Origin of the sequence: Bacillus sp. FSL K6-3154, assembly GCF_040869395.1 — a bacterium.
GTDB classification, from domain to species: Bacteria; Bacillota; Bacilli; order Bacillales; family Bacillaceae; genus Bacillus; species Bacillus safensis.
Genome location: NZ_CP152033.1, coordinates 514,559 through 572,229, shown reverse-complemented (window position 1 = coordinate 572,229; position 57,671 = coordinate 514,559). Strand labels below are relative to the sequence as shown.

Annotated in this window: 56 protein-coding genes and 2 other annotated features (2 of these 58 running past the window's edge); of the genes, 47 read left to right on the top strand and 9 right to left on the bottom strand. The window is 42.1% G+C overall.

The window, feature by feature from the left end; translation table 11 throughout:
* On the top strand, positions 1-121 hold the 3' portion of the coding sequence (locus tag MHH61_RS03110) for a CBS domain-containing protein (protein ID WP_024424801.1). 1,202 nt of this gene lie to the left of the window's left edge; only the last 121 of its 1,323 coding nucleotides appear in the window; its start codon lies beyond the left edge, outside the window; its stop codon occupies positions 119-121.
* Between the two features lie 37 nt (positions 122-158).
* On the opposite strand, the gene MHH61_RS03105 is transcribed toward MHH61_RS03110, so the two are convergent.
* The gene (locus tag MHH61_RS03105) at positions 159-461 is read right to left on the bottom strand and encodes a YtpI family protein (protein WP_003216665.1); all 303 of its coding nucleotides are present in this window, start codon (positions 459-461) and stop codon (positions 159-161) included.
* Positions 462-608: 147 nt separating this feature from the next.
* On the opposite strand from MHH61_RS03105, the gene MHH61_RS03100 reads away from it, so the two are divergent.
* On the top strand, positions 609-1,550 hold the full coding sequence (locus MHH61_RS03100; RefSeq protein WP_024424800.1) for a bifunctional oligoribonuclease/PAP phosphatase NrnA: 942 nt from the start codon (positions 609-611) through the stop codon (positions 1,548-1,550).
* A 51-nt stretch (positions 1,551-1,601) separates the two neighbouring features.
* Here the strand turns inward: MHH61_RS03100 and MHH61_RS03095 are convergent, their stop codons facing one another.
* The 3 genes from MHH61_RS03095 to MHH61_RS03085 form a co-directional block, all read right to left on the bottom strand.
* Entirely contained in the window at positions 1,602-1,787 is a 186-nt protein-coding gene (locus MHH61_RS03095) for a hypothetical protein (RefSeq protein ID WP_008346082.1), read from the bottom strand.
* Between the two features lie 108 nt (positions 1,788-1,895).
* The gene (gene ytrI, locus MHH61_RS03090) at positions 1,896-2,399 is read right to left on the bottom strand and encodes a sporulation membrane protein YtrI (RefSeq protein WP_003216226.1); all 504 of its coding nucleotides are present in this window, start codon (positions 2,397-2,399) and stop codon (positions 1,896-1,898) included.
* Complete coding sequence (locus MHH61_RS03085; protein WP_024424798.1) at positions 2,396-2,737, bottom strand: YtrH family sporulation protein; 342 nt, start codon at positions 2,735-2,737, stop codon at positions 2,396-2,398. The genes ytrI and MHH61_RS03085 overlap by 4 nt, the downstream gene beginning before the upstream one ends.
* 137 nt (positions 2,738-2,874) lie before the next feature.
* Here MHH61_RS03085 and dnaE point away from each other — a divergent pair, with 137 nt between their 5' ends.
* From dnaE to MHH61_RS03050, 7 genes are all read left to right on the top strand, one after another.
* Entirely contained in the window at positions 2,875-6,210 is a 3,336-nt protein-coding gene (gene dnaE, locus MHH61_RS03080) for a DNA polymerase III subunit alpha (RefSeq protein ID WP_125587156.1), read from the top strand.
* Positions 6,211-6,351: 141 nt separating this feature from the next.
* Positions 6,352-7,584 (top strand): NADP-dependent malic enzyme, encoded by a 1,233-nt coding sequence (locus tag MHH61_RS03075; protein WP_025092260.1) that lies wholly within the window; start codon positions 6,352-6,354, stop codon positions 7,582-7,584.
* Positions 7,585-7,887: 303 nt separating this feature from the next.
* Positions 7,888-8,763 carry an acetyl-CoA carboxylase, carboxyltransferase subunit beta gene (gene accD / locus MHH61_RS03070; RefSeq protein WP_024424796.1) on the top strand — a complete coding sequence of 292 codons (876 nt, stop codon included), beginning with the start codon at positions 7,888-7,890 and terminating at the stop codon, positions 8,761-8,763.
* Positions 8,748-9,725: an acetyl-CoA carboxylase carboxyl transferase subunit alpha gene (gene accA, locus MHH61_RS03065; RefSeq protein ID WP_024424795.1), complete on the top strand. Its 978-nt coding sequence runs from the start codon at positions 8,748-8,750 to the stop codon at positions 9,723-9,725. The genes accD and accA overlap by 16 nt, the downstream gene beginning before the upstream one ends.
* A 341-nt stretch (positions 9,726-10,066) precedes the next feature.
* Positions 10,067-11,026 carry a 6-phosphofructokinase gene (gene pfkA / locus MHH61_RS03060; RefSeq protein WP_024424794.1) on the top strand — a complete coding sequence of 320 codons (960 nt, stop codon included), beginning with the start codon at positions 10,067-10,069 and terminating at the stop codon, positions 11,024-11,026.
* A 27-nt stretch (positions 11,027-11,053) separates the two neighbouring features.
* Positions 11,054-12,814 (top strand): pyruvate kinase, encoded by a 1,761-nt coding sequence (pyk, locus tag MHH61_RS03055; RefSeq protein ID WP_024426143.1) that lies wholly within the window; start codon positions 11,054-11,056, stop codon positions 12,812-12,814.
* 99 nt (positions 12,815-12,913) lie between these two features.
* Entirely contained in the window at positions 12,914-13,303 is a 390-nt protein-coding gene (locus MHH61_RS03050; protein WP_025092259.1) for an FxsA family protein, read from the top strand.
* Positions 13,304-13,329: 26 nt separating this feature from the next.
* On the opposite strand, the gene ytvI is transcribed toward MHH61_RS03050, so the two are convergent.
* Positions 13,330-14,448 carry a sporulation integral membrane protein YtvI gene (ytvI, locus tag MHH61_RS03045; RefSeq protein WP_025092258.1) on the bottom strand — a complete coding sequence of 373 codons (1,119 nt, stop codon included), beginning with the start codon at positions 14,446-14,448 and terminating at the stop codon, positions 13,330-13,332.
* Between the two features lie 100 nt (positions 14,449-14,548).
* Between ytvI and MHH61_RS03040 the strand changes: the two genes are divergently transcribed.
* The 20 genes from MHH61_RS03040 (at position 14,549) to MHH61_RS02945 (ending at position 37,006) form a co-directional block, all read left to right on the top strand.
* On the top strand, positions 14,549-15,013 hold the full coding sequence (locus MHH61_RS03040) for a DUF441 domain-containing protein (protein WP_024424791.1): 465 nt from the start codon (positions 14,549-14,551) through the stop codon (positions 15,011-15,013).
* 376 nt (positions 15,014-15,389) lie between these two features.
* Complete coding sequence (gene citZ / locus MHH61_RS03035; RefSeq protein WP_024424790.1) at positions 15,390-16,508, top strand: citrate synthase; 1,119 nt, start codon at positions 15,390-15,392, stop codon at positions 16,506-16,508.
* A 149-nt stretch (positions 16,509-16,657) separates the two neighbouring features.
* On the top strand, positions 16,658-17,929 hold the full coding sequence (icd, locus tag MHH61_RS03030; protein WP_024424789.1) for an NADP-dependent isocitrate dehydrogenase: 1,272 nt from the start codon (positions 16,658-16,660) through the stop codon (positions 17,927-17,929).
* A gap of 34 nt (positions 17,930-17,963) precedes the next feature.
* The gene (gene mdh, locus MHH61_RS03025; RefSeq protein WP_008356047.1) at positions 17,964-18,902 is read left to right on the top strand and encodes a malate dehydrogenase; all 939 of its coding nucleotides are present in this window, start codon (positions 17,964-17,966) and stop codon (positions 18,900-18,902) included.
* A 185-nt stretch (positions 18,903-19,087) separates the two neighbouring features.
* On the top strand, positions 19,088-19,816 hold the full coding sequence (locus tag MHH61_RS03020) for a response regulator transcription factor (RefSeq protein WP_048239065.1): 729 nt from the start codon (positions 19,088-19,090) through the stop codon (positions 19,814-19,816).
* A complete protein-coding gene (pnpS, locus tag MHH61_RS03015) occupies positions 19,809-21,551 on the top strand; it encodes a two-component system histidine kinase PnpS (protein WP_125587155.1) in 1,743 nt (580 codons plus the stop codon). Before MHH61_RS03020 ends, pnpS begins: the two co-directional genes overlap by 8 nt.
* Before the next feature lie 255 nt (positions 21,552-21,806).
* Positions 21,807-24,446 carry a DNA polymerase I gene (gene polA, locus MHH61_RS03010; protein WP_125587154.1) on the top strand — a complete coding sequence of 880 codons (2,640 nt, stop codon included), beginning with the start codon at positions 21,807-21,809 and terminating at the stop codon, positions 24,444-24,446.
* Between the two features lie 27 nt (positions 24,447-24,473).
* The gene (mutM, locus tag MHH61_RS03005) at positions 24,474-25,307 is read left to right on the top strand and encodes a DNA-formamidopyrimidine glycosylase (RefSeq protein ID WP_125587153.1); all 834 of its coding nucleotides are present in this window, start codon (positions 24,474-24,476) and stop codon (positions 25,305-25,307) included.
* Positions 25,308-25,481: 174 nt separating this feature from the next.
* Positions 25,482-26,114, top strand: a complete 633-nt coding sequence (ytaF, locus tag MHH61_RS03000) for a sporulation membrane protein YtaF (RefSeq protein WP_024425705.1) — start codon at positions 25,482-25,484, stop codon at positions 26,112-26,114.
* 13 nt (positions 26,115-26,127) lie between these two features.
* Positions 26,128-26,733: a dephospho-CoA kinase gene (gene coaE, locus MHH61_RS02995; protein ID WP_024426138.1), complete on the top strand. Its 606-nt coding sequence runs from the start codon at positions 26,128-26,130 to the stop codon at positions 26,731-26,733.
* A 172-nt stretch (positions 26,734-26,905) separates the two neighbouring features.
* Complete coding sequence (locus MHH61_RS02990) at positions 26,906-27,928, top strand: glyceraldehyde-3-phosphate dehydrogenase (protein WP_024425707.1); 1,023 nt, start codon at positions 26,906-26,908, stop codon at positions 27,926-27,928.
* A 235-nt stretch (positions 27,929-28,163) separates the two neighbouring features.
* The gene (gene speD / locus MHH61_RS02985) at positions 28,164-28,544 is read left to right on the top strand and encodes an adenosylmethionine decarboxylase (RefSeq protein WP_003216492.1); all 381 of its coding nucleotides are present in this window, start codon (positions 28,164-28,166) and stop codon (positions 28,542-28,544) included.
* 183 nt (positions 28,545-28,727) lie between these two features.
* Positions 28,728-29,114: a hypothetical protein gene (locus MHH61_RS02980; RefSeq protein WP_024425708.1), complete on the top strand. Its 387-nt coding sequence runs from the start codon at positions 28,728-28,730 to the stop codon at positions 29,112-29,114.
* Between the two features lie 4 nt (positions 29,115-29,118).
* Positions 29,119-29,577 carry a transcriptional regulator NrdR gene (gene nrdR / locus MHH61_RS02975; RefSeq protein WP_125587152.1) on the top strand — a complete coding sequence of 153 codons (459 nt, stop codon included), beginning with the start codon at positions 29,119-29,121 and terminating at the stop codon, positions 29,575-29,577.
* Positions 29,578-29,678: 101 nt separating this feature from the next.
* Complete coding sequence (locus MHH61_RS02970; RefSeq protein ID WP_125587192.1) at positions 29,679-31,103, top strand: replication initiation and membrane attachment family protein; 1,425 nt, start codon at positions 29,679-29,681, stop codon at positions 31,101-31,103.
* Positions 31,104-31,119: 16 nt separating this feature from the next.
* Positions 31,120-32,049 carry a primosomal protein DnaI gene (gene dnaI / locus MHH61_RS02965; protein ID WP_125587151.1) on the top strand — a complete coding sequence of 310 codons (930 nt, stop codon included), beginning with the start codon at positions 31,120-31,122 and terminating at the stop codon, positions 32,047-32,049.
* A gap of 33 nt (positions 32,050-32,082) precedes the next feature.
* The gene (locus MHH61_RS02960) at positions 32,083-32,721 is read left to right on the top strand and encodes a TVP38/TMEM64 family protein (RefSeq protein ID WP_125587150.1); all 639 of its coding nucleotides are present in this window, start codon (positions 32,083-32,085) and stop codon (positions 32,719-32,721) included.
* 60 nt (positions 32,722-32,781) lie between these two features.
* Positions 32,782-33,651 carry a putative sporulation protein YtxC gene (gene ytxC, locus MHH61_RS02955; protein ID WP_125587149.1) on the top strand — a complete coding sequence of 290 codons (870 nt, stop codon included), beginning with the start codon at positions 32,782-32,784 and terminating at the stop codon, positions 33,649-33,651.
* A 43-nt stretch (positions 33,652-33,694) separates the two neighbouring features.
* Positions 33,695-33,942: a binding site (T-box leader), on the top strand.
* Between the two features lie 45 nt (positions 33,943-33,987).
* Entirely contained in the window at positions 33,988-35,928 is a 1,941-nt protein-coding gene (thrS, locus tag MHH61_RS02950) for a threonine--tRNA ligase (protein WP_024426134.1), read from the top strand.
* Positions 35,929-36,085: 157 nt separating this feature from the next.
* Positions 36,086-37,006 carry a methyl-accepting chemotaxis protein gene (locus MHH61_RS02945; protein ID WP_125587148.1) on the top strand — a complete coding sequence of 307 codons (921 nt, stop codon included), beginning with the start codon at positions 36,086-36,088 and terminating at the stop codon, positions 37,004-37,006.
* Between the two features lie 53 nt (positions 37,007-37,059).
* Here MHH61_RS02945 and MHH61_RS02940 read toward each other — a convergent pair whose 3' ends face one another.
* Positions 37,060-37,839 carry an HAD family hydrolase gene (locus tag MHH61_RS02940; protein WP_024426132.1) on the bottom strand — a complete coding sequence of 260 codons (780 nt, stop codon included), beginning with the start codon at positions 37,837-37,839 and terminating at the stop codon, positions 37,060-37,062.
* Positions 37,840-38,015: 176 nt separating this feature from the next.
* On the opposite strand from MHH61_RS02940, the gene MHH61_RS02935 reads away from it, so the two are divergent.
* From MHH61_RS02935 to MHH61_RS02900, 8 genes are all read left to right on the top strand, one after another.
* On the top strand, positions 38,016-39,773 hold the full coding sequence (locus tag MHH61_RS02935) for a sensor histidine kinase (protein ID WP_125587147.1): 1,758 nt from the start codon (positions 38,016-38,018) through the stop codon (positions 39,771-39,773).
* Complete coding sequence (locus tag MHH61_RS02930; RefSeq protein ID WP_125587146.1) at positions 39,770-40,507, top strand: LytTR family DNA-binding domain-containing protein; 738 nt, start codon at positions 39,770-39,772, stop codon at positions 40,505-40,507. Before MHH61_RS02935 ends, MHH61_RS02930 begins: the two co-directional genes overlap by 4 nt.
* 137 nt (positions 40,508-40,644) lie before the next feature.
* The gene (lrgA, locus tag MHH61_RS02925; RefSeq protein ID WP_024425718.1) at positions 40,645-41,088 is read left to right on the top strand and encodes an antiholin-like murein hydrolase modulator LrgA; all 444 of its coding nucleotides are present in this window, start codon (positions 40,645-40,647) and stop codon (positions 41,086-41,088) included.
* A gap of 14 nt (positions 41,089-41,102) precedes the next feature.
* Positions 41,103-41,798: an antiholin-like protein LrgB gene (gene lrgB, locus MHH61_RS02920; protein WP_024425719.1), complete on the top strand. Its 696-nt coding sequence runs from the start codon at positions 41,103-41,105 to the stop codon at positions 41,796-41,798.
* A gap of 127 nt (positions 41,799-41,925) precedes the next feature.
* Positions 41,926-42,057 (top strand) — a sequence feature (ribosomal protein L20 leader region).
* A 71-nt stretch (positions 42,058-42,128) separates the two neighbouring features.
* Entirely contained in the window at positions 42,129-42,644 is a 516-nt protein-coding gene (infC, locus tag MHH61_RS02915; RefSeq protein WP_024425720.1) for a translation initiation factor IF-3, read from the top strand.
* A gap of 24 nt (positions 42,645-42,668) precedes the next feature.
* Positions 42,669-42,869: a 50S ribosomal protein L35 gene (gene rpmI, locus MHH61_RS02910; protein WP_003216324.1), complete on the top strand. Its 201-nt coding sequence runs from the start codon at positions 42,669-42,671 to the stop codon at positions 42,867-42,869.
* Between the two features lie 31 nt (positions 42,870-42,900).
* On the top strand, positions 42,901-43,260 hold the full coding sequence (gene rplT, locus MHH61_RS02905; protein ID WP_007501659.1) for a 50S ribosomal protein L20: 360 nt from the start codon (positions 42,901-42,903) through the stop codon (positions 43,258-43,260).
* Positions 43,261-43,323: 63 nt separating this feature from the next.
* A complete protein-coding gene (locus MHH61_RS02900) occupies positions 43,324-43,590 on the top strand; it encodes a DUF1294 domain-containing protein (RefSeq protein WP_024426128.1) in 267 nt (88 codons plus the stop codon).
* A gap of 17 nt (positions 43,591-43,607) precedes the next feature.
* Here the strand turns inward: MHH61_RS02900 and MHH61_RS02895 are convergent, their stop codons facing one another.
* Positions 43,608-44,012 (bottom strand): hypothetical protein, encoded by a 405-nt coding sequence (locus MHH61_RS02895; RefSeq protein WP_024426127.1) that lies wholly within the window; start codon positions 44,010-44,012, stop codon positions 43,608-43,610.
* A gap of 179 nt (positions 44,013-44,191) precedes the next feature.
* On the opposite strand from MHH61_RS02895, the gene MHH61_RS02890 reads away from it, so the two are divergent.
* Together MHH61_RS02890 and cstA are read left to right on the top strand one after the other, a co-directional pair.
* Positions 44,192-45,280: a M42 family metallopeptidase gene (locus MHH61_RS02890; protein WP_039180527.1), complete on the top strand. Its 1,089-nt coding sequence runs from the start codon at positions 44,192-44,194 to the stop codon at positions 45,278-45,280.
* A gap of 344 nt (positions 45,281-45,624) precedes the next feature.
* Positions 45,625-47,421: a carbon starvation protein CstA gene (cstA, locus tag MHH61_RS02885; protein WP_041086552.1), complete on the top strand. Its 1,797-nt coding sequence runs from the start codon at positions 45,625-45,627 to the stop codon at positions 47,419-47,421.
* A 42-nt stretch (positions 47,422-47,463) separates the two neighbouring features.
* On the opposite strand, the gene sspI is transcribed toward cstA, so the two are convergent.
* A complete protein-coding gene (gene sspI / locus MHH61_RS02880; protein WP_024425725.1) occupies positions 47,464-47,685 on the bottom strand; it encodes a small acid-soluble spore protein SspI in 222 nt (73 codons plus the stop codon).
* A gap of 113 nt (positions 47,686-47,798) precedes the next feature.
* Between sspI and MHH61_RS02875 the strand changes: the two genes are divergently transcribed.
* From MHH61_RS02875 to MHH61_RS02860, 4 genes are all read left to right on the top strand, one after another.
* Positions 47,799-48,542, top strand: coding sequence for an RNA methyltransferase (locus MHH61_RS02875; protein WP_125587145.1), 744 nt, complete (start codon positions 47,799-47,801; stop codon positions 48,540-48,542).
* Positions 48,543-48,918: 376 nt separating this feature from the next.
* A complete protein-coding gene (gene pheS / locus MHH61_RS02870; protein ID WP_041107190.1) occupies positions 48,919-49,953 on the top strand; it encodes a phenylalanine--tRNA ligase subunit alpha in 1,035 nt (344 codons plus the stop codon).
* Between the two features lie 15 nt (positions 49,954-49,968).
* Positions 49,969-52,383, top strand: a complete 2,415-nt coding sequence (gene pheT, locus MHH61_RS02865; protein WP_125587144.1) for a phenylalanine--tRNA ligase subunit beta — start codon at positions 49,969-49,971, stop codon at positions 52,381-52,383.
* A gap of 119 nt (positions 52,384-52,502) precedes the next feature.
* Positions 52,503-53,653 (top strand): IS3 family transposase gene (locus MHH61_RS02860; RefSeq protein WP_149125678.1). Its coding sequence is split into 2 segments (ribosomal slippage): positions 52,503-52,776 and positions 52,776-53,653, totalling 1,152 coding nucleotides; the frame shifts between segments, so codons are not numbered across the junction.
* A gap of 56 nt (positions 53,654-53,709) precedes the next feature.
* Here MHH61_RS02860 and rnhC read toward each other — a convergent pair.
* Complete coding sequence (gene rnhC, locus MHH61_RS02855) at positions 53,710-54,633, bottom strand: ribonuclease HIII (protein ID WP_125587580.1); 924 nt, start codon at positions 54,631-54,633, stop codon at positions 53,710-53,712.
* 134 nt (positions 54,634-54,767) lie between these two features.
* On the opposite strand from rnhC, the gene zapA reads away from it, so the two are divergent.
* From zapA to MHH61_RS02835, 4 genes are all read left to right on the top strand, one after another.
* Positions 54,768-55,025, top strand: coding sequence for a cell division protein ZapA (gene zapA, locus MHH61_RS02850; RefSeq protein WP_012010831.1), 258 nt, complete (start codon positions 54,768-54,770; stop codon positions 55,023-55,025).
* A gap of 7 nt (positions 55,026-55,032) precedes the next feature.
* A complete protein-coding gene (locus MHH61_RS02845) occupies positions 55,033-55,566 on the top strand; it encodes a CvpA family protein (RefSeq protein WP_125587581.1) in 534 nt (177 codons plus the stop codon).
* A gap of 114 nt (positions 55,567-55,680) precedes the next feature.
* Complete coding sequence (polX, locus tag MHH61_RS02840; protein WP_125587582.1) at positions 55,681-57,393, top strand: DNA polymerase/3'-5' exonuclease PolX; 1,713 nt, start codon at positions 55,681-55,683, stop codon at positions 57,391-57,393.
* Positions 57,394-57,414: 21 nt separating this feature from the next.
* On the top strand, positions 57,415-57,671 hold the start of the coding sequence (locus MHH61_RS02835; RefSeq protein WP_024423224.1) for an endonuclease MutS2. The gene runs 2,101 nt beyond the window's last position; only the first 257 of its 2,358 coding nucleotides appear in the window; it begins with the start codon at positions 57,415-57,417; its stop codon lies off the right edge, out of view.

The window sequence follows — 57,671 nt, the reverse complement described above, 5'->3', positions numbered from 1 at the left end:
GATTAAGCCGAATATTTTAGAAGTAGGACGCAAGTTTGGAAAGCTGGAAGTGGAGGTTTATCACCAATCGAATATCGTAGGCAAAGCGATGCTGATGGTGCAGCTGATGGAAAGAGGATAATGATAAAAAGGGCGAACTCATGTCGCCCCTTTCCTTATTACGCGTGATCTTTTTCGCCTTCCTTTAAAAAGAGCGGAAGATAATGCTTGTAGGCTTTATACCCAGCCCACGTACTGCCGATACCAACAGCAACAAAAATAAATCCGATGACAAATGCGAGTGACGAGCGGTTTAAAAATAATTGATTCACACCGAAGAGCAGGACAAAGCAGCCAAGGGCCATACTGGATTTCGCCGACCAGAATTTTTTCTCGACTGGCCGGTTCGTACGGACATTTTTTGCTTTGTAGTATAAATAAAACATGGCAGAACAAATAATAAACACAATCAAAACAAGCATGTGCCAAGCCTCCATTGTAAGTGGTTACAACCCTATTTTAAACGTAAATAGGCTTGCTTACTAGAATAAATTGTCTATTCCTCACTTTTCCGTCACGATAGATTATGATTTAATAATAAAAAGAGTATCGCATGAGAAGGAGTTTTTATGAAAAAAGAACTGATTAGAACCATATCATTATATGACACCATCATCATCCATAGACATGTAAGACCAGATCCTGATGCGTATGGATCGCAGTGCGGCCTTACGGAAATCTTGCGTGCCACCTATCCAGAAAAAAATATTTATGCGACAGGAACGCCCGAGCCATCCCTTTCATTTTTATATGAACTCGATGAGGTACCAGATGACGTGTATAAAGGGGCCCTTGTCATTGTCTGTGATACGGCCAATCAAGCAAGAATCGATGATCAGCGCTATTTAATGGGTGATAAGCTGATGAAAATCGACCATCACCCGAATGAAGATCCTTATGGTGATTTGCTTTGGGTGGATACAGAGGCAAGCTCTGTGAGCGAGATGATTTATGAATTGTACTTAGAGGGGAAAGAAGAAGGATATCAGCTGAATACAAAGGCAGCTGAATTGATCTATGCCGGCATTGTAGGAGACACAGGCCGCTTCCTTTTCCCAAACACAACGAAAAAGACACTCAAATATGCAGGGGAACTTATCGAATATCCATTTTCATCTTCAGATCTTTTCAATCAATTGTATGAGACAGATTTGAATGTCGTGAAATTAAATGGCTATATTTTTCAACATATTTCTTTGTCAGAGAACGGGGTTGCATCTGTTTTCATTAAGCGTGAAATTTTGGAATCGTTCCAAACAACAGCGCAGCAGGCCTCACAGCTTGTTGGGACACTAGGGAATATTGCAGGCATTAAGGCATGGGTCTTTTTTGTGGAAGAAAACGATCAGATTCGTGTGAGATTCCGCTCTAAAGGCGTCGTCATTAACACCATTGCGAAAAAATATCATGGAGGCGGCCACCCGCTTGCAGCCGGTGCGTCCATTTATGATTGGGCCGTAGCAGATGAGATTTTGCGTGATTTAGAGGAAGTATGTAAATCATCATCATAAGAGAGGAGGGATATGAAGTCCCTTCTCTCTTTTTTGTCATGGAGAAAAGGGTTATTTGGATACAGGAATAAACCAGCAGCCGATGTCTGTTGAATCTTCATAGGCTTGGAGATTTTGATGCTTTAATTCTTTTTTAATTAAATGAGCCATCATTTCTGTCTCAGCATAAGCACACATGCCGTCTTTGATCCGGCTTGCTTTGTCTCGTGCCATTTGACGATAGCTGTAAACCTCCATTGTCCTCACCTCTTTCTATTTAAGATCTCGTTCTACTTTTAGTGTATAAAAATGAAGCGTGAAAAGAAATCATTGAGGGCAGAAATTCATAAAAATTCCACAACCTCTTTATTCAGCAAATGAAATACGTACTTCAAGTGAAAGCTTCGTATAAATTGTCAGCTCTGTCACTTTCGCGCGATATGCCTTTTCCCGAATGGTATATTCTTTATTTTCCACTGTCCGTTTTAGTAATTCCTTTGTTTTATAGACACTTTCAATATCTTTTGTAATGACTTCTGAGATATCCTCCTTGACCTGATCTTCAAACTTTAGCGTATCTGGCTCTGGGATTTTATATTGCTCACGATTCACGAGATGAACATCTACGCTTTGGATCAGCAGCCGCTTCTTATTATCCTCATTTAACTTATGCAAATCTTCCCGATAGAGTGTGATTTGTTCTTTCAGACTGTCCATATGATGCTGCTGGCTTCTCAGCAGTGTCACTTGCTTTTCCTGAAAGGTTCCGTATGTAAAGAGAAAAATAAGCCAGCTTACAATCGCACCAAACATCATTCCTGCAAAAAAACGCTGCCAGCCTGGGCGTTTATACAGCTCCGGCACCCTCATGATGACACATGCTCCTGGGTAAGCCACGTAATAATGAGATACCCCGTTTGTGCACCGCCCATGGCAGAGATAATTAATAAAATCTGCTTGAAAATATCACGCGTGTTTCCTTCGAAAATGCCTCGTTCAAAGCTATAAACAGCATCAAATGTTCCGCCGATAGCGGCGACAAGCGCCCAAATCTTTAAACGGTTGGCAAGACTAGTAATAATGGATAAAGGCGGCTGACCAGATAAATACGCACCAACACCGCCTATGATAGCACCACCCAAAATGACCCCAAGGGCGATAAAGTAACAGCTGATAAAATTCGGAATAAAAGCTTCCTTCACATCCATTTTGTCCACCTCACTCTATTCAATATATGGCGTGTGCTGGACAAGTATGAACGGACAGAAAAGAAAGAACATTTGTTTCTCATCGCATCGCGTTTTATAATGAAAGAATGACTTTAGACGAAAGGAGTGGATTAAGCATGTCTTATGTTCATCTTCAGGTCCACAGTGGATACAGCTTGTTAAGCAGTGCAGCTAAAGTAAAGGAGCTTGTGCTGAAAGCAAAAGAACTTGGCTGCAAGGCGCTTGCTCTTACCGATGACCATGTGATGTATGGCACGGTTGAATTTTATAAGGAATGTAAAAAACATGGCATCAAGCCGGTTATCGGTTTAACAGCTTCTGTCTTCATAGATGAACAAGAGACAGAGGCTTATCCCTTGGTACTCCTTGCAAAAAACAATGAAGGCTATCAAAACCTAATCAAAATCAGCAGTGTGCTGAAATCAAAATCAAAAGCCGGATTGAAAGAGAAATGGCTCAAAAGCTATCACCGCGGGCTCATTGCCATCACACCAGGCGCATCTGGGTATATTGAAACGCTTTTGCAGCATGATCAGTTAGAAGAAGCGCGTGAAGCCGCCAACCAATTGAAGCATATATTCGGCGAGGGACATGTGTATATCGCACTTCAGCCATTTCAGCAGGACGAATCGCTCGCCGGCAAACTGCGGGACGTCTCACAAAGTGCAGACATTCCTCTTGTTGCGACGGGTGATGTTCACTATATCAATCGAGAAGACAAAATGGCTTATACGTGCTTAAAAGCGATTAAAGCAGGTAAGCAGCTTTCAGAGATAGAGGAAGACCGAGGAGAAAAGCATTTCAGATCCTTTGAAGAAATGTTGGAATGGTATAGAGATGATCGAGAGCTGCTGACAAGAACGGTGGAGATTGCAAACCGCTGTGAAGTTGATTTAAATCTTGGGCAGACAAAACTCCCATCCTATCCAACTCCTGATCAATCAACAGCAGATCAGTTTTTACGCAGAGTGTGCGCGGAAGGGATGAAGCAAAGAAAGCTTGCTTCAAATGACATGTATGTCAAAAGGCTTGAATATGAGCTGAGCATTATCCAAAAAATGAATTTCAGTGATTATTTTCTCATTGTGTGGGATTTTATGAAGTATGCGCATGACAAAGGAATTGTCACAGGCCCTGGACGGGGATCAGCAGCGGGTTCACTTGTTGCATATGTTCTGTTTATTACAGATGTCGATCCGCTCCGTCACGGTCTTTTATTTGAGCGCTTCTTAAATCCAGAGCGGATCAGCATGCCAGATATTGATATTGATTTCCCCGACACGAGAAGAGATGAAATCATTTCTTATGTAAAAGACAAATACGGAGACATGCATGTAGCGCAAATTGTCACGTTTGGAACACTTGCAGCAAAAGCTGCTTTAAGGGATGTTGGTCGTGTGATGGGAATTGATTCAAAGGCAGCGGACCGTCTTGCCAAGCTGATTCCATCAAAGCCAGGAACGACGCTGAAAGAAGCGGTGACTGCATCTTCTGAATTAAAAGCGATGCTTCAGCAATCTGAAGAGCTTCGAAAGGTCTTCCAAACTGCTTTAAAAGTAGAAGGCTTACCGAGACACACCTCGACACATGCAGCTGGCGTTGTGCTGAGCGAGGAGCCGCTGACAGAGGTCGTTCCAATTCAAGACGGCCATGAAGGTGTGTATTTAACGCAGTATGCCATGAATTATTTAGAAGATCTCGGACTTTTAAAGATGGATTTCTTAGGGCTCAGAAACTTAACATTAATTGAATCCATTAAAAACCAGATTGAAAGACAGGAAAACGTCCACATTAACTTTAGTGACATATCATATGAGGATCAGAAAACGTTTGAATTGTTATCTGCGGGCGATACAACTGGAATATTCCAGCTTGAATCACAGGGGATGCGTCAGGTGCTGAGACGCCTGAAGCCATCTAGTTTAGAAGATATCGTGGCGGTCAATGCCCTCTATCGTCCAGGTCCAATGGAAAATATCCCGCTTTTTATCGACCGAAAGCATGGCAGAGTCAAGGTCTCCTATCCTCATCCTGATTTGTATGACATATTAAAGGATACATATGGGGTCATCGTCTATCAGGAGCAAATCATGCTGATTGCAGCGAAGATGGCTGGTTTTCAGCTGGGCGAGGCAGATCTATTAAGAAGAGCTGTTTCAAAGAAGGATAAAAAGGTCCTTGATGAAGAGCGAAGCCATTTTGTTGAAGGATGCCTAAAAAAGGAGTATCCTGTTAACATTGCAAATGACGTTTATGACTTAATCGTCAAATTTGCAAACTATGGTTTTAATAGAAGCCATGCTGTTGCATATAGCATGATTGGCTTTCAGCTTGCTTATTTAAAAGCGCATTATCCGTTATATTTTATGTGCGGTCTTTTAACGAGTGTAATTGGAAATGAAGCCAAAATTGCTCAATATTTCTATGAGGCGAAGGAAAAAGGGATATCAGTGTTGAAGCCTTCTATTAATAAGAGTGAGTTTCCATTTACGGTTGAAAAAGGGGAGATCCGCTACAGCTTAAGAGCGATCAAAAATGTCGGAGTGTCAGCTGTAAAGGATATATACAGAGCAAGACAGGAAAAGCCGTTTGAAGATTTATTTGATTTTTGCGCAAGAGTATCACCAAAGAGTGTCAACCGAAAAACGATTGAAGCGCTCATTTTTTCAGGGGCGATGGATGAGTTTTATCCCAATCGTGCTTCGTTATTAGCATCGATAGATATCGCGTTAGATCACGTGTCATTTTTAAATCCAGAGGATCAGCTGGACTTTCTTGGGGATACAACCTTCTCCATTAAGCCAAAATATGCGGAGATAGAAGAAATGCCGCTTGTGGATCTCCTGCAATTTGAAAAAGAGGCACTCGGGTTATATTTATCAAATCATCCAGTACAAGCGTACCGAGACCGCTTAAGAGAGAATGGTGCAGTGGAAATCATCAGACTTTCTTCCTATATTAAGCGTAAAATCTCAATGGGTGGTCTTTTGACAAAAGTGAAATCGATTCGGACAAAAAATGGACAATCGATGGCATTTGTTACATTTGGGGATGAAACGGGAGAAATGGAAGGCGTCGTCTTTCCAGAGCAATTTAGAAAGCTGTCCCCCTTACTTGAGGAGGGCAACATGCTTTATGTTGAAGGCAGAGTAGAGGTCAGAAATGACAGCAGTCAAATCATCGTGCAAGAAGCTGCTTTGCTGGAAGAGATGGATGCAAAAAGAAAAGAGTCTGTCTACATTCGTGTGAAAGAAGAGAATCATACGCAGGAGCTGCTAGAGCAAGTAAAACGAATCCTTTCGATGCACAGCGGAGAAGCAGATGTCTATTTGTATTATGAGAAGCAAAAAAAGACGATGAGACTTCCAGATGCATACAAAGTTCATGCAGATCATGCTGTAATTTTCCAGTTAAAAGAGCTGCTCGGTGAACAAAACGTTGTGATTAAATGATGACAAATCGCCTGAATATGTTTTACAAATTCACCTATTGTGTTATCATTTTAAAGATTCTGTTTATTTAAAACTGCCAGTATGTGCTTATCAACTTAGCAAATCATTAAATCATTTTCCACTTGAAGGAGTGTTCATCACATGTCATTAAGAGAAGAAGCATTACATATGCACAAAGAGAATCAAGGCAAACTCGAATCAAAATCAAAAGTACAAGTGAAAAATGCGAAAGACTTGAGCTTGGCTTATTCACCTGGTGTTGCAGAACCATGTAAAGATATTTATGACGACACAAGCAAAGTGTATGATTATACAATGAAAGGCAATATGGTCGCTGTTGTCACAGACGGAAGCGCTGTTTTAGGACTTGGAAATATTGGTGCAGAAGCATCTCTTCCAGTAATGGAAGGGAAAGCTGTATTATTCAAAAGCTTTGCAGGCGTAGATGCCTTCCCAATCGCGCTTGCAACGAACGATGTAGACAAAATCGTTGAAACAGTGAAGCTTCTTGAGCCGACTTTTGGCGGTGTGAACCTTGAAGATATTGCAGCGCCTAACTGCTTTATCATCGAAGAGCGCTTGAAAAAAGAGACAAACATTCCAGTTTTCCACGATGATCAGCACGGAACAGCGATTGTGACAGTAGCAGGACTTGTGAATGCACTGAAGCTATCTGGAAAATCCATGTCTTCAATTAAAGTAGTGGCAAACGGCGCCGGAGCAGCAGGAATTGCGATTATCAAGCTTCTTTATCATTTCGGTGTACGTGATATCATTATGTGTGATACAAAAGGTGCTATTTACGAAGGCCGCCCGAACGGTATGAATGCAGTGAAAAACGAAGTAGCTAAATTCACGAACCAAGACCGCAAAGAAGGTTCATTAGAAGAGGTCATTGAAGGCGCAGACGTCTTTATCGGTGTTTCTGTAGCAGGCGCTTTAACAAAAGAAATGGTTGGAAAAATGGCAAAAGATCCTGTCATCTTTGCTATGGCTAATCCAAATCCAGAGATCATGCCAGAAGATGCACATGCAGCAGGAGCAAGTGTTGTAGGAACTGGCCGTTCTGACTTCCCGAACCAAGTGAACAACGTACTGGCATTCCCAGGAATTTTCCGCGGAGCATTAGATGTACGTGCAACTCACATTAACGAAGAAATGAAAATCGCAGCTGTTGAAGCGATTGCGTCTCTTGTTTCAGATGAAGAATTGTCAGCTGAATATGTTATCCCTGCACCATTTGATGCACGCGTAGCACCAGCGGTAGCAAAAGCGGTAGCAAAAGCAGCAATGGAAACTGGCGTTGCAAGAATCAAGGTCGACCCAGAAGCTGTCGCTGAAAAAACAAGAAAATTAACGATTATCGGCGAATAATCAACTGGAAAAGTGTGCACGTTCTTTCTGAAACTGGAGAAAAACGTGCACCATTTCCTCTCTTACGCGAAAATTTTTTCATCCGGAATGAGATTTTTTTGTAGACGTTCACAATTCAAACATATCAACTGCTCAGCGCCCCAAACACATATCTATTTCTCATCAATTCCCCACTGAAAAAATTGAATGAAGGATGACAGCGTTTGACAAAAAAAGTACAATAGTTTCGGTACAGTTATGACATGTCCTATAATAGTGGATGTGCGTGTAAAGAAAAAACCCTTCAAAAAGGGAGGTAGTCATTTGTCAATCAAGAATATTTTCAGTAAAAAGAAAAAATATGCATCTGTACCCTCTGAACAGGCAAGTCAAGATGTGCCTGAAGGCATCATGACCAAATGTCCGCAATGTAAAAAAATAATGCTCACCAAAGAACTAGATAAAAATTTACGTGTTTGTATGAATTGCGGCAGACATTTGCAAATGAATGCAAAACAGCGTATTGAAAGCCTTGTAGATGAAGGCACATTTGAAGAATTTAACGGGCACCTCATTTCATCAAACCCGCTCGGTTTCCCAGGCTACGAAGAAAAGCTTGAGAAAGACAGAGAAAAAACATCTTTGAATGAAGCCATTGTCACAGGTAAAGGTGAAATTGAAGGCCAAAGTGCTGTGATTGCTGTCATGGATGCCACGTTCCGTATGGGCAGCATGGGATCCGTTGTTGGTGAAAAGATCACGCTGGCGATCGAGAAAGCAAAAGCGGACAAGGTGCCATTTATTATCTTTACTGCTTCTGGCGGAGCGAGAATGCAAGAGGGAATTCTCAGTCTCATGCAGATGGCAAAAACAAGTTCAGCATTAAAACTGTTCAGCGAGGATCAAGGTTTGATTATCTCTGTGATGACGAACCCAACAACTGGCGGTGTATCAGCTAGTTTTGCGTCTCTCGGTGATTACAATTTTGCAGAACCTGGTGCTTTAATTGGTTTTGCAGGCCGCAGAATCATTGAACAAACGATTCGTGAAGACCTGCCAGAGGACTTCCAGACGGCTGAATTTTTAATGAAGCATGGACAGCTTGATGCTGTGATTCATCGTGCAGAAATGAAAGAAACCCTAGGCCGAATCTTAGCACTACACAGCACAGGAGGTGAACGAGAGTGGCTGGAGAACTAGAATTTGAAAAACCTGTCATTGAACTTCGAGCGAAAATTGATGAACTGAAAAAGTTCACACAAAACTCAGAAATGGATTTAAGTGCAGAAATTGAGCGCCTTGAAACACGTCTGAGTAAGCTTGAAGCAGACATTTATACAAATTTAAAGCCGTGGGACAGAGTGCAGATTGCTCGGCATGCGATGCGCCCAACAACTCTCGATTACATTCAAGAGCTGTTTGACAACTTTTTCGAATGTCACGGTGACCGTTTTTATGGTGATGATGAAGCGATCGTTGGAGGAATTGCCACGTTTAAAGGGCTTCCTGTCACGGTTATTGGCCATCAGCGCGGTAAAGATACAAAAGAAAACTTGCGCCGTAATTTCGGAATGCCTCATCCAGAAGGCTACCGTAAAGCGCTGCGCTTGATGAAACAAGCAGATAAATTTAATCGCCCGATCATTTGCTTTATTGATACAAAAGGAGCTTATCCTGGTAAAGCAGCTGAAGAGCGCGGACAAAGTGAAGCAATTGCGAAAAACCTATTCGAAATGGCAGGACTTCGTGTACCAGTTGTCTGTATTGTCATTGGAGAAGGCGGAAGCGGCGGCGCACTAGGCTTAGGCGTAGGAAACCACCTATTCATGCTAGAAAACTCAACATATTCAGTGATTTCACCTGAAGGTGCAGCAGCACTGCTCTGGAAGGATTCATCACTTGCGAAAAAAGCTGCAGAATCAATGAAAATTACCGCTCCAGACCTAAAAGAATTAGATATTATAGATGATGTTATTAAAGAAGTGCAAGGTGGAGCACATCGAGACGTGAAACAACAAGCAGCTTACATGGAAAAAACATTAAAACAGTCACTTACATCTTTGCTCAAACTAACGCCTGAAGAACTAGTCGAACAAAGATATGAAAAATACAAAGCAATCGGGAAAGTCTCGATTGAAAATCAATATATTGGGGTAAACTAAATAAACGTACAGCCTTTTTGGCTGGCGTTTATTTTTTTCATCTTTTTTCATGAAAACCGTCTTCATGTAAGCGCTATTTGAAAATAATTTTCTTTTGTTTTCATAAAATTTGAAACGTCTGAAAACCTTGATATGACAAGGTTTATAGCACTTGCCTTTACAGATTCCAGAGAGATTTGCTTTCATGACGTTCTTAACTTTTGTTTAAAAACGGTTTATTTAATTGTATAATAAGTACGGTTTTAGAAATTCGTATTGAAAACATCCAAATTTGCTCATGATTGTTTTCAAGCAGTGGAAATGGTATGTTTAATTCATATATGGTCTCTGAGGTGAAAAAGATGAAGCGTATAGGAGTTTTAACAAGCGGTGGGGATTCCCCAGGAATGAATGCAGCTGTGCGCGCAGTTGTAAGGAAAGCAATTTACCATAATGTTGAAGTTTACGGTATTTATAATGGATACTCAGGTCTAATTAACGGTAAAATTGAGAAACTCGAAATAGGTTCAGTAGGCGATATCATTCATCGTGGAGGAACAAAACTTTACACGGCAAGATGTCCTGAATTCAAGACAGTTGAAGGTCGTGAAAAGGGAATTGAAAACTTAAAAAAATTCGGTATTGAAGGACTTGTAGTCATTGGTGGAGACGGGTCATTTATGGGAGCAAAGAAATTAACAGAGCTCGGTTTTCCATGTGTAGGTGTTCCAGGCACGATTGACAACGATATTCCAGGTACTGATTTCACTATTGGCTTTGATACAGCACTGAATACTGTCATTGATGCCATTGATAAAATTCGTGATACAGCCACATCTCATGAACGTACATACGTAGTGGAAGTAATGGGAAGACATGCTGGTGATATTGCCCTTTGGTCAGGTCTTGCAGGCGGAGCCGAATCTATTTTGATTCCTGAAGCAGACTATGACATGGACGAAATTATTGCTAGGTTAAGAAGAGGTCACGAACGCGGCAAGAAGCATAGTATCATCATCGTTGCAGAAGGCGTAGGCAGCGGTGTTGAATTTGGTAAGCGGATTGAAGAGGAGACAAGCCTTGAAACACGTGTATCTGTCTTAGGGCATATTCAGCGCGGAGGTTCTCCGAGTGCGTTTGACCGTGTACTGGCAAGCCGCTTAGGAGCATATGCAGTCGAGCTTCTTCTTGAAGGACAAGGCGGACGCTGTGTAGGCATTCAAAGCAATGAACTCGTTCATCACGATATTTTAGAAATCTTAGATAAAAAACATACAGTCGATAAAAATATGTACCGACTTTCACAAGAGCTCTCTATATAAAACGAGAAGACCTTAGGAGGAACAGTAATGAGAAAGACAAAAATCGTTTGTACAATCGGTCCAGCAAGTGAAAGCATTGAAAAGCTGACTGAATTGATTGAAGCAGGAATGAATGTAGCCAGACTAAACTTCTCCCATGGAGATTTTGAAGAGCATGGTGCACGCATTGAAAACATACGTAAAGCAGGTAAAACATTAGGCAAGGACATTGCGATCCTTCTAGATACAAAAGGTCCAGAGATCCGTACACGTACAGTTGAAAACGGCTCAATTGAGCTAGTCGCTGGTGCTGATCTTATCGTGAGTATGGAAGACATTGTTGGAAATACGGAAAAAATTAGTGTGACATACGAAGATTTAATTCATGATGTAGAAGTAGGTTCAACGATTCTATTAGATGATGGTCTGATTGGTTTAGAAGTAAAAGAAATTAACAAGGACCGCAAAGAAATTGTCACTAAAGTCATGAATACAGGCACGCTCAAAAACAAAAAAGGCGTCAACATACCTGGCGTCAGTGTGAACCTGCCAGGTATTACAGAAAAGGATGCCAATGATATTCTGTTTGGAATTGAACAAGGCGTCGATTTCATCGCAGCTTCTTTTGTGAGACGAGCTTCTGATGTTCTTGAAATTCGTGAGCTTCTTGAAAAGAACAATGCGACTGATATTCAAATCATCCCTAAGATTGAAAACCAAGAGGGTGTTGATAACATCGACGAGATCCTTGAGGTATCTGACGGTTTAATGGTTGCGCGTGGAGATCTTGGTGTAGAGATCCCGGCAGAAGAAGTACCGCTTGTTCAAAAAATGCTGATCAAAAAATGCAATCGTTTAGGCAAGCCTGTCATTACAGCGACTCAAATGCTCGACAGCATGCAGCGTAACCCACGTCCTACCCGTGCGGAAGCAAGTGACGTGGCAAATGCTATTTTTGACGGCACAGATGCGATTATGCTTTCTGGTGAAACAGCAGCAGGAACATATCCAGTAGAAGCCGTACAAACAATGCATAACATTGCATCACGTTCAGAAGAAGCACTAAACTATAAAGCCATTCTTTCTCGCAGAAGCGAAGAAGTAGAAGTCAGCATTACAGACGCGATCGGTCAATCTGTTGCACATACAGCAATGAAGCTTGATGTAGCAGCGATTGTGACACCGACGGAAAGCGGACATACAGCAAGAATGATTTCAAAATATAGACCAAAAGCACCAATCGTAGCAGTTACTGCAAACGAATCAGTGGCGAGAAAGCTTTCACTCGTATTCGGTGTATTTGCTAAGAGCGGATCAAAAACGACATCTACTGATGAAATGCTTGAGAATGCAGTAGAAAAGTCAATTGAAACAGGCTATGTAAGACACGGCGATTTAATTGTCATTACAGCAGGTGTGCCAGTTGGTGAAACAGGTACGACGAACTTAATGAAAGTATATGTTGTCGGTGACATCATTGCGAAAGGTCAAGGGATTGGCCGTAAATCTGCATTTGGACCGGTTGTCATTGCACAAAGTGGAAAAGAAGCAGAAGAAAAAATGTACGATGGTGCGATCCTAGTTGCAAACTGCACAGATCGTGATATGATGGGAGCTTTAGAAAAAGCATCTGCCCTTATCACAGAAGAGGGCGGTTTAACAAGCCATGCAGCAGTTGTTGGACTAAGCCTTGGTATTCCAGTGATTGTTGGTCTTGACAGCGCAACAACATTATTAAAAGAAGGCGAAGAGATTACAGTAGATCCAGCACGCGGAGCGATCTACAAAGGCCGTGCGAGCGTCCTTTAATTCATCCAAGAGGGGAGTTGTCTGACTCCTCTCTTTTTTTATGTTACACTAAAAAAAGTAAACAGCTTTCGATGAAAGATACCCCATGAGGTGATATGGTTGAAGAAATATTTTCTACTATTATTAATTCTGTTCCCTGCGGTGGAAATTAGTTTATTTTTAATCTCAAGTAAAATCATTGGCATTTTGCCAACGATGCTGCTCATCGTGCTGACAAGTGCCTTAGGTGCTTATTTTGCAAGAAAACAAGGGATAGAAGCCTTCCAAAAAGTGCAGCGAGATTTGCAATATGGCAAGATGCCGGGGGGAGCGATTGTCGATGGTTTTTGTATTCTAATCGGCGGTCTGCTGCTGCTCATTCCAGGCTTCTTATCGGATATCATTGGGGCTTTGCTGCTCATTCCGGTGACGAGAAAGGGAATCAAGCCGCTCTTTGAACGCTGGCTTAGAAACATGTCTAATCGTAACCGCTACACGATCATTCGTTAAAGAGACCTTCAGGCTGAAGGTCTCTTTTATTTTTGCATGCCATACCGAATGTACTCATAAATATCTCTGAAAACTCCTGCATTACGGAACGCCTGCCACACGACAAGGGAAGCAGGGCCAATCACAAGTCCAAGAAAACCAAACCATTTTAACCCGACAAATAGCGCCACAAGCGTTGCTAAAGGATTAAGTCCGATGGATTTGCTTAAGACTTTTGGCTCTGATATTTGTCTTTGAATGAGGACGACAATATACAAAATGCCCAGTCCAATGGCGAGGGAAAGATTTCCTGTCATAGCAGAATAAATGATCCACGGTAGAAAAACAGTGCCGCTCCCGATATATGGAAGTAAATCGACGAGCCCAATACATAAAGCAACCACAAGGGCGTGCTCAACTTTTAAAATGATGAGTCCAATCAATACAATACCAATCGTCATGGCCACAAGCAGGAGCTGGGCTTTCATAAAGCCGGTAATGGCTTTTTTGATTTCAGATAAAATGGCGCGTGTATGCTGCATCCATTTTGCGGGAAAGATACGTGAGCCATATGTTTTTAACGTAAACCAATCTTTCGTGATAAAAAAAGTTGCCAGAGCAGAAAATAACAGAGTGGCTGCTGCATCAGGCAAAAGACCTAAAAACGCTGGAATAAGCTCGAGTGTTTTCGAAAGAAAAGTCCCGATTTTTGCGGCCGCTTCATCACCGAGTGCTTGAATTTGTCCCAAAATTGATTCTTTTTGACCTGCTTGAAGCGTATTAAATTGGGCCGTCATATCATGATATAAAGGCAGAATCTTGTCTGTGAAAAATTGCTCTAAAATACCAATCATTTGATCAAGATGGCCAGGCAGCACTTTTGCCAAATAAGCACTTCCTGAAATGATTTCCGCAACTAAAAGCGTCATTAACCCGGCAGCTGCGACTAAAAAGAGCAAGAGCACAATGACCACAACAAATCCTCTCGGCATTCCGGTGATCTCTTCGATTTTGCATACGGCAGGATGAATCAAACAAGACACAATAAGGGCAATCCAAAAAGGATATAAAAACGGAAAAGACTGATATAAAAAGACAACAGCAAAAACAGCAATGCTGATCATCATCAAACTTCGCAAAAAAATGGCCACATAGGCGTGATTCACACAATCCCCTCCAAAAAACAAGCATGTCCGATACTTCATTTTATTCAAAAAGATTAGTAATATGAAAAGGTCGCAATAAAAAGAAAGAAAGGAGCGGCGTATGTTTACTCAAGCAAATTTATTTTTGGTACTTTTACTCGTTATTGCACTTATTGCAAAAAACAATTCGTTAATTGTAGCGGTATCTGTGTTGATCGCGATTAAGCTGATTGGCCTGGATCAAAAAATTTTCCCGGTTCTCCAATCTAAAGGCATTAATTGGGGAGTCACCGTTATTACCATTGCTGTGCTGGTCCCGATTGCAACAGGTGACATTGGATTTAAGCAGCTTGGAGAAGCGATGAAATCTTCCTATGCTTGGATAGCTCTTGGAGCGGGTATATTAGTAGCATTAATTGCAAAAAACGGGATTGTGCTACTCGAAAATGATCCGCATATTACGGCAGCGCTTGTGTTTGGTACCATTTTGGCAGTCAGCTTATTTAAAGGTGTGGCTGTTGGGCCGCTTATCGGGGCAGGAATCGCTTATTTGGCGATGCAGGCTGTGAAATTTTTCAGCGGGTGAAAAGAGAGTGGTTCCTGCCACTTTCTTTTTTAAATTTTTTCTTGCGTGAGCTTTTGCAAAAAAACATAATTAAATATATTAAAAGAAGTAAAATCCCTTTATTCCATGCCTGATATGGGAGACTGGAAAAAAAAATATCAAAAAAAATTATAGTTAAACATTTAACAAATGTCTGATTATTGTTTATAATGGGAATAGGCTTAATTTTGAACTCATTGATCACACAAGAGATATGAGGCTAAAAGCGCTCTAACCGTATAGGTAAATGTAAGCATTTTCTTTTCTGAGCCTGTTATCTTATTCGGATTGGATAGCGCTTTCAAAAAGTGAGAATTCTGCAACGAAGGGGAATCTTTTTAAAAAGGGGAGATTGAACATGACAGCAACAAGAGGTCTTGAAGGTATCGTGGCAACAACTTCATCCGTAAGCTCAATTATTGATGATACTCTTACTTATGTAGGGTACAATATCGATGATTTAACTGAAAAAGCTACATTCGAAGAAATTGTCTACCTGTTATGGCACTTAAAGCTGCCGAATGAGCAGGAGCTGAGTGAATTAAAACAGCAGCTCAATGAAAATGCTCAGATTCCGCAAGAAATCATTGAGCATTTTAAATCTTATTCGCTCGATGGGGTTCATCCAATGTCTGCGATTCGTACAGCAGTATCTTTACTAGGTTTACTCGATGACGAATCAGAGATTATGGACAAAGAAGCGAATTACAGAAAGGCGATTCGCTTACAGGCGAAAATTTCTGGACTAGTCGCTGCGTTTTCACGCATTCGCAAAGGACTTGAGCCTGTACAACCAAAAGAAGAATACAGCTATGCTGCAAACTTCTTGTATATGCTAAATGGCGAAGAGCCGTCACCAGTAGAAATTGAAGCCATTGATAAGGCGCTTATTCTACATGCGGATCATGAATTAAACGCATCGACATTTACAGCGCGTGTATGTGTTGCTACACTATCAGATATCTACTCTGGTGTAACAGCGGCTATCGGTGCGCTGAAAGGGCCGCTTCATGGCGGCGCTAATGAAGGCGTGATGAAGATGCTTTCAGAAATTGGCGAAGTTGAAAACGTAGATTCCTATATTCATGGTAAGCTAGAGAAGAAAGAAAAAATTATGGGCTTTGGCCACCGCGTATACCGTCAAGGTGACCCGCGTGCAAAGCATCTAAAAGAAATGAGCCAGCGTTTAACAAACCTCACTGGCGAGCCGAAATGGTATGAAATGTCTGTTCGCGCAGAGGAAATCGTGACATCAGAGAAAAATCTTCCACCAAATGTTGATTTTTATTCTGCATCTGTATATCACAGTCTTGGGATTGATCATGACTTGTTTACACCAATTTTCGTGATCAGCCGATTCTCTGGATGGATTGCTCACATTCTAGAGCAATATGATAACAACCGTCTCATCCGTCCAAGAGCTGATTACATTGGACCTGATCTTCAAACCTTTGTTCCGATCAGTGAAAGAGACTAATGTTTATAGAATAAGCGGGGGCTGATTTCAAAAGGCCAATCAGCCTCTATATCAACAAAAAAAACGAATCACGTGAAAAACTTTTTTGCTTGCAGACATCAAGCCAAGAAGTTTCAAATATTCACTACATAACCTGGGAGGTAATATCATTGTCACAAGGCGAAAAAATTACAGTTACTGGCGGCGTATTGAATGTACCAAATAATCCAATTATCCCGTTTATCGAAGGGGACGGAATCGGTCCTGACATTTGGAAAGCAGCATCAAGAGTACTTGAAGCAGCTGTAGAAAAAGCTTATAAAGGTGAAAAGCAAATCACTTGGAAAGAAGTATATGCAGGTGAGAAAGCTTACAATAAAACTGGAGAGTGGCTTCCTGAGCAAACGCTTGAAGACATTCGTGAATACTTAATTGCGATTAAAGGACCACTAACAACACCAATTGGCGGAGGAATCCGTTCATTAAACGTGGCACTTAGACAAGAGCTTGATTTATTCACATGCTTACGTCCTGTTCGCTGGTTCAAAGGCGTACCTTCTCCTGTGAAACGTCCAGAAGACACAGATATGGTGATCTTCCGTGAGAACACAGAAGATATCTATGCAGGTATCGAGTATGCAAAAGGTTCAGACGAAGTGAAGAAGTTAATTGACTTCTTGAAAAACGAATTAGGTGTGAACAAAATCCGTTTCCCAGAAACGTCAGGTATCGGAATCAAGCCAGTTTCTGAAGAGGGTACATCCCGTCTTGTCAGAGCGGCTATCCAATATGCAATTGACCAAGGCCGTAAATCTGTGACGCTTGTTCACAAAGGAAACATCATGAAATTTACAGAAGGTGCCTTCAAAAACTGGGGCTACGAAGTGGCTGAAAAAGAGTTTGGCGACAAGGTCTTTACATGGGCACAATATGATCGTATTGTAGAACAAGATGGAAAAGATGCGGCAAACAAAGCGCAAAGTGAAGCAGAAGCTGCTGGCAAAATCATTGTCAAAGACAGCATTGCAGATATTTTCCTTCAACAAATCCTAACTCGTCCAGCTGAGTTCGATGTTGTGGCTACAATGAACTTAAATGGAGATTACATCTCTGATGCACTTGCAGCACAAGTTGGTGGAATTGGTATCGCACCAGGTGCGAACATCAACTACGAAACAGGACACGCTATTTTTGAAGCGACTCACGGCACAGCACCAAAATATGCTGGTCTTGATAAAGTGAATCCATCTTCTGTTCTTCTATCAGGCGTGCTTTTACTTGAGCACCTTGGCTGGCAGGAAGCAGCTGATCTAGTGATTCAATCTGTTGAAAAAACAATTGCATCTAAAGTCGTCACGTACGATTTTGCTAGATTAATGGATGGCGCAACAGAAGTAAAATGTTCTGAGTTTGCTGACGAGCTCATCAAAAACTTGTCTTGATTCTTAAACTTTAAAGTTAAAGGGGAAAAAGGAAATGGCAAACAAGCGTAAAAAAGTATCTGTCATCGGAGCAGGTTTTACTGGAGCAACTACAGCATTTCTAACAGCTCAAAAAGAATTAGCGGATGTCGTATTAGTTGATATCCCGCAGCTTGAGAACCCAACAAAAGGGAAAGCACTTGATATGCTGGAAGCAAGCCCTGTTCAAGGCTTCGATGCGAACATTACAGGCACTTCTAACTACGAAGATACAGCCGGTTCTGATGTCGTGGTCATTACGGCAGGAATTGCAAGAAAGCCGGGAATGAGCCGTGACGATCTCGTGTCCACAAATGAAAAAATCATGCGCAGCGTGACACGCGAAATCGTTAAATATTCTCCAGAAGCCATTATTGTTGTGTTAACAAACCCTGTTGATGCAATGACATATGCAGTTTATAAAGAATCAGGATTACCAAAAGAAAAAGTCATTGGACAATCGGGCATTCTTGATACAGCACGTTTCCGTACGTTTGTTGCTCAAGAATTAAACCTATCTGTCAAAGATGTGACGGGCTTTGTCCTTGGTGGACATGGCGATGACATGGTTCCGCTTGTTCGTTACTCTTATGCAGGCGGTATCCCGCTTGAAACATTGATTCCAAAAGATCGTATTGATGCGATTGTTGAAAGAACAAGAAAAGGCGGCGGCGAAATCGTAAACCTATTAGGTAACGGTAGTGCCTATTATGCACCTGCTGCTTCACTAGTAGAAATGGTTGAGGCGATTCTAAAAGATCAGCGCCGCGTCATCCCAACGATTGCATACCTTGAAGGTGAATATGGCTACGAAGGCATTTACCTTGGAGTACCAACAATCGTAGGTGGAAACGGCCTTGAGCAGATCATTGAGCTTGAGTTGACAGAAGAAGAAAGAAGTCAGCTTGACCGTTCTGTTGAATCTGTTAAGAACGTCATGAAAGTATTGTCTTAATATGAAAAAAAGAAGGCTTCTCTTATGAGGGGCCTTCTTTTTGTTTACAAAACCAATCTTGTCGAAATTTTAAATTGTCCTCTTGTTAAGCTTTCGTTAAAATGAAAGAGAAAGCATGACTTCTCGCTTTTCACATAAGATACAAAAAAACGGATGCAGGGGAAATCACTAATTGGAGGCACAACATGAATAAAAAAATATTAGTTGTGGATGATGAAGAATCGATTGTAACACTTCTAAGCTATAACCTTGAAAGGGCGGGCTATGATGTCGTCACAGCAAGAGATGGGGAAGAAGCGCTTGAAAAAGCAGCAAGTGAACAGCCTGATCTCATTGTATTAGATTTAATGCTTCCGAAGATGGACGGCATTGAAGTGTGCAAACAACTGAGAATTCAAAAAATGATGTTCCCTATTTTAATGCTGACAGCAAAGGACGATGAATTTGATAAGGTGCTCGGTCTCGAACTTGGAGCCGATGATTACATGACAAAGCCATTCAGTCCTAGAGAAGTGGGTGCTCGGGTAAAAGCCATCTTAAGAAGAGCGCAGCAATCTCAGCCTGTTCCCACGCAAGAGGAGAAGGAAGAGGTCATTGCAGACCAAATCAAAATTGGTGAACTGCGGATTTTACCAGAACACTACGAAGTCTACTTCCAAGAAGAACGCCTAGAGCTTACGCCGAAGGAATTTGAACTGCTGCTTTATTTGGCCAAGCATAAAGGACGTGTCCTCACACGTGATCTGCTGCTTAGTGCCGTTTGGAATTATGACTTTGCAGGTGACACTCGTATTGTGGATGTGCATATCAGCCACTTGCGGGACAAAATTGAAAAGAACACGAAAAAACCAACATACATTAAAACCATTCGCGGCTTAGGCTACAAATTGGAGGAGCCAAAGCCAAATGAGTAAAATTAGAACCCGCCTGTTTTCGGGACTTATTTTTCTCCTTTTTATTGTGTTTGTTGCACTTGGCCTTTTTTTAGATCACATGTTCCATGTTTTTTATGAAACAAAATTAACGGAACGAATGGAAAATGAATCGAGCTTTCTTCTTTCTTCCATGGATGGTGATGATCTGCAGGCGAAGCAAAACAAGGAGATCCTCAATCAGGCAAAGCAGCATCTCGATATGAATGCGTCAATTGTGGATCTGAAGGGGAATATCATACATACAACAGGTCAAGCGGAGCAAAGGGGCATCATTCAAAACACACTGAACAATGAGCGACTTCAAACAAAAGGCGTCGTCATTGAGGATGAGAAGGATGCGCTGTTTCATTACGCAGTCCCTATCCTGAAACAAAACGAACCGGCAGGCTATTTATTTCTCCATGCGTCATTCCAGCCTTTAAATGAAATTGACGGCCAGCTTTGGCTCGCATTAGCCGTTTGTCTTGGCTCGGCAATTATTATCATCGTTTTCTTTGGATACCGCATGTCGATGAAATATGTAAAACCGATTGATTATGCCACAAAGGTAGCCAAACAGCTGGAACGCGGGAACTATGATACCAATCATTATGAAGAGCTGATCATTGAAACAAGTGAGCTTAATACCTCAATGAAGCGCCTGGCAGAAAGCCTTCAAGAAATGACAAGCACGGGGGAAATGCAGCGGGACCGTCTGCAAACAGTCATTGAAAACATCGGAGCAGGGATTATTTTGATTGATAAGATGGGGTATATCAACCTAGTCAATCGAACCTTCCGCAAGCAGTTTAAGGTGCAAAAGCACATTTACATGCACAAGCTGTATCATGAATCGTTTACACATGAAGAAATTATTGAGCTGATTGACGAAATTTTCATGACAGAAACGAAGGTACGGAAGTTTTTACGCCTAGCCGTTGACATTGAGCGGCGCTACTTCCAGGTGGATGGTGTTCCCATTTTAAGTACAGACGATGAATGGAAAGGAATCGTCCTTGTGTTTCATGACGTGACAGAAACAAAGCAGCTGGAGCAGATGCGAAAAGATTTTGTCGCCAACGTGTCTCACGAATTAAAAACACCGATTACGTCGATTAAAGGATTCTCCGAAACCCTTCTTGATGGAGCGATTGATGACAAAGAAGCGCTGACACAATTCCTTTCCATCATTCTAAAAGAGAGTGTTCGTCTCGAAACTCTCATTCAAGATTTACTCGATCTTTCCAAAATCGAGCAGCAGCATTTCAAATTGAATATTCAAGACGCCAATGCGACAGAAATCATTCAAGAGATTGAAGTCCTTTTAAAACAAAAGGCGGCAGAAAAAGGCATTCAATTACAAGTGCGTATCCCAAAAGAGCCTGTCTATGTGATGGCAGATCCGCTGAGATTAAAGCAAATCTTCCTCAATCTCGTGAACAATGCTCTAACCTATACACCAGAGGGAGGGAGTGTCACCATCTCAGCAAGACCGCGGAAAGGCGCTTATGAATTTGATGTAGCAGATACAGGAATCGGCATGAAGAAAAGCGAGATTCCAAGAATATTTGAGAGATTTTATCGAATTGATAAAGATAGAAGTAGAAATTCAGGCGGTACAGGTCTTGGGCTTGCGATTGTCAAACACCTTGTGGAGGCGCATGAAGGGACGATTTCGGTCCATAGCAAACAAGGTAAAGGAACGACTTTTACAGTGAGCCTGAAATCAAAATAGAGAAAAAAGGAAAGTCACGTTAAAATTTACATGATCTTTACAATGGATTCATGTTTAGTTAAACAATCATTGGTAGGATGAATAGGAACCCCTTCATCCAAGGAGCCAATTTTGTAAGGACGAAAACACTTGTTGTTTTCGTCCCTTTTTTTATGCAGGTTCGACTATTTTCTTTTCAAAATAAACTTTGATAAAATGATGATACAATGTGTGAAAGAGACGGCTGAAATGGCTCAGCCGATGGAGGATTAAAACATGACAGACAAAAAGAAATTAGTACTAGTGGATGGAAACAGTCTCGCATATCGAGCCTTTTTTGCTTTGCCGCTATTATCAAATGATAAAGGCGTCCATACAAATGCCATTTATGGCTTTGCGATGATCTTAATGAAGATGCTCGAGGACGAGAAGCCAACCCATATGCTTGTCGCATTTGATGCGGGAAAAACAACGTTCCGCCACGAGACATTTAAAGAATATAAAGGCGGAAGACAAAAAACGCCGCCAGAGCTATCAGAACAAATGCCGTTTATCCGTGAACTATTAGATGCCTATCAGGTGAAAAGGTACGAGCTTCCTCAATACGAGGCAGACGATATTATCGGGACATTGGCTGTGGAGGCAGAAAAAGACGGCTTTGAAGTCAAAATTTTCTCAGGAGATAAGGACTTAACGCAGCTCTCAACAGACCATACGACGGTAGCAATTACGAAAAAAGGCATTACAGAAGTAGAATATTACACACCGGCTCATATTGAAGAGAAATATGGCCTGCGCCCAGATCAAATCATCGATATGAAAGGTTTGATGGGAGATTCATCAGATAATATCCCAGGGGTGCCAGGTGTAGGTGAAAAAACAGCGATTAAATTGTTAAAGCAGTTTGAAACGGTTGAAAACCTGCTTGAACATATTGACGAAGTCAGCGGGAAAAAACTCAAAGAAAAGCTTGAAGAATATAAAGAGCAGGCAGTGATGAGTAAAAAACTCGCAACGATTCTTGTAGAAGCGCCAATTGATGTATCAAGCAAGGATCTCGCATATGAAGGTCCTCATATGGATCAAGTGATCTCTCTTTATAAAGAACTAGGCTTTCAAACGCTGCTAGAACGTCTAGGAGAAGCACCAGAAACAGGTGAACAGGTCGAAGTAGAAGCATTAGAAGTGAAAAAAATGACCGAAGTAACGGATGAGATGCTGACAGATCATGCCGCCCTTGTGGTAGAACAACTTGGAGATAATTATCATGAAGCAGATTTGATTGGTTTTGCGATCCATAATGAAAATGGTGCGTTTTTTATCACGAAAGAAGATGCGCTTCAATCAGATGCATTTAAACAATGGGTACAGGATGAAACGAAGAAGAAATGGGTCTTTGATTCAAAGAGAGCAGTTGTCGCTCTCAGATGGCATGATGTCGATCTAAAAGGTGTCGATAACGATGTTCTGCTCGCTTCCTATGTCGTCAACCCTCAGAAATCGTATGAGGACGTCGCAAGTGTGGCGAAGGAATATGGTCTTAACATCGCTCTTTCTGATGAAAAAGTGTACGGAAAAGGAGCAAAGCAGGCGATTCCACCTGAAGATGAACTGAAGGAACATCTTGGGCGAAAAGCAGCGGCGATCTCTGCTCTGCATGATTTAACACTTGAAGCGCTAGAAAAAAATGATCAGCATGAACTATATGAAGACTTAGAGCTGCCGCTTGCCCTCATCTTAGGTGAAATGGAATCCCTTGGCGTAAAGGTAGATATTGAGCGCCTAGAGAAGATGGGTGAAGAGTTAACGAAAAAGCTGAAAGAATATGAAGAAACCATTCACCGCTTAGCAGGTGAAACGTTTAACATCAATTCTCCTAAACAGCTTGGCGTGATTCTTTTTGAAAAATTAGGCCTGCCGATTATTAAAAAGACAAAGACGGGCTACTCGACATCTGCGGATGTTCTTGAAAAGCTTGAAGATAAGCACGAGATTATTCGGTCCATTCTGCATTACCGCCAAATTGGAAAGCTCCAATCGACATATGTGGAAGGCTTAATGAAAGTAACGCGCAAGGATACCCATAAAGTGCATACACGATTTAATCAAGCGCTCACGCAAACAGGAAGACTAAGCTCAACAGATCCCAACCTGCAAAATATCCCGATTCGTTTAGAGGAAGGACGAAAGATTCGTCAAGCATTCGTCCCTTCAAAAGAAGGCTGGCTCATGTTTGCTGCTGACTATTCTCAAATTGAGCTGCGTGTACTCGCTCATATTTCTCAGGACGAGAATTTGATCGAAGCGTTTACGCAAGATATGGATATTCACACAAAGACAGCGATGGACGTGTTCCATGTCTCAGAAGAAGAAGTGACTTCCTCTATGAGAAGACAAGCCAAGGCAGTCAACTTCGGAATTGTATATGGAATCAGTGACTATGGATTATCTCAAAATCTTGGGATCACAAGAAAAGAAGCAGCTGCCTTTATCGAACGCTATTTAACAAGCTTTAAAGGCGTGAAAACCTATATGGAAGAGATCGTGCAGGAAGCGAAACAAAAAGGATATGTCACGACGCTTCTCAAACGCAGAAGGTATATCCCGGATATCACAAGCCGTAATTTTAATATCAAAAGCTTTGCCGAACGAACAGCCATGAACACACCGATTCAAGGAAGTGCAGCTGATATTATTAAAAAAGCCATGATTGATATGGCGCGAAAGTTAAAAGAAGAAAACTTGCAGGCAAATCTTTTATTACAGGTGCACGATGAATTGATCTTTGAAGCACCGAAAGAAGAAATTTCCATACTTGAAAAAATTGTCCCTGAAGTCATGGAAAATGCACTTCAGCTAGATGTGCCGCTAAAAGTTGATTTTGCTTCAGGTCCATCTTGGTACGACGCAAAATAATTAGAGAGAGAAAAAGGAGCGAGGAGCATGCCGGAATTACCAGAAGTTGAAACCGTCCGGCGCACACTCAAGCGGTTAGTCGAAGGAAAAACGATTGAAACGGTCGATATCAAATGGCCGAATATCATCAAACGTCCTGGGGAGCCGGAAGAGTTCGCAAGAAGGATGGTAGGAGAAACAATACAAACCATTGAAAGAAGAGGGAAGTTCCTGCTCTTTCATTTAGACCATTACGTGATGGTCTCCCATTTAAGGATGGAAGGGAAATACCGTGTACATGAAGCGCATGAGCCATACGATAAACATGTCCACGTCGTCTTTACGTTTACAGACGGTACTGAGCTTCGGTATCATGATGTGCGTAAATTTGGCACGATGCATTTATTTCAGCCGGGTGAAGAAGAAAAGGAACTCCCGCTCTCACAGCTGGGATATGAGCCTTTTGATGATCAATTCACTCCGGAATATTTATGGGAGCAATTGAAAAAAACATCCCGTGTGGTCAAAACAGCGCTGCTTGATCAAAAGATTGTCGTGGGACTAGGTAATATTTATGTAGATGAGGTTTTGTTTAAAGCAGGCATTCATCCAGAAACAAAAGCGAATCAGCTCAGCCTTGAATCGTGTAAAGTGCTCCACAGGCATATTATCGATACACTTCAAGTAGCGGTAGATGCAGGAGGCAGCACGATTCGATCATATATCAATTCACAAGGTGATATTGGAACATTTCAGATGCAGCTTCTTGTGTATGACCGGCGGGGAGAGCCTTGTCAAACATGCGGAAGCATCATTGAGAAAACAGTAGTCGGAGGGCGCGGCACTCATTTTTGTGTGACCTGCCAAAAACGTCCTCAATAAAAATCAGCCATCAGCATGCTTCCTTTTTGCTGTGCATACGATAAAAAACATTCATTTTTCAGCAAGGTGTAGACTGACACACAGCCCACCTGCTCTTCATATAGTGAAGAAGAGTCTAAGGACGCCTAGAGACTCTTGATCATCGTTGCATGAACAGAAAGGAAGAGTTCAGGTATGATTTCGATTTCGCTCCTGTTTTTAGCTATTGCAGTCAGTATTGACAGCTTTTCTGTAGGCTTTACGTATGGCCTTCGTAAAATGAAGATTCCATTTAAAGCGATTGTCATTATTGCATGCTGTTCAGGGATTGTGCTGCTCATTTCCATGCTGATTGGCAGCCTGCTGACGACATTCCTCCCTGTCTCAGTGACAGATAAACTTGGTGGAGGCATTTTGATCGCCATTGGACTTTGGGTCCTTTATCAATTTTACAAACCAGCGAAAGAGCGCGATTTGCTTCTTCATGAAAAGACATTGCTCAATGTGGAAGTGCAGTCACTTGGTCTTGTCATTCAAATTTTGCGAAAGCCGACAAGTGCAGATATTGACCGTTCTGGGACGATCAATGGAATAGAAGCGGTGCTTCTTGGAATTGCTTTATCCATTGATGCATTTGGCGCAGGGATTGGCGCGGCGATTCTAGGCTTTTCTCCAATTGTCATGAGTATCACTGTGGCCGTGATGAGCTCACTCTTTGTGTGTATCGGGCTCCGTGCCGGTCATTACTTGGCCAATTGGCGCTGGATCGATAAACTTGCATGCTTACCAGGGCTTCTGCTCATTTTAATTGGGGTGTGGAAGCTGTAAAGGAGGAAATCAATTGACGCTTGTCATTGGATTAACAGGCGGGATTGCTAGTGGAAAAAGCACCGTCTCGCAAATGATAAAAGAGCAGGGCATCAGGGTCGTGGACGCAGATGTCATTGCAAAAGAAGCGGTTGCCAAAGGTACACCAGCTCTTCAACAAATCGTTCAAACCTTTGGTGAGGATGTTCTCCTGCCAAATGGGGAGCTGAACCGGCAGCAGCTTGGAGCCATCATTTTTTCTGATGAAGAGAAAAGAAAGCAGCTGAATGCGATTGTTCATCCTGAAGTGAGAAAAGAAATGCTCAAACAGCGAGAGGAAGGGGTTAGTCAGAAGGAAACCTTCGTTGTCCTCGATATCCCGCTTTTATTTGAAAGTCAGCTGGAAAGCCTTGTCGACCGCATCATTGTGGTGTATACAACGCCTGAATTGCAGCTGTCGCGGCTCATGAATCGAAATGACCTTAGCGAGGAAGAAGCGCTGAATCGTATTCACTCTCAGCAGCCTCTTGAGGAGAAATGTAAAAAAGCAGACCGCGTGATAGAGAACACACAAGATCTCGCGTTTATTAGAAAGCAATTGCAGAACATATTAAATGAATGGGAACATACAGATAAGTAAGAGTACATACACGTACTCTTCTTTTTTTATGCTTTATTCTGATTTCCTTTGAAAAGAACAGCCCTTTTTAGAAAATATACGTTTATATACTGGCAATTACATTCTAATGTGATATACTAATTTCATAAATAAATTTATTGAGTATAACACATAATAGAGGAGTGACCTGTTCATGAAGGTAAAAGCAGCGATCAATGGGTTTGGCAGAATTGGACGCATGGTCTTCAGAAAAGCAATGCTTGATGATCAAATTCAAATTGTAGCGGTGAACGCAAGCTATCCTGCCGAAACGCTAGCACATTTAATTAAATATGATACAAATCATGGACGTTACGAATGTGATGTGACAGCAGAAGATGACGCCTTGATTGTGAATGGCAAAAGAGTTCTTTTGCTTAATAATAGAGACCCAAAGCAGCTTCCATGGGGAGAGCTTGGGATTGATATCGTTATTGAAGCAACAGGTAAATTTAATTCAAAAGATCAAGCGATGGGCCATATAGATGCCGGAGCGAAAAAAGTCGTTCTAACAGCTCCAGGTAAAAATGAAGACATTACGATTGTGATGGGTGTCAATGAGGATGATCTTGATCCTGAAAAGCACGTCATTATTTCAAACGCATCTTGTACAACAAACTGTTTAGCACCAGTTGTGAAACTGTTAGATGATGAATTTGGCATCGACAATGGTTTAATGACAACGGTTCATGCTTATACAAATGATCAAAAAAATATCGATAACCCGCATAAGGATCTGCGCCGGGCGAGAGCATGTGCTCAGTCCATTATTCCAACTACGACGGGTGCCGCTAAAGCGCTTTCTTTAGTGCTTCCGCACATGAAAGGGAAATTACATGGACTTGCACTCCGCGTACCAGTTTCCAATGTGTCGATGGTTGATCTTGTCGTTGACTTGAAAAAAGATGTGACAGCAGAAGAAGTCAATGCAGCCTTCTCGAATGCATCTAAAACATCTCTTGCCGGTATTTTAGATTACACAGATGAGCCGCTTGTCTCTACGGACTTTAACACAAACCCTTATTCAGCAGTCGTTGATGGACTGACAACGATGGTAATGGAAGGGAGAAAAGTGAAAGTTCTTGCATGGTATGACAATGAATGGGGTTATTCATGCCGAGTGGTTGACCTTGTAAAGTTTGTCGGCGCACAGATGAAAGAGCTGTCTGCTGTTTGAAATGAAGAAGACGATCGTCCCTTTTCAAGAAATGAGAGAAAATCCCACTAAAAACACAGCTTGCAAAATGGGTCTAAACAAAGTATACTATTTTTCGTGAACTTCTTGTTCGCAGACTCATTCGGGTATACTTAAAGGGTTAGGACCTCTTAGGACTAACTTTCCCCCGTGGTATATGTCCGGTCCGGCTGCTTAGAACTTCACTCTTTCATTCTTGTTTAAAGGGGGGTCCATGATGGAAACAATCGGACGTCACGTTATCTCCGAGCTATGGGGATGCGACTGTGATAAACTGAACGACATGGATTTTATTGAAAAAACGTTTGTAAATGCAGCTTTGAAATCAGGAGCTGAGGTAAGAGAGGTTGCTTTTCACAAATTTGCACCTCAAGGAGTAAGTGGAGTTGTCATTATTTCTGAATCTCATCTGACAATTCACAGCTTTCCTGAACATGGTTATGCGAGCATAGATGTTTATACTTGCGGTGACCTAGATCCGAATATTGCAGCAGATCATATCGGAGATGAATTAGGTGCTGAAACAAGAGAAAACATCGAAATTCCTCGAGGCATGGGACCTGTACAAGTAAAACAGGCACAAGCCAAAGCACTGTAAACATAAAAAAGATTGCAATGGGAGCTGGCCAAAAGCATTGAATGCCTTTGTGTTATGCTCCTTTTTATATTTTTTTGATAAAATATCCAACATTCCCCAGCTTGTCTATACTTTTGTTCTAGGAAAACAAAGGTTTTTTTTATAAAATAAAGAAAGAGGCATTATGGCAAAGGGGATACGTGTATGACTTTAAGACAAAAGTTTAAGCGATTCATGTCAAACCATACAGAAACATCTGACGAGCATCCAGTGTCAGAACTGAAAAGCCATTACTACAAATCGACGAATGCACAAGTTTTTCAAGCGGTGGAAACCATTCTTTCCCGAAGCGATTCTTATCAAGTGACATCTGTTTCAGCAGAACGAGGTGAAATCAGCGCAAACATACGATTGCCGAAAAAAGCCTTTCTCGTGGCGACTGTCATTTCAATTCGTCCTTTTGAAACAGCTGTCGATTTTAATGTGACAACAGAAACGGCCCTGCCAACAGATTTCGGCTATAGTCAAAAGACCGTTCTGTCCCTTTATGATGAACTAGACAAACAACTTCCAAGAATAGATCGGAGCTGATGAAATGAAATGTCCCACATGTCAGAACCTTGGCACAAGGGTGCTTGATTCAAGACCAGTAGATGAAGGGAAATCCATCCGTCGTAGAAGAGAGTGCGAAAGCTGCCAATATCGCTTTACGACGTTTGAAAAATTAGAAGAATTACCGCTGATTGTGGTGAAAAAAGAAGGGATTCGAGAAGAATTCAGCCGGGAAAAAATGCTGAGAGGACTCATCAAAGCGTGTGAAAAGCGTCCTGTCGCTTTAAAGCAGCTGGAGGATGTCTGCTTTAATATCGAAAAAGAACTGCGCAATCAAGGCATGTCAGAGGTGAAAAGCGAGCTTGTAGGTGAAATGGTCATGGACGAGCTGGCGAAAATTGATGAAGTGTCTTACGTCAGGTTTGCCTCGGTTTACCGGCAGTTTAAAGACATCAATGTCTTTATTGATGAATTAAAAGATCTATTAAAGAAAGAACGCTAAAAAGAGCTGGAGATTCTTCATGCTCTTTTTCCTGCGTAAAGCGTAAAACGTAAAAAGAGTGTACAATGGAAACAATCGCAATTCATGGGGAGGATCAGCATATGACAGAGCATTGGAAGGAAGTGCTAGCCGTCGATCCGTATGTCGTCAAAAGCGCTTCATTGCTCGGTGACATCGATAGACAGCTCATCACTCTTTTATATCAGCCGCTTATTGGCATGTCCGCTTTCAGCTTATACATGACGCTGTGGGGTGAGCTGGAACAAAATCGTATGTGGGGGAAACCTGCACCTCATCGGCAGCTCATGGTCATGCTGCAGACGAATTTAAATGATATTTTTGAGGAACGTTTAAAGCTTGAAGCGATCGGCTTACTCCGCACATATGAACAGGAAACGGAAGAAGGCAGACTGTTTACATATGAGCTTGTACCGCCGCTAAGACCGGATGAGTTTTTCCAAGATGGTATGCTGAATGTTTTGCTGTACCATCGTGTAGAGAAAGCAAAATATATGCAGCTGCGTGATTATTTCTCCTATCCGGGTGTTCCTGCAGAAGCAAAGAACATTTCACGGTCGTTTGAAGAAGTCTTTCACGTATTGCAGCCAGGCGAGCGCAAGATGACAGAAGAAATTCATCAGGCGTCATCGCTTGAGCAAGGCTATGAATATGTGACCGTTGGATCGAGTCAGCCGGCACCGCTCTCAGACGAATCCTTTGATTTCGATCTATTATTAGCCGGTATGTCTGACATGATGATTCCAAGGAAGGCTTTGACAAAGCAGGTAAAAGAAACAATTAAGAAGTTAGCTGTTGTATACGGCATCACCCCGCTTCAAATGCAAAATATTGTAGCAGGTGCATGCGGTTCGGATCAAATGATCTCAACAGAAGAGCTGAGAAAAGCAGCAAGAGACTGGTACCAAATTGAATACAGAGGCGAACAGCCAAAGCTGATTGATCAAAAACAGCCAAGACACTTGCGACAAGATGCTTCAAAGACGCCGGCAGCGGATACTCCAGATGCAAAATTGATTGAAAAACTGGATCATATTTCGCCTAGGGAGCTGTTAAAAGACATGGCAGATGGCATTGAGCCAACGTATGCCGACTTAAGAATTGTAGAAGATATCATGCTCGAGCAGCAGCTAGAGCCAGGTGTCATGAATGTTCTCATCTACTATACATTACTCAAAACAGATATGAAGCTGTCGAAAATATATATGCAAAAAATTGCCGCTCATTGGGTGAGAAAGAAAATCAAAACCGTAGCAGCGGCCATGAAAATTGCTAAAGAAGAAAACAGACAAATGACAGAGTGGGCGCAGCAGAAAAAGCAGCGCAGCACATATGGTTCAGGAAAAGTCGTCAGGGAAGAGAAACTGCCTGACTGGATGAAAGAAACCGAAACAAAAGAACAGCCGGCAAAAGAGAAAACAGACAATCTGTCTACAGAAGACCTCGAACGAGAAAAAGAAAAACTGTTAGATCAGTTTAAAAATATGAAAAAGTACAATGCACATTAAGGTGAGGTGAGATGGGATGAAACCGATCGGTCGTTCATTTGAACAGCTAAAAGGACGAGTAGATTTTCGTGTGAGATACAATCAGATTAAGGAAAGTGTGTTATCTGATGAAGATGTGAAGGTTTTTTTACAGAAGCATCAAGAAGAGATACATGAAGACATGATCAATCGCAGCTTGAACCGGCTCTTTGAATATGTGCAGCAGTCGAAGGGCTGCTCTTACTGCTTAGATGACGAAAACGTTAATGCGATTTTAGATGGGTATCACCCGAAGCTTGTGATCAAAGGTCAGAGTATTGATATTGAATATTCCCCTTGTCCAGTCAAGCTGCGGCTCGATAGACAGAAGAAACAGCAAGAGCTGATGAAAAGCATGTATATTCCGCAAAATGTCCTTCAAGCGACGTTCGCTGATCTGAACGTTGTGGGAAGACAAGAGGTCATTCAAAAAGTAGGTCAATTCCTCCAAAGCTATGATGAGACTGGAAAAGGAAAAGGCTTGTATTTACACGGAAAGTTTGGAGTAGGAAAAACGTATATACTAGCAGCTATTGCGCAGCAGCTAGCGGAGAAAGAATACCCATCTCTCCTTGTTTACGTGCCTGAATTTGTAAGAGAGTTAAAAAATTCATTAGCCGATCATACGCTAGAAGAAAAGCTGAATATGGTCAAGTCCACTCCTATTTTAATGCTTGATGATATTGGGGCAGAATCGATGACAAGCTGGGTGCGGGATGAACTGCTCGGTACGATCTTACAATACCGTATGGCAGAGCAGCTGCCGACATTTTTCTCTTCTAATTTCTCACCAAACGAGCTGAAGCATCACTTTACGTACTCACAGCGGGGAGAAAAAGAAGAGGTCAAAGCCGCTCGTTTAATGGAACGGATTCTCTATTTAGCAGAGCCAGTGTTGCTCGAAGGAGAAAACCGCCGTCATTTATAAAAACGTATGTCACCTGAAGGAGGAGCAAATGAAATGAACAAAAGAAAATGGCTGCTTTTTCTTGGGATTGGCATTTTTGCTGCTGCGCTGTGGTGGCTGAATAAACAGCATCTTCAGCTGGCGCCGAAAGATGTGAAGAATTGGGTGCTTCAATTTGGGATGCTGGCTCCCTTTGTTTTTCTTTTCTTATCTCTTTTTCGCCCGTTTGTTCTCGTCCCGATTACCGTCTTTTCGTTGGCGGCAGGTTTGGCATTCGGCAGTGTCCTTGGGACGATTTATGCCCTCATTGGAGCGACAGCCGGGGCAACAGGCTCTTTCATGATTGCTTCAACCTTTCGTGCAAAAAAGAAGGAAACAGAATCAAACAGCCGAAAGCTGAAAGCGGTGACGTCCCGCATTCAGGAGCATGGATTTCTTTATATTTTGTTATTGCGTATTGCACCGATTCACTTTGATTTTGTCAGCTATGCGGCAGCTGCTTCACGTGCAAATTATCGTGCATTTGTGGCAGCCACCTTTTTAGGCTTAATACCGGGGACAATTGCGTTAAATGTTCTCGGCTCAAGCTTTGTCAGCGGCAATTATGCCGCCTTAGTGGTTGTTTGTTTGATTTATTTAATCTTTATCTCTGTTCCACTCATTTTAAAAAGAAAGATGCCTGATTTATTTTAGGCGTCTATTTTTTATGTTCCCCCCATATATATGTAACAGATGTCGTTAGGGGGGACAAACATGCTTGAAATAATCTTTGAAGATGAATATGATACCGCCGCTTTTTTACATCTTGCTGAACACTTAGACAGTCGGCATCACATGTCAATTCAACAAGGGAAAGACCGGCTTCTCATAGAGGCGAAGGAATCCGAAGAAGCACTTGAGCACATTGTGCGGCCATTATTGGTTCACTTTTTTTTGGAATGCAAAGAAAATGAGCGCATGCGCAGCATCCTTGAAAACACCTATTTGTTTAAAGATCCTGAAGAGCAGCACCAAATTCTTTCCATCGCACACAGTATCATGAACGGGGATTTAGATGATATTCCCGGCATTCAGCAAGACCCGTCAAGAGAAGCCCTTTTAAAAAAGGAGCTTGAGGCGATTTCTTTACAGCAAGGCGTTTTTTCAATTGGTTCATTTATGACATTTAGGCTGTCAGAGTATGACCGAAGGCTGAAGAACTATGTTGAAGTGTCCATTGAAGAATACAAAATGGAGCAGGAGTATCAAAACTTCATTCAATCGCTTCGAGACTATGTGATGGCAAGAGAGCCTAGGCTCGAAAAAGTACATGTTGTGCATCAGGAACGCCTGGTGATTTGGGAATTTCGCTACGCTTCTGAGCGTGATCAAAAACAATACATAGACAGACAGTTTGTAAGAGAGCATCCAATGTATATTGATTCGCAGCTGATTGCACCGCTTGTCTCCATTGCACCGCAAAAAATTGACCTATTTACAAATGATACAGGTCACTCGATGGTGCAAACCATTCAAAATATTTTTCAAGAAAGGGTCGAGGTGTTCCCGTCTCATTCATTCCAAGAGCAGAATGTTCAATTTGTACATGCTCATTTCAACAAGAAAAGTGAAAAGCTTTCTTGATTTTCACGAAAAAACGTTTTATAATACGGTGTAACTTCATACAGAGACCGTATTGATAAGGACATGAACAAATGAACACCCGCTTAAAGAGAGGGAAGCCGCGGCTGAAAGCTTCCTAGCAGAGGACCATTTGCTTTACCACCTTTGAACATCAGCTGTGAACTTTTTAGTAATGGCTGACGGGAATTCCCGTTATCGAACCGCAAGCCGTATTTGCTTATGAAAAAGCAAGCTGCAAATACGGGAAAAAGGGTGGAACCACGATTCCGTTTATTCAACCTCGTCCCTTTCCAGGGGGCGGGGTTTTTATATTGCCAAAAAAAGGAGTGACCAGAGATGTCAGAACAAATTCAACTTACATTTCCAGATGGAGCAGTCAAGGAGTTTGACAAAACAGCTACAACAGAAGACATCGCGGCATCAATTAGCCCGGGCCTAAAGAAAAAAGCACTTGCCGGTAAATTGAACGGTAAAGAAATAGATCTGCGTACGCCGCTATTAGAAAGTGGAACAATCGAGATCATCACGGATAAAAGTGAAGAAGCACTCGACATTATGCGCCACAGCACAGCTCATTTGCTAGCGCAGGCGATCAAACGTCTGTATGGAAAAGAGCATCACGTTCAGTTTGGCGTAGGTCCTGTCATCGAAAATGGCTTCTACTACGATGTAGACATCGATGTTGCCATCACACCTGAAGACTTACCAAAGATTGAAAAAGAAATGAAGAAAATCATTAACAGCAATCTACCAATTGAGCGAATTGAAGTATCAAGAGAAGAAGCGAAAAAGCGCTTTGAAGCGATTGGTGATGAATTGAAGCTTGAGCTGTTAGAGGCGATTCCAGAAGGTGAAGCTGTGACGATTTATGAGCAGGGTGAATTCTTTGACCTCTGCCGCGGGATTCACTTGCCGTCTACAGGGAAAATCAAAGAATTTAAACTGTTAAGCCTTGCCGGTGCATACTGGAGAGGTGACAGTAACAACCAAATGCTTCAGCGTATTTACGGAACAGCTTTCTTCAGCAAAGAAGATTTAAATGAACACTTACGTCTGCTGGAAGAAGCGAAAGAACGCGATCACCGTAAACTTGGAAAAGAGCTGAAACTGTTTGCGAATTCCCAAAAGGTTGGTCAAGGACTTCCGCTTTGGCTGCCAAAAGGCGCTACAATCCGCCGCGTCATTGAGCGTTACATTGTCGATAAAGAAGTGCGTCTTGGCTATGAACATGTGTACACACCAGTTCTTGCAAGTGTTGAATTGTATAAAACATCAGGACATTGGGCGCATTATCAAGAAGACATGTTCCCGGTAATGGAAATGGACAACGAAGATCTTGTTCTTCGTCCGATGAACTGTCCGCACCATATGATGATTTACAAAAACGAGCCGCACAGCTATCGCGAATTGCCAATTCGTATTGCAGAGCTTGGTACAATGCACCGCTATGAAATGTCAGGTGCCTTATCCGGCCTTCAGCGTGTTCGCGGTATGACATTAAACGATGCACACATCTTTGTTCGTCCAGATCAAATCAAAGACGAGTTCATCCGTACAGTTCGTTTAATTGAAGAAGTGTATCAAGACTTTGGCTTGAATGACTACACATTCCGCTTGTCTTATCGTGATCCAGAAGATACTGAGAAGTATTTCGATGACGATGCGATGTGGAATAAAGCACAATCGATGCTGAAGGATGCAATGGACGAGCTTGGTCACGACTACTATGAAGCAGAAGGCGAAGCGGCATTTTATGGGCCGAAGCTTGATGTACAAGTGAAGACAGCTCTTGGAAAAGAAGAGACATTATCCACTGTACAGCTTGATTTCTTACTTCCAGAACGCTTTGATCTCACATATATCGGAGAAGATGGAAAGCACCATCGTCCAGTCGTGATTCATAGAGGTGTTGTTTCTACAATGGAACGCTTCGTTGCCTTCTTAATTGAAGAATACAAAGGAGCCCTTCCAACATGGCTGGCACCTGTACAATTCCAAGTCATCCCAGTTTCACCGTCTGTTCATTTAGACTATGCGAAAAAAGTACAAGAACGTTTGCAGCTTGAAGGTCTTCGTGTAGAGCTTGACAGCCGCGATGAAAAAATTGGGTACAAAATTAGAGAAGCGCAAATGCAAAAGATTCCGTACATGCTTGTCGTCGGAGATCAAGAAGCAGAAAATGGCGCTGTCAATGTAAGAAAATACGGGGAACAAGATTCAGAAACAATGGATCTTGAAGCCTTTGTGAAACATGCAGTAGCAGAAGCAAAGAAATAATAAGCACAGCCAGTGATTCTCTTTAGGTCACTGGCTTTTTTCTTTTTGGAAAACACCTTCACTAGTGATCCAATTCCTAAAAAGAGACGTTTAGATAGTACAAAAGTAAGGGTAAGTATGTACTATTGGTTCGAGACAAATTGGGGGAATGAAAGCGATGATGCAAACAACAAACAATTTATCGTCACATGTATTGGAGCAATCAGCTGTTCTTCGTGCATTAGAGCACTCGCTGGCAATGATTGAATTTAATGTGACAGGTGAAGTTCTATGGGTGAACGATATTTTTGCAAAAGCCATGGGATATTCTAAAGAAGAGATGATCGGTCTTCAACATAGACAGCTCTGTCCTCCGCATATTACAGAACACACGAGCTATCACATGTTTTGGAAGCGTTTGAGAGAAGGTCAAGTTTTTCAAGAAAAAGTGCAGCGGATCACGAAAAACGGCAGCAGCTTATGGCTTGAAGCGACATATTCACCTGTTCGAGATGAAGAAGGAACTGTAGTAGGTGTTGTGAAAGTGGCAACAGATATTACGAAGAGAGAACATACAATGAAGCAAGTCGTAGAAGACCTAAAGGAGATGTCTGCGAAATTAATGGAACGAGCAGAAGTTGGCATTCAGCATAGTCAAAGTGTCAATGCCTCCTTTGATCATATAGCAAACGAAACCGATCAAAATATGAGCTTGTTAAAAGGATTAACGGAGCAGGTAGAGTCCATCAGCTCCATTGCGGCAACCATCAACAGCATTTCTTCACAAACCCAGCTGCTCGCCTTAAATGCAGCAATAGAAGCGGCACATGCGGGTTCCTATGGAAATGGCTTTAGTGTAGTGGCAGCAGAGATTCGAAAGCTTGCGACAAATTCAAAAGAAGCGATCGTCAAGGTAGATCAATATGTGAAGGCGATCCATGCAGAAGTAGAGAAAGTCAGCAGCGGCACAAGCCGGGCAAAGACAACCGTGTTTACAAACCGGGATCTTGTAAAGCAGGCAAGTGAGGAATTCATCGTTGTAGGAGAAGCAGCACGCGGCTTAGACCGGCAAGCGCAAAGTCTAGCGGCAATCATATAGCTCTAAAAATACAAAAACACCCAATCTCGTCAGGAGAAGGGTGTTTTTTTGTTCTATTTTAATATATCAAACAATTCATGTAAGTCTTTGATTTCATAATCAGGCGTCACATCTGTTTCATTTTTCTTGCCATGGCGATTGATCCAAACGGTTTGGATACCAACGCGAGATGCGCCGAGAATATCTGTTTTCGGATTATCTCCAACCATGATCACTTCGTCTTTTGTTAAGTTTAACAGCTGAAGGCAGTGCTCAAAGATACCCGGGTCAGGTTTGCCTTTCCCGTAATCTCCTGAAATCACGATTTCGTTAAAATAAGGTGCAAGCTCAGGAACACCTGCCAGTTTCTCCTTTTGAAGGCTAGGATCTCCGTTTGTTAAAAGGAGCAATTCGTAGCTGCCTTTCAGGCGGTTTAAAACAGGGTATGTTTCTTCATAGACATATGGGCGTTTTCTGCGTTCTGCTGCAAAGAAATCAGCCAAATATTGTCCAAATGCCTCATCGTCAATTCCCGCTGTCTTTAAGCCGTTGGTCCAAGCGTTTTTACGATACTCTGGTGCAATGGCGTTCAGCTTTTGAAAGCCTTCGCTAATCGGTTCACTAAAATTGGACCACAGTCCTTCGAAAGGATTAATGCCGATCATGACAGTATAATCATATGTTTCATAGGAAGAGTACAGCTTTCTTGCTTCTTCACGTACAATCTGTTCAAACGATTCTGGATCAAGTCCATATTTCTTTTCCGCTTCCCGGCAAGTTTCTTGAAAAGTTGTATGAATGCTTTTTTCGTCCCAAAGCAAAGTATCATCTAAATCGAAAAATACGGCTTTCATGATCTTCTCCCTTGTTATGTATGTGTTACCTTCAACTGCAAGTGACAGGCTCAAGTTCATTTTACAATAGAAGAAGGGGCCAATAAAGAAAAGATTTGAGAGATCTTTGATCATTGACCGCACATGATAGAATAGAAAGACAGTAGATATGACATACATCATTTGAGGTGGCCGGTTTGCTTCATTTAATTATCATGATGATCGAGCGTGTGGGGATCATCGTTATTTTAGGATTTGTGCTTGCTCATGTGAAGGGCTTTCGCAATCTATTGCTACATAATCAAGGGTTTCGGAAAAAGGCAATCCTTGTCTTCATTTTTGCTTCTTTTAGTATTATCAGCAATTACACAGGAATTGAAATTCAGCAGCAAATTGTCATGAATCATGAGTTTTCTTATCATCTCGGCTCGTCAAGCTCTATCGCCAATACGAGAATTATGGGGATCGAAATGGGTGGTTTGATCGGGGGGCCGTTTGTAGGGATTGGCGCAGGGCTTTTAGCTGGAATCCATCGCTATACCCTAGGGGGAAGCACCGCGCTCAGCTGTGCGATTTCTTCCATTTTAGCGGGTGTCATTGCAGGCTATGTCGGCAGCAGGTTTAAGCGGAGGAATCGAATGGTGACTCCTCGCCAAGCAGCCCTTTTTGGTGTAGCGATGGAATCATTACAGATGATCATCATCCTTCTGTTTGCAAAGCCATTTGCGGATGCATGGGGGCTTGTCAGTATCATCGCTTTGCCGATGATCTTTGTGAATGGAATCGGCAGCTTTATCTTTTTATCTATTTTACAGTCAGTCATTCGGCAAGAAGAGCAGGCAAAAGCGATGCAGACACATCGTGTATTTTCGATCGCCGATCAAACACTGCCTTTTTTCCGCCAAGGGTTAAATGAACAGTCATGTAAAAGTGTGGCGGAGATCATTCATCGGTTGACTGAAACAGATGCGGTCTCCTTAACAGACACTGAAAAGATTTTAGCGCATGTCGGAGATGGAACAGATCATCATATTCCATCTAAAAGCTTGATTACGGGGCTGTCGAAACAAGTATTGATGAGCGGCAAGATTATGAAAGCACATTCGAAGGACGAAATCAATTGTTCAGTCGCCCATTGCCCTCTTGAAGCCGCAATCGTGCTGCCGCTCACTTCTAACGGTCAAACGATTGGAACGTTAAAAATGTATTTCAATTCTCCGGTCGGATTAAGCAGGGTGGAAGAGGAGCTTGCAGAAGGTTTGGCGATGCTGTTTTCCACACAGCTTGAGCTTGGGGAGGCGGAAACTCAAAGCCGCCTGCTAAAAGATGCAGAAATTAAAGCACTTCAAGCACAAGTGAACCCGCACTTTTTATTTAACGCCATTAATACCATCTCTGTTTTATGCAGAACCAATGTGGAGATGGCAAGGAAGCTGCTGCTGCAGCTAAGTATTTATTTTCGTTCAAATATGCAAGGTGCCCGCCAGCTGCTGATTCCAATGCATAAAGAGATTCAGCATGTGGAGGCATATTTATCACTCGAACAAGCAAGGTTTCCAAATAAGTACCATGTGACCTTTCAAATTGAAAAGGAGCTGGAGCAGGTGATGATTCCGCCCTTTGTGCTTCAGGTGCTTGTTGAAAACGCAGTGAGACATGCTTTTCCTAAACATCAAACGAATTGTGAAGTCATCGTATCCGCTTTGATGAAAGATGGGCATGTTTATATGAAAGTGACAGATAATGGACAGGGGATTGAAGATGATAAGATGGCTCAGCTATTAAAAGCGCCTGTCAAATCACTAGAAGGAACAGGGACAGCCCTTTTTAATTTAGATCAGCGGTTAAGAGGAATTTTTGGCAGACAAGCCGCTTTATCCATTCATAGTGACCAAGGCACTGACATCTCATTTCGCATTCCGATGGACTATGTAAAAAAGGATGATTCTCGTTGATGAAAGTATTAATCGTAGATGATGAAGTGTTAGCAAGAGATGAATTAAAATACTTATTACGAAGAACGAAAGAGGATGTTCAAATAGAGGAAGCAGAAAATATAGAATCTGCTTTTGACCGGATGGTCGACCATAAGCCGGATCTGCTCTTTTTAGACATTGATTTATCTGGTGAGAACGGATTTGATATTGCCAAAAGGCTTAACCGGATGTCTGATCCGCCAGCGGTTGTATTTGCGACAGCCTTTGATCAATATGCGCTGAAGGCGTTTGAGGTAAGTGCGCTTGATTACTTAACAAAACCATTTGATGAAGAGCGGCTGCTCCAGACCATCCAGAAGTTTAAAAAATGGAAATCTGTTGAGACGAAAGAGCACCAGCTGTCAGATGAGAAAGCGCCCCGCCAGCAAAAATTAGCGATCTCAGTCGATGACTCAATTGTGATCCTGCAAGTTGAAGAGATCATGTATGTAGGACTTATCGAGGGGAAAAAGGTCGTGAAAACAAAAAATCACATGTATGAGGTCTCAGAACCGCTTGTGGTCATTGAAAAGAAACTTCCTGAGGCTTACTTTATGAGGGTTCATCGCAGCTATATCGTGAATACCTCTCATATGAAAGAAGTACAGCCGTGGTTTAATTCGACGTATAATCTGCATATGACAGACGGGTCCATCATTCCTGTCAGCCGTACATATGCGAAAGAATTAAAGAAGTCGCTCCTGCTAGAGTAGGAGGGCTTTTTTTGTTTGTATTTCAATACTCGTTTTTTGCATTTCAGTCATTGAATCCAGCGAGTTTTATTGTAAACGCTTCATTCATTTATTTCATGCCCTATACTGAGGGCAGTCAAAGAAAGAGGTGAAGGGGCATGAGTGCCACGAAAGTATATGGATTTCTATCTCAAGCATTTATTTTTGCAACCGTAATGTTCGTTTCTAATCTCATTTCAATGTATTTACCGATTCCGATGCCCGCATCCGTCATTGGTTTGGTTCTATTATTTGTTTTGTTAACAACGAAAATCGTCAAACTAGAGCAGGTGGAGCAATTAGGTACATCATTGACAGGACTCATTAGCTTTCTATTTGTTCCCTCTGGGATCTCCGTTATTCAATCATTAGGTGTCATGCAAGAAGTGGGTGTGCAAGTCGTCGGTGTCATTATCATTGCAACCATTATGCTACTTGCAGCGACAGGGCTGTTTTCGCAGCTTCTCATGCAATTATCAGAAAGACCGCAGAAACGTAAAGAGACAAAGGAGAGTAAATCTGCTCCTTCTCATTCAAATAAACCAGCTTCAAGTACGCATTAAAGGAGAGATGCAAAATGGGTACAAGTACGATGAGCCCTTATTTTGGCATAGTCGTCTCATTGGTCGCTTTTGGAATAGGGACATTCTTATTTAAAAAATCAAAAGGCTTCTTCTTGTTCACCCCGCTGTTTGTGGCGATGGTACTAGGCATTTTATTTTTGAAAGTTGGCGGTTTTTCCTACGCAGATTATAATGAGGGCGGCAAGATTATCAAATTTTTCTTAGAGCCTGCAACGATTGCTTTCGCTATCCCGCTTTATAAGCAGAGAGCCTTGCTTAAAAAATATTGGTGGCAAATTTTATCTGCTATTTTTGTAGGTTCACTTTGTTCCATTACGATCGTATATCTCGTAGCAAAAGGAATTCATTTAGATGCGGCTGTGATGAAAAGCATGCTTCCACAAGCAGCGACAACAGCGATTGCTCTTCCAATTGCAAAGGATATTGGCGGAATCGCAGATATCACAGCCTTTGCGGTCATATTTAACGCAGTCATTGTCTATGCACTAGGTGCTTTCTTCTTAAAATTGTTTCGCATTAAAAACCCAGTGGCAAAAGGTCTTGCACTTGGTACTTCAGGACATGCGCTTGGGGTTTCTGTTGGAATTGAGATGGGAGAAGTAGAAGCAGCGATGGCAAGTATCGCCGTTGTAGTCGTAGGAGTTGTGACCGTTATCGTCATCCCAATCTTTATGCAGTTGATTCTTTGATGGCGCATGGTGTGAAAAAGTCTTGCCCAATTCGTCTCATCGTGTTAAACTGAAAAAGTTGTTTCAAGAGTTCGGTTACTTGACGGACAAATGAAAATTGTGTAGAATAGTTAACGAATTGAATAGATATCACAAGCAGAAGCACCCGCTTCTCACCTGATTGACACATGTTTGTAGTTGACAGGTTGACCGTACATTTATTTTTTCATGCAAATGTTCGCAGTGTGGGTGTTTTATATGCCCACACTTTTTGTTTGCCTGTAAAACATACAACGAAATGGTCAAAATGAATTGTGAACTCAATTCAAAATCTCATGGAGGTGGCTCACTATTAGCAAAGATCAATTAGTTAATGAAGGTATTCGTGCGCGTGAAGTTCGTTTGATCGGACAAAATGGCGATCAGCTTGGGATTAAAACCCGCCAGGAAGCTCTGGAAATTGCTGCTAAAGCTAATCTTGACCTTGTGTTAGTTGCTGCAAATGCAAAACCACCTGTTTGCCGAATCATGGACTATGGTAAGTTCCGATTCGAACAGCAGAAGAAGGAAAAAGAGGCACGTAAGAATCAAAAAATCATTAGCTTAAAAGAAGTTCGGTTGAGCCCGACAATCGATGAACATGATTTTAACACGAAGCTCCGTAATGCAATCAAATTCCTTGAAAAGGGAGATAAAGTGAAAGCTTCTATCCGCTTTAAAGGCCGTGCGATTACGCATAAAGAAATCGGACAGCGCGTGTTAGACCGTTTCTCTGAAGCTTGCGCTGAAGTAGCAACAGTAGAAACAAAACCTAAGATGGACGGACGCAGCATGTTCCTCATGCTTGCACCAAAAGTCGAAAAGTAAAGTAACAGAGGGAGGAAACATCCAATGCCAAAAATGAAAACTCACCGCGGATCTGCTAAACGTTTCAAAAAAACAGGTTCTGGTAAACTTAAACGTTCTCATGCGTACACAAGTCACTTGTTCGCTAACAAATCTACAAAGCAAAAACGTAAATTGCGTAAGAGCGCAATCGTAAGTGCTGGAGATTTCAAACGTATCAAACAACAACTTGCAAACATCAAGTAATTTGGAATAGGAATCATAGGAGGGAATTACAATGCCAAGAGTAAAAGGCGGAACTGTGTCGCGTCAGCGTCGTAAAAAGGTTCTTAAATTAGCAAAAGGTTATTTCGGTTCAAAACATAGATTATACAAAGTAGCAAACCAACAGGTGATGAAATCTGGAAACTACGCTTTCCGTGACCGTCGTCAGAAAAAACGTGACTTCCGTAAACTATGGATCACTCGTATCAACGCTGCAGCTCGTATGAACGGTCTTTCTTACAGCCGTTTAATGCATGGCTTAAAGCTTTCTGGTATCGAAGTAAACCGCAAAATGCTTGCTGACCTTGCTGTGAATGACCTAAATGCATTCAATCAGCTTGCTGATGCTGCAAAAGCACAACTAGACAAGTAAGTTTTATAAAAGATCATTCCTTCGAGGGGTGATCTTTTTTTCTCATCATGTGAGGTGAATTGAATGAATATGGCTTTAATCCTGCTGCTTATTTTAGTGAATGGCTATGGCTTTTTTCTCATGGGTGAGGACAAACGCCGGGCCAAAGCACATAAATGGAGAATTTCAGAGGCGCATTTATGGAGTGCTGCGGTTCTTTTTGGCGCTGCCGGATCGTATCTAGGAATGCAGTATTTCCGGCATAAAACAAAGCATCCTGCCTTTCAAATCGGCATGCCTGTATTAATTATTTTGCAGTTGATTCTATTGGGATATATCCAAGTTATTTGAAAAAGGAGCAGACGCCATTAGGACGGCGTGTCTGCTCCTTTTTTTTGTTTGATTTTTTTAATAGGCTGATCCCAATCAATTTTTGTTTGAGGATAACGCTCGATAATGTTTTCCTCCAGTTTTTCAAAGTCTTCTAATGTAAATTCACTCAGCTTCTCAGGTGACTCCGTCCAAACGTAAATGGAGTGGACAAACAGAGGATGATCCTTAGAAGGAACATGCTTCTCCCCTTCAAACAAGACACCTTTATAGACGAAATTAAAATTTTTGCGCGCATTTTGCTGTTCGTCCATAAAATAAAAGCCTTCTTTTAATTGTGCTTGCTTCAGCTTTCTTCTCGGATTTGAGAAGAATTTTACCGCCATGTAGAAGATGTAGACAAGCAGTGCAACAAGAGCTAGTCTCATGAGGATTACAAACATGACAGGATGCACCTCCAATACCGTTATCTGATGTACTACGAATGAAAACGCCAAAAGGTTTCAACTTTTTTTAAAAAAATATTTCGTAAAACGAAAAAATATTCATAAAAAGATCGTATTGAACGAAAGAGGTTTTGTATAATAAGAATGCACCATGAAGATAAAGGAGGATAAATGGAATGACAAAGCTCGATCAAACATTAACTATGCTGAAAGACCTAACGGATGCAAAAGGGATTCCAGGAAATGAACGTGATGTCAAAAAAGTCATGCAGACATACATAGAATCATATGCAGATGAAGTCTCTACAGACCGCCTTGGCAGCTTGATCGCTAAAAAGGAAGGAAACGCTAACGGACCTAAAATTATGCTCGCTGGTCACTTAGATGAAGTAGGATTCATGGTGACAAAAATTGATGACAAAGGCTACATTCGTTTTCAAACAGTCGGCGGCTGGTGGTCACAAGTCATGCTCGCCCAGCGTGTCACCATTGTGACGAAAAAGGGAGAGATCACAGGGGTAATTGGTTCAAAGCCACCACACGTCTTGTCACCTGAAGCTCGTAAAAAGTCAATTGAGATTACGGATATGTTTATTGATATTGGGGCGTCAAGCAAAGAACAGGCAATGGAGTGGGGCGTGCTGCCTGGAGATCAAATCGTTCCTTACTTTGAGTTTACAGTCATGAATGATGAAAAAATGCTCCTTGCAAAAGCATGGGACAACCGTATTGGCTGTGCAGCGGCCATTGATGTCATGAAAAACTTACACAATGCTCAGCATGAGAATATTGCTTACAGCGTCGCAACTGTCCAAGAGGAAGTAGGCCTGCGCGGAGCCAAAACAGCAGCGGCTACAATTCAGCCGGATATTGGATTTGCCATTGATGTAGGTGTAGCAGGAGATACACCAGGCATCACTGAGAAAGAAGCAACTAGCAAACTTGGCAAAGGCCCAACGATTGTTGTATTTGATGCTTCAATGGTCTCTCATAAAGGACTTCGTGATTTTGTTGTCCAAACAGCTGATGAGCTGAACATTCCTTATCAATATGACTCAATGCCTGGCGGTGGGACAGATGCTGGCGGTATTCATTTAACAGGTCATGGAGTTCCATCACTATCTATCGGGATTCCGAGCAGATATATTCATACCCATGCTGCAATGATTCACCGAGATGATTATGAAAATGCAGTGAAGCTTTTAACAGAAGTGATCAAAAGACTTGATCAAAAAACCGTTGAACAGATTACGTACGGTTCTTAAGTAAGAATGCCTTTCCTCAGTACAGGGGAAAGGCTTTTTTTATTGAATTTCCCAGGAAATGAACGGTGTGTTCAAGTTGAGCCAAAAGAACTGTTTTTGGTAAAAGAAGAGAGTGTTTCCTAGTGAATAAGGCACATGTGATCGAGCGTTTATTTTTGTAAGATGAAAGCAATAAAAAGGACAGAGCTAGAATGCCCTGTCAAAAGAGAGTTTATGGAAGTAGGTGAAGCTACCTTAAGAATAAACACATTATTCTTATTTGTCAACTTGGTTTTAAAAGAAAGAAAAACCAATCAATTTATGTTATATTTGTAACAAATTGTTTATACAAAGGGGATGGTTAAATGAATGCGGTTACAATTGTAATAGGATCTATGTGTATTTTAGCGATTGCCTATCGTCTTTATGGCACATTTATGATGGTCAAGGTATTAAAGGTCACAGATGATCATCCTACACCGGCTCACACGCTAGAGGACGGGAAAGATTATGTGCCGACAAATAAATGGGTCACATTTGGGCATCACTTTGCTGCGATTGCAGCTGCTGGTCCGTTAGTGGGTCCGATTTTAGCCGCTCAATTTGGATATTTACCTGGTCTCCTTTGGCTTTTAATTGGTGCAGTCATAGGCGGAGCTGTACATGATCTAGTCGTCTTATTTGCGTCGATGCGAAAAAAGGGGAAATCATTATCAGAGGTAGCGAAGGAAGAGCTGGGACCTGTTGCCGGGTTTTGTACAGGGCTTGCGATGCTGTTTATTATTACCATCACAATGGCAGGTTTGTCTATGGTTGTGCTTCATGCTTTAGAACGTAACCCTTGGGGGACATTTGCAGTTGGAATCACGATTCCGATTGCAATGGGGGTTGGTCTGTATTATAAAAAAACAGGCAATTTAAAGCTGGCGACATCTGCGGGATTTATTTTGCTGATGTTTGGTGTATTCCTTGGGCCAAATATTCAAGGAACGGCACTAGGTGATTTTTTAACACTTGATACAAAAACGCTTGCTCTTGCCCTGCCGATCTATGCCTTTTTTGCTGCGGCTCTGCCAGTTTGGCTGCTGCTTGCACCGAGGGACTATTTAAGTAGTTTTATGAAAATTGGTGTATTCATTGCGCTGATTGCCGGAATCTTTGTCGTGAATCCGTCTATTCAATTCCCGGCGTTTACAGAGTTTGTGAATGGAGGAGGACCTGTATTAGCTGGTCCTGTCTGGCCATTTATTTCGATTACCATTGCTTGCGGTGCTATTTCTGGTTTCCACGCATTTGTTGGTTCAGGGACAACACCTAAGATGCTGGACCGATGGAGTGATATGAAGCCTGTTGCGTTTGGCGCAATGCTTGTGGAATGCTTAGTTGGGATTATGGCTTTAATTGCGGCTACTGCCCTGCATCCAGGAGATTATTTTGCGATAAACAGTACACCAGAAGTGTTCCGAACACTCGGTATGAGTGTCGAAAACCTTCCGCAGCTGAGTAAGGAAATCGGCCTTGACTTAGAAGGAAGAACGGGTGGTGCCGTGACATTGGCGGTAGGGATGGCGTATATCTTTACGGGGATTCCGTTCTTTAGTCATTTGGCTTCTTACTTCTTCCAGTTCGTCATTATGTTTGAGGCTGTCTTTATTTTAACTGCTATTGATGCGGGGACACGTGTGGCACGCTACTTGATTCAAGACTTCTTAGGTGAAGCATATAAACCGCTTAAACGAACTGACTGGGTACCTGGTTCGGTGTTTGCAAGTGCGCTTGCTTGTTTTATGTGGGGATACTTACTTTATTCAGGAGACATCGGGTCTATTTGGGCGCTGTTTGGGGTTTCAAATCAGTTAATGGCCTCGGTTGGTTTAATCATTGGGGCAACCGTTGTATTAAAAATTGCAGATAAAAGGCGATATATGCTGACTTGTTTAATTCCGCTTGCTTACTTATATGTGACGGTGAATTATGCAGGCTATTGGATGGTAGCGAATGTATATCTCAATCCTGAAGCATCCGGTTACAGCGTGCTGAATGCGGTGCTGTCGATCATTATGCTGATCTTAGGTTTTGTGATTATTGTGTTTGCGATGAAAAAATGGGTTGAAATCTGGCGTGATCCAGCGCTTCGAATGGAAACGCCTATCACTGGCTAAATGAAAAAGGCCGGCTTGCTTTTATAAGCAAACCGGCTTCTTTTATTGCTGCTGCTGAGGCTTTAAGCCTTGTTCTAATGTTTCAAGGATCTCATTTTTCTCGTTTTCTGATGCTTCTTGCCATAGCACTTCGAACAACACGCCAAGGCCTGGCAGCATTTTTTCCTCGCCACTTTGAATAGCATCTAAAATCGTATGCTCAAGCTGTTCTTGATTATGGCCAGTAATGTTTTGAATGACTGCGCCTCTTAAATTAAAATCCATTGCCCACACTCCTTTTTTGATGGTAATAGCCCTATTCTGTCTCAAAGACAGGTTTATTATGTAGTGTGCATGAGATATAATAAATTCATGATAATTAAAGGAGTTAACGTCGCTTGAAATATATAGAATCAGCTAAAAACACAAACATTAAACAGTGGAAGAAGCTCCATACGAAAAAAGAACGAACGAAAACGGGGCTGTTTCTCGTTGAGGGAATACATTTAGTCGAAGAAGCATTAAAGAGCGGGATCGTGAAGGAATTAATGGTCACCTCGCCCGATATGCTTCCTTCTCATATCCAGCCAGACATTGAGCTTTATGAACTGAGCGAAGAGGCCTTTTCTGCCATGACAGAAACAGAAACGCCTCAGCACATTGCCGCGGTCTGTGCAGTTCCTGTTTTTGAAGAAAAGAAGGTTGAACGGCTTCTTTTATTAGACGCAGTACAGGACCCTGGGAATTTAGGCACACTCATTCGAACAGCAGATGCCGCTGGCCTTGATGCCGTGATCGTAGGAGAAGGAACAGTTGATGCGTTTAACGGAAAAACGCTCCGTTCGGCACAAGGGTCTCATTTTCACCTGCCTATCTTAAAGCAAACTCTTCAACAGGCGATCACGGAGCTGAAAGAACGAGGCATACCTGTATACGGAAGTGCTTTAAAAGATGCGAAAGAGTATAGAAGCGTAACGGCAGAAGGTCCGTTTGCATTAATTGTTGGAAATGAAGGGGCTGGTATTGACCCAGAGATTCTGCAAATGACAGACCAAAATTTATATGTACCAATGTATGGGCAGGCAGAATCATTAAATGTAGCTGTTGCAGCCGCTGTTCTTGTTTATCATTTGCGTGGATAATGTTGCAACATGCGTTTATTTTCACTATAATAAAACTAATATTTTAAAAACCATGATAGAGGAAGATTGTTTCAAGAAGCGGCCTTTTAGGGAGAATGCATCGTAGACTGAAAGTGCATTTAAGGAATGCTGAAACAGGAATTCACCTCTGGAGTTGTCACCGGGACCGCAGGCTTTGCGTAAAGGTGGACCGGATTCGTTTGATTCCGTTATGTCAATGAAGCTTATTCGCACATGCATTTGTGCTTAACAAGGGTGGTACCGCGACCACAACTCGTCCCTTCTTTTATGGAGGAACGAGTTTTTTTATTGTCTTCAAACGATCAAACAGCCGTTTATCCGAGCGGTTTTGTATATCAAAAGGAGGATCACACTCATGCAAGAAACGTTAAAACAGCTTGAAACAGAGGCGATAGCGAAGGTTGAAGCAGCTAGCTCGCTCAAAGAGGTCAATGACATTCGTGTTCAATACTTAGGGAAAAAAGGACCGATTACAGAAGTACTTCGCGGAATGGGCAAGCTCTCCGCAGAAGAAAGACCGAAAATGGGTGCACTTGCAAACGAAGTAAGAGAGCAGATTGCTAGTGCCATTGCTGAAAAAAATGAACAGCTGGAAAAAGAAGAAGTGAAGAAAAAACTTGCTTCTCAAACGATCGATGTTACTTTGCCGGCAAGTCCAATCAAAATGGGAGCAAGACATCCATTAACGATAGTTGTCGAAGATATTGAAGATTTATTTATCGGAATGGGCTACACCGTTGAGGAAGGTCCTGAAGTGGAAACGGATTATTATAACTTTGAAGCATTGAATCTTCCAAAGGAGCATCCGGCACGTGATATGCAGGACAGCTTCTATATTACCGAAGATACACTGATGAGAACACAAACATCACCAGTACAAGCACGTACACTTGAGAAATATAAAGGACAAGGTCCTGTGAAGATCATCTGTCCTGGGAAAGTATATAGACGTGACAGTGATGACGCGACTCATTCACATCAATTTATGCAAATTGAAGGGCTTGTCGTCGATCACAATATTAGCATGAGTGATCTAAAAGGAACGCTGGAGACAGTCGCAAGAAAAATGTTTGGGGAAGATCGTGAAATTAGACTGCGTCCAAGCTTTTTCCCTTTCACAGAACCATCTGTCGAAGTCGATGTGTCTTGCTTTAAATGCGGCGGGAAGGGCTGTTCTGTATGTAAAGGAACAGGCTGGATTGAGATTTTAGGTGCAGGAATGGTTCATCCGAATGTCCTGAAAATGAGCGGGTTTGATCCAGAAACTTACCAAGGCTTTGCTTTTGGAATGGGTGTGGAACGGATCGCGATGCTGAAATACGGCATTGATGATATTCGCCATTTCTACACAAATGACATTAGATTCACAAAGCAATTCAAGCAGGACTAAGAGGAGGAAATCAACATGTTTGTTTCATATAAATGGTTAGAAGACTATGTCGATTTAGAAGGCATCAAGCCGGCTGAATTAGCAGAAAAAATCACAAGAAGCGGAATTGAAGTGGAAGCCGTTGAATATAAAGGCGAAGGCATCAAAGGAGTTGTCGTTGGACACGTCATTGAACGTGAACAGCATCCGAATGCGGATAAATTAAACAAATGTCTTGTTGATATCGGCGAAGACGCACCGGTGCAAATTATTTGCGGGGCTCCGAATGTGGAGAAAGGACAGTATGTGGCCGTCGCAACGGTTGGCGCAGTCCTTCCTGGCAACTTTAAAATTAAAAAAGCAAAACTGCGCGGTGAAGAGTCTCATGGCATGATTTGTTCTCTGCAAGAATTAGGCGTAGAGAGCAAGCTCGTACCAAAGGAATATGCAGAAGGGATTTTTGTTTTTCCGAATGACGTGAAACCAGGGGATGATGCTCTTCAAGCACTTCAATTAGATGATGCGGTACTTGAGCTTGGCTTAACACCAAACCGTGCCGATGCCCTGAATATGCTGGGTGTGGCTTATGAGGTTGCCGCCATTTTAGGAAGAGATATCAAGATTCCTGATACAGCACATGACACTTCTTCCGAAAAAGCAGCAGACTATATTTCTGTTAAAATTGAGGATCAAGAAGCGAATCCACTTTATGCAGCGAAGATCATTAAAAATGTAAAGGTTGGACCAGCACCGCTTTGGATGCAAACAAGATTGATGAATGCAGGCATCCGTCCAATTAACAACGTTGTGGATATTACAAACTTTGTACTGCTTGAATACGGCCAGCCGCTTCATGCCTTTGATTATGACCGCTTTGGTTCAAAGCAGGTGGTCGTTCGTAAAGCGTCTGACAGCGAAATCATTCAAACACTCGATGAGCAAGAGCGTACATTGTCATCAAAGCATCTTGTCATCACGAATGGAACGAAAGCGCACGCGGTAGCAGGCGTCATGGGCGGCTTCGAATCAGAGGTACGGGATGAGACGACGACGATTCTTTTAGAAGCGGCATATTTCAACGGTCAAACAGTCCGTCAAGCATCTAGAGACTTAGGGCTTCGCAGTGAATCAAGCACACGATTTGAAAAAGGCCTCGATCCGCAGCGTACGAAACCGGCAGCAGAAAGAGCAGCTCAATTGATCAGCATGTATGCAGGCGGTGAAGTGCTAAGCGGTACAGTTGAGGAAAATCACCTTGAAGCAAGTATGAATGTCATCCACGTATCAACTGAGCGTGTGAACAAGGTGCTTGGAATGAGCATTTCAAAAGAAGATATGATTCAGATTTTCAACAAATTAGGCTTTACAGTGGGCGAATCAAATGATGTTCTTGTCGTAACAGTTCCTTCCCGCAGAATGGATATTACGATTGAAGAAGACCTCATTGAAGAAGTCGCAAGATTATACGGCTACGATAATATTCCATCTACACTGCCTGCGACAGCCGGCACTGTTGGCGGTCTCACCCCATACCAAGTAAAGCGCAGAAAGGTAAGACGTTTCTTAGAGGGCGCAGGACTTTCTCAAGCGATTACGTATTCATTGACAAATCAGCATAAGTCCACAGCTTTTGCCCTGCATCCAGCTTATGAAACGAGACTTTCTCTGCCAATGAGTGAGGAACGCAGTGTGTTAAGACAAAGTCTTCTGCCAAACTTACTTGATTCTGTAGCATATAACTTGGCAAGACAAGCTGATTCATTTGGATTTTATGAAACGGGCTCTGTTTTCTTAGCAGAAGCTGAAGGGGCAAAACCAGTGGAAAAAGAACATGTCGCTGGTGCGCTGACAGGCTTATGGCATAAAAATCTTTGGCAGGGCGAGAAAAAAGCTGTCGACTTTTATGTAGCGAAAGGAATTGCTGAAGGATTGTTTGAAAAGCTTGGTGTGTCAGACCAAATCACATATGTTCAAGCAGAGCGTGAGGGTCTTCACCCAGGGCGAACTGCAGATGTTCACTTAAATGGTCAAGTCATTGGCTTTGTTGCCGCACTGCATCCAGTCGTTGAAAAGGAATTGGATTTAAAAGAAACGTATGTCTTCGAGTTTGATTTAACAGATGTGATGACATCTGAAACGAAGGATATGAAATATACAGCGATTCCGAGATTCCCTGCTGTGACAAGAGATATTGCACTTGTTGTCGATCAGCATATCTCAAGCGGACAGCTGGAGCGTGTGATCTATGAAGCAGGCGGTCAATTACTCACAGACCTATCTGTATTTGATGTATACGAAGGGGAACATATGGAAGAAGGCAAAAAATCTGTTGCATTCTCACTTCAATATTTAAACCCTGAACAAACGTTGACCGAGGAAGAAGTCACAGCTGTTCATACAAAAGTATTGAAAGCACTAGAAGATACGTATCAAGCCGTCTTACGCGGGTAAAGAAAAAAAGCTATGGCCTCATGGGGGACTGACCCCATAAGATGAGACAAATAAAAAACACCTTCAAGTTTGAAAACGGATCGTTGTAATCCGAAATAAAACATGGAGGTGTTTTTTCTATGGGGACAAGAGTGAGTTATCCGGTTGAAGTCAAACAGAAGGCTGTAGAAATGAGATTGGCAGGCGTATCAATGAAAGAGATTTTGCGGGAATTGAATATCAAAAATAAAACGCAGGTTCAGACATGGGTGAGGTGGCATAAGGCTGGGGATACACACCGGTTCGAACAGCCTGTTGGAAAACAATATACCCATAGAAAGGGTCCCGAGTACTCTTCCGAATTAGAGAGACTGCAGGCAGAAAATCGCTATCTGAGTCAACAGAATGAAGTTTTAAAAAAGTACAACGAATTGGAAAGGAAGTTGATAAGGAAACGTCAATCAAACTGGTAGAAGAATTGTGCAAAACGATGACAGTACAGGACATCTGTGTCCATTTAGGCGTCTCACGCGCTTCGTACTATAGATGGAAAAAGAATCTGAATCAGAATCATTCTAAAAGACAACTAGAGAAACAAATCGGCACGTTGTGCCGAGAGCACAAGTATCGATATGGATACCGAAAAATCACAGCCTTACTAAAAGTGAGAATGCGTATTAACCATAAAACTGTTCAACGTATCATGCAGAAAAACCAGTGGCAGTGCCGGGTTAAAATGAAAAAGCGTAAGAAAAATGGGCAGCCCTATGCTGTGGCTGGTAATATACTGGATCGGAACTTTCAGTCTGATCGCCCTCTTGAAAAACTAGTAACGGACATCACGTATTTGCCTTATGGACAGAAACAATTGTACCTTTCCAGTATATTGGATTTATATAATGGAGAAGTGATTGCGTTTACGATTGGTGATAAGCAGGACACAGACTTTATTTTAAACACACTTGATCAGCTCCCAGCACTGCCTGAAAACTGTGTGTTACATAGCGACCAAGGTTCTGTGTATACATCTTACGAGTATCAGAAAGCTGTTCATATAAAAGGCATTACCATGAGCATGTCCCGTAAAGGGACGCCCGCTGATAATGCCTCCATCGAATCGTTTCATTCCTCGCTAAAGTCTGAAACGTTCTATCTTAACAGTATTGATCGAACTACGACCACCATCGTAGAACGCACTGTCAAAGAATACATTTATTATTATAACAACATTCGTATTCAAACAAAACTAAACAACCAATCACCGATCAACTATCGGCAATTGGCTGTATAAAGGTGTTTTGATCCCTGTCTCAAAAACGGGGGTCAGTCCCTGGGCCCTAGCTTTTTTCATAGCATTTTTTTCGCTTTTTGTGTGTTGGCAAAATGCAGCTTTGTAAATTGACGTAAAGCATCTTCACCATGCATTTTGATGAGCTTGGCGGCGGCCTTATCTACATGAGGACCGGCCCCTTTTGGGATGTCAAAGCCTGCAGCCTGTGATAATTTGTCCATTTCAATTAAAAAGGCGTACCTTGCGATAATGGAAGCTGCAGCGACTGACAAATGGATGCCTTCTGCTTTTGTACTAAAATACGTCCGCTCCCGAATAATTTTTTTCCCGGCAAGATGCTTGAAATAAATGCCTGGTTCTGCAAATTGGTCAATCAAAATGGCTTCAGGCTGCTTTCCATCGAGTTTTTCTAGCACAGAAGTGATGACTTGGTTATGAAGCAGTGCCTTCATTTTTCCTTGACTCATGCCCTTTTCCTGCATCGTATTGTACTTTTCATTTCGGAGAACGAGAAGACTGAACGGAATGGTTTTGATGAGATCCTTGGCAATGTTGATAATTTGCGGATCCTTTAATCCTTTTGAGTCTTTTACGCCAAGCTCTTTCATTAAAGCAAGCTGGCTGGCATCAACATAGGCCGCACAGACTGTGATCGGTCCGAAATAATCACCTGTACCTACTTCATCTGAACCGACGACCGACATGGAAGCAATGCCGGGCGGCGGACTGTATTTTGTGACAGTAGGTGATTTTTGACTTTTCGTATCAGCTGCTTGTAAATGGCTGAATTGACTGGCTTCAGCTTCTGCCTTTTGCCCTTGAAAGAGCACTTTCCCAGATCGATAAGCTGTAATCGTACAGCCAGGGACTTTTGCTTGAAAGAGGGCGCCTGGCGGCAAAGTGTCTGTTAAATGGTGCGCATACGCGCTCTTCATTTTTTTGAGGTCTTCTGATGTTGCTTTTAAAACGGATTGGGGCACAGTGGATAACTCCTTTTTACCTTGATATCATTGATTTCTAAAGTGTACCATAACAGGTAAGGGCTCGTCTTTCCATTCAATGTCTAAACATGTTATGATAGAGACTAGGATTCTCGTGGAATGGAGGAGAAACGTTGTCTGACGGCGGTAAAACGAAAACAACAGTTGAGATATACGGACAGTCCTATACGATCATCGGTCAAGAAACGAAGATGCATATGCGGCATGTTGCGTCAATTGTTGATGATAAAATGAGAGAAATAAATGAAAAAAATCCATACCTTGATATAAACAAATTAGCTGTACTGACAGCAGTCAATGTCGTCCACGACTACTTGAAATTAAAAGAGCAATACGAAAAATTAGAGATTCAGCTAAAAGAAAAGGAATGAAATTACCGTGATCGATATCATCATTTTGTTTTTGCTTCTTATGGGAACGCTTGTCGGTCTAAAACGCGGGTTTATTCTTCAATTTATTAAATTGATCAGCTTTGTTGTTTCTATCTTAGTGGCGTCCATGTTTTATCAGTCACTGTCACCACAGCTTACGTGGATTCCGGCACCTAATTTTAGTGGCGGTCAACCGCAGCTCGCTTTCTTTAGCGGGAATCTAGAAACAGCTTATTATAATACCATTGCGTTTATCATTCTGTTTATCTTGACCAAAATCCTGCTCGCCATCATTGGCGGATTGCTCACAACCATTGCAAGTATACCTGTGATTAAACAGGTGAACAAACTGCTTGGCGGTGTTTTAGGATTTCTTGAAACCTATTTATTTGTGTTTATTCTATTGTTTGTCGCTGCATTACTTCCAGTAGATGCGCTGCAAACAATGATGAGCAAATCAATGTTAGCAGATGTGATCGTAAACAACACCCCTTACCTGTCCGGTCTTGTCAAAGACCTATGGTCGACGTATGGAGTTTAAAAACTTCTCCTTTCCTGGAGAAGTTTTTTCTCATTCCATGACAGAAAGTTGTAGGATGAAGGGAAAGTTTGTATATTTATATAGGAAGATGCCAAAGCGGCTGGAGGATGAGAGATGAATAAAAAAGATATTATCAAACTTCTTGAAACAATTGCAGTATATATGGAACTAAAAGGAGATAATCCTTTTAAAATTTCTGCCTTTCGTAAAGCAGCAGCGGCACTGGAACAAGACGACCGCAGCCTTTCTCAAATAGATGATCTATTAGCATTACCCGGCATTGGAAAAGGAACCTTTGCTGTGATCACAGAGTATATCGAAAAAGGACAATCAGAAACACTCGAACAATTAAAAAAGGAAGTGCCTGAAGGACTTGTCCCGCTCTTAAAATTGCAAGGACTTGGCGGGAAGAAGATTGCTAAGCTTTACCAAGAGCTTGGAGTCCATGATGCACAGTCATTAAAGGAAGCATGTGAAGCGGAAAAAGTACAAGCGCTTGCAGGCTTCGGTAAAAAAACAGAAGAAAAGATTCTCGCTGCTCTTGAGGAGGCCGGAAAGCAGCCAGAACGACTGCCAATTGGCTTTGCATTAGATGTGGCAGAGCGGATTGATCATGCGCTTGAACAGATGAAGGGTATTCTTCGTTTTTCTAGAGCTGGCAGTCTAAGACGTGCAAGGGAAACTGTCAAAGATCTAGATTATATCATTGCGACCAGCGATCCTGAACAAGTCAGAGAGCAGCTCGTTGCACTTGATGATGTCAAAGACGTTATCGCAAGCGGTGATACGAAGGTATCTGTCATTCTTGCCCTTGATTTTGAGATCAGTGTAGACTTCCGGCTTGTGACAACAGATCAATTTGCCACAACGCTGCATCATTTCACCGGCTCAAAAGATCACAATATTCGCATGCGCCAGCTTGCGAAGGAACGCGGAGAGCGTATTAGTGAATATGGTGTGGAAACAATTGAAACTGGGGAAGTCAAAACGTTTGAAGACGAGGCCGCTTTTTATGCGCATTTTGAACTTCCGCTCATTCCGCCAGAAATTCGTGAAACCGGAGCGGAGATTGATACGTATAAAGAAAGTATGCAATTTGTAGAGTTAAAAGATATCAAAGGCGACCTTCATATGCACTCGACTTGGAGTGACGGTGCATTTTCTATTCGCGAAATGGCAGAGGCATGTATCGCAAAAGGCTATGAATACATGGCGATTACAGACCACTCGCAATATTTAAAAGTAGCAAACGGTTTAACAAAAGAACGTTTACGTCTGCAAGCAAAAGAAATTGACAAGCTGAATCAAGAATTCCAGCATTTTCACATTTTCAAAGGGGTCGAAATGGATATTCTCCCGGATGGATCATTAGATTATGATGATGACTTTTTATCAGACATGGATTTTGTGATTGCGTCTATCCATTCGAGCTTTTCTCAGCCAGAGGAAGTCATCATGGAGCGCCTTGAAAATGCGCTGCGGAATCAGCATGTGGATTTAATTGCACATCCAACAGGCCGTTTGATCGGCAGACGGGACGGCTATGCCTTAAATATAGATCAGCTTATAGAGCTTGCGAAGAAAACGGGAACTGCACTAGAGCTCAACAGCAACCCGTCAAGACTTGATTTGAAAACAGAGCATTTAATGAAAGCAAACGAAGCAGGTGTAAACATCATGATCAATACAGATGCACACAATATCGCCATGCTGGATCATATGGAAGTTGGTGTAACAGCTGCAAGAAAAGGCTGGACACCAAAAGCAAATGTCGTGAATACTTTTTCTCTAAACGAGATCAAAAAGTTTTTAACGCGTGACAGGTAGTCGTTAGGAGGCTGGACCATGCTGCAACAAAAAGTGTTAGCATCATTAGAATTTCATAAAGTAAAAGAAAAAGTCATGTCCTATACCGCATCCTCATTAGGAAAAGAAAGAGCGCAGGATTTAACGCCGCTGACGGATATAGAAACCATTCAGCATTTGCTGGAAGAGGTAGCAGAAGCACAGGATGTTATCCGCTTAAAGGGATCGGCGCCATTTGGCGGGCTGACGGATATTAGACGCGGGGTCAAACGGGCAGAAATCGGCAGTACATTAAGCCC

Bases quoted from the DNA above. Each gene is read 5' to 3' on its own strand.
- lrgB (WP_024425719.1), top strand. From the start codon at position 41,103: ATGGGTACAAGTACGATGAGCCCTTATTTTGGCATAGTCGTCTCATTG.
- MHH61_RS02960 (WP_125587150.1), top strand. From the start codon at position 32,083: ATGAACAAAAGAAAATGGCTGCTTTTTCTTGGGATTGGCATTTTTGCT.
- speD (WP_003216492.1), top strand. From the start codon at position 28,164: ATGGAAACAATCGGACGTCACGTTATCTCCGAGCTATGGGGATGCGAC.
- ytrI (WP_003216226.1), bottom strand. From the start codon at position 2,399: ATGAGGGTGCCGGAGCTGTATAAACGCCCAGGCTGGCAGCGTTTTTTT.
- MHH61_RS02980 (WP_024425708.1), top strand. From the start codon at position 28,728: ATGACTTTAAGACAAAAGTTTAAGCGATTCATGTCAAACCATACAGAA.
- MHH61_RS03075 (WP_025092260.1), top strand. From the start codon at position 6,352: ATGTCATTAAGAGAAGAAGCATTACATATGCACAAAGAGAATCAAGGC.
- MHH61_RS02945 (WP_125587148.1), top strand. From the start codon at position 36,086: ATGATGCAAACAACAAACAATTTATCGTCACATGTATTGGAGCAATCA.
- lrgA (WP_024425718.1), top strand. From the start codon at position 40,645: ATGAGTGCCACGAAAGTATATGGATTTCTATCTCAAGCATTTATTTTT.
- pyk (WP_024426143.1), top strand. From the start codon at position 11,054: ATGAGAAAGACAAAAATCGTTTGTACAATCGGTCCAGCAAGTGAAAGC.
- pheS (WP_041107190.1), top strand. From the start codon at position 48,919: ATGCAAGAAACGTTAAAACAGCTTGAAACAGAGGCGATAGCGAAGGTT.
- mutM (WP_125587153.1), top strand. From the start codon at position 24,474: ATGCCGGAATTACCAGAAGTTGAAACCGTCCGGCGCACACTCAAGCGG.
- MHH61_RS02970 (WP_125587192.1), top strand. From the start codon at position 29,679: ATGACAGAGCATTGGAAGGAAGTGCTAGCCGTCGATCCGTATGTCGTC.
- ytxC (WP_125587149.1), top strand. From the start codon at position 32,782: ATGCTTGAAATAATCTTTGAAGATGAATATGATACCGCCGCTTTTTTA.
- polA (WP_125587154.1), top strand. From the start codon at position 21,807: ATGACAGACAAAAAGAAATTAGTACTAGTGGATGGAAACAGTCTCGCA.
- thrS (WP_024426134.1), top strand. From the start codon at position 33,988: ATGTCAGAACAAATTCAACTTACATTTCCAGATGGAGCAGTCAAGGAG.
- MHH61_RS03105 (WP_003216665.1), bottom strand. From the start codon at position 461: ATGCTTGTTTTGATTGTGTTTATTATTTGTTCTGCCATGTTTTATTTA.
- MHH61_RS03100 (WP_024424800.1), top strand. From the start codon at position 609: ATGAAAAAAGAACTGATTAGAACCATATCATTATATGACACCATCATC.
- MHH61_RS03085 (WP_024424798.1), bottom strand. From the start codon at position 2,737: ATGGATGTGAAGGAAGCTTTTATTCCGAATTTTATCAGCTGTTACTTT.
- MHH61_RS03095 (WP_008346082.1), bottom strand. From the start codon at position 1,787: ATGGAGGTTTACAGCTATCGTCAAATGGCACGAGACAAAGCAAGCCGG.
- MHH61_RS02940 (WP_024426132.1), bottom strand. From the start codon at position 37,839: ATGAAAGCCGTATTTTTCGATTTAGATGATACTTTGCTTTGGGACGAA.
- pnpS (WP_125587155.1), top strand. From the start codon at position 19,809: ATGAGTAAAATTAGAACCCGCCTGTTTTCGGGACTTATTTTTCTCCTT.
- dnaE (WP_125587156.1), top strand. From the start codon at position 2,875: ATGTCTTATGTTCATCTTCAGGTCCACAGTGGATACAGCTTGTTAAGC.
- MHH61_RS02890 (WP_039180527.1), top strand. From the start codon at position 44,192: ATGACAAAGCTCGATCAAACATTAACTATGCTGAAAGACCTAACGGAT.
- MHH61_RS03020 (WP_048239065.1), top strand. From the start codon at position 19,088: ATGAATAAAAAAATATTAGTTGTGGATGATGAAGAATCGATTGTAACA.
- dnaI (WP_125587151.1), top strand. From the start codon at position 31,120: ATGAAACCGATCGGTCGTTCATTTGAACAGCTAAAAGGACGAGTAGAT.
- pheT (WP_125587144.1), top strand. From the start codon at position 49,969: ATGTTTGTTTCATATAAATGGTTAGAAGACTATGTCGATTTAGAAGGC.
- MHH61_RS02895 (WP_024426127.1), bottom strand. From the start codon at position 44,012: ATGTTTGTAATCCTCATGAGACTAGCTCTTGTTGCACTGCTTGTCTAC.
- rplT (WP_007501659.1), top strand. From the start codon at position 42,901: ATGCCAAGAGTAAAAGGCGGAACTGTGTCGCGTCAGCGTCGTAAAAAG.
- pfkA (WP_024424794.1), top strand. From the start codon at position 10,067: ATGAAGCGTATAGGAGTTTTAACAAGCGGTGGGGATTCCCCAGGAATG.
- MHH61_RS03040 (WP_024424791.1), top strand. From the start codon at position 14,549: ATGTTTACTCAAGCAAATTTATTTTTGGTACTTTTACTCGTTATTGCA.
- ytaF (WP_024425705.1), top strand. From the start codon at position 25,482: ATGATTTCGATTTCGCTCCTGTTTTTAGCTATTGCAGTCAGTATTGAC.
- MHH61_RS02990 (WP_024425707.1), top strand. From the start codon at position 26,906: ATGAAGGTAAAAGCAGCGATCAATGGGTTTGGCAGAATTGGACGCATG.
- rpmI (WP_003216324.1), top strand. From the start codon at position 42,669: ATGCCAAAAATGAAAACTCACCGCGGATCTGCTAAACGTTTCAAAAAA.
- MHH61_RS02900 (WP_024426128.1), top strand. From the start codon at position 43,324: ATGAATATGGCTTTAATCCTGCTGCTTATTTTAGTGAATGGCTATGGC.
- mdh (WP_008356047.1), top strand. From the start codon at position 17,964: ATGGCAAACAAGCGTAAAAAAGTATCTGTCATCGGAGCAGGTTTTACT.
- nrdR (WP_125587152.1), top strand. From the start codon at position 29,119: ATGAAATGTCCCACATGTCAGAACCTTGGCACAAGGGTGCTTGATTCA.
- citZ (WP_024424790.1), top strand. From the start codon at position 15,390: ATGACAGCAACAAGAGGTCTTGAAGGTATCGTGGCAACAACTTCATCC.
- polX (WP_125587582.1), top strand. From the start codon at position 55,681: ATGAATAAAAAAGATATTATCAAACTTCTTGAAACAATTGCAGTATAT.
- sspI (WP_024425725.1), bottom strand. From the start codon at position 47,685: ATGGATTTTAATTTAAGAGGCGCAGTCATTCAAAACATTACTGGCCAT.
- cstA (WP_041086552.1), top strand. From the start codon at position 45,625: ATGAATGCGGTTACAATTGTAATAGGATCTATGTGTATTTTAGCGATT.